This window comes from Paenibacillus sp. S29 (genome assembly GCF_049319765.1).
In the GTDB taxonomy this organism is placed as follows: Bacteria; Bacillota; Bacilli; order Paenibacillales; family Paenibacillaceae; genus Paenibacillus; species Paenibacillus polymyxa_B.
Genome location: NZ_JBMOUI010000006.1, coordinates 229,628 through 287,298, shown reverse-complemented (window position 1 = coordinate 287,298; position 57,671 = coordinate 229,628). Strand labels below are relative to the sequence as shown.

General features: G+C 46.4%; 47 protein-coding genes, 2 pseudogenes and 1 other annotated feature (2 of these 50 running past the window's edge). Of the genes and pseudogenes, 33 read left to right on the top strand and 16 right to left on the bottom strand.

Annotated elements, in window-relative coordinates; translation table 11 throughout:
* From ACL9RM_RS13235 to ACL9RM_RS13215, 5 genes and pseudogenes are all read left to right on the top strand, one after another.
* Positions 1-1,545, top strand: the 3' portion of a protein-coding gene (locus ACL9RM_RS13235; RefSeq protein ID WP_250267586.1) for an ABC transporter ATP-binding protein. 294 nt of this gene lie to the left of the window's left edge; the window shows 1,545 of its 1,839 coding nt (coding positions 295-1,839); its start codon lies beyond the left edge, outside the window; its stop codon occupies positions 1,543-1,545.
* 188 nt (positions 1,546-1,733) lie between these two features.
* Entirely contained in the window at positions 1,734-2,390 is a 657-nt protein-coding gene (locus tag ACL9RM_RS13230; RefSeq protein ID WP_250259225.1) for a DJ-1/PfpI family protein, read from the top strand.
* Between the two features lie 106 nt (positions 2,391-2,496).
* A pseudogene (locus ACL9RM_RS13225) lies at positions 2,497-3,679 on the top strand (MFS transporter).
* Complete coding sequence (locus ACL9RM_RS13220; protein WP_250267588.1) at positions 3,672-4,331, top strand: TetR/AcrR family transcriptional regulator; 660 nt, start codon at positions 3,672-3,674, stop codon at positions 4,329-4,331. Before ACL9RM_RS13225 ends, ACL9RM_RS13220 begins: the two are co-directional and overlap by 8 nt.
* A 148-nt stretch (positions 4,332-4,479) precedes the next feature.
* Positions 4,480-5,391 carry an AraC family transcriptional regulator gene (locus ACL9RM_RS13215; protein ID WP_250267589.1) on the top strand — a complete coding sequence of 304 codons (912 nt, stop codon included), beginning with the start codon at positions 4,480-4,482 and terminating at the stop codon, positions 5,389-5,391.
* A 69-nt stretch (positions 5,392-5,460) separates the two neighbouring features.
* On the opposite strand, the gene ACL9RM_RS13210 is transcribed toward ACL9RM_RS13215, so the two are convergent.
* From ACL9RM_RS13210 to ACL9RM_RS13195, 4 genes are all read right to left on the bottom strand, one after another.
* A complete protein-coding gene (locus tag ACL9RM_RS13210) occupies positions 5,461-6,861 on the bottom strand; it encodes a sugar porter family MFS transporter (RefSeq protein WP_069291246.1) in 1,401 nt (466 codons plus the stop codon).
* A 226-nt stretch (positions 6,862-7,087) separates the two neighbouring features.
* Complete coding sequence (locus ACL9RM_RS13205; protein WP_250267590.1) at positions 7,088-8,425, bottom strand: AraC family transcriptional regulator; 1,338 nt, start codon at positions 8,423-8,425, stop codon at positions 7,088-7,090.
* Positions 8,400-9,845, bottom strand: a complete 1,446-nt coding sequence (locus tag ACL9RM_RS13200; RefSeq protein WP_250267591.1) for a sensor histidine kinase — start codon at positions 9,843-9,845, stop codon at positions 8,400-8,402. The genes ACL9RM_RS13205 and ACL9RM_RS13200 overlap by 26 nt, the downstream gene beginning before the upstream one ends.
* The gene (locus tag ACL9RM_RS13195) at positions 9,842-10,840 is read right to left on the bottom strand and encodes a sugar-binding protein (RefSeq protein ID WP_250267592.1); all 999 of its coding nucleotides are present in this window, start codon (positions 10,838-10,840) and stop codon (positions 9,842-9,844) included. Before ACL9RM_RS13195 ends, ACL9RM_RS13200 begins: the two co-directional genes overlap by 4 nt.
* 218 nt (positions 10,841-11,058) lie before the next feature.
* Here ACL9RM_RS13195 and ACL9RM_RS13190 point away from each other — a divergent pair, with 218 nt between their 5' ends.
* The 12 genes and pseudogenes from ACL9RM_RS13190 to ACL9RM_RS13135 all read left to right on the top strand — a co-directional run bounded on the left by ACL9RM_RS13190 (position 11,059) and on the right by ACL9RM_RS13135 (position 27,469).
* Positions 11,059-12,558, top strand: coding sequence for an alpha-glucosidase/alpha-galactosidase (locus ACL9RM_RS13190; RefSeq protein WP_250267593.1), 1,500 nt, complete (start codon positions 11,059-11,061; stop codon positions 12,556-12,558).
* 545 nt (positions 12,559-13,103) lie between these two features.
* Positions 13,104-15,266 (top strand): glycoside hydrolase family 6 protein, encoded by a 2,163-nt coding sequence (locus ACL9RM_RS13185; protein ID WP_250267594.1) that lies wholly within the window; start codon positions 13,104-13,106, stop codon positions 15,264-15,266.
* A gap of 173 nt (positions 15,267-15,439) precedes the next feature.
* Positions 15,440-16,375, top strand: a complete 936-nt coding sequence (locus tag ACL9RM_RS13180) for a nucleoside hydrolase (RefSeq protein WP_028543206.1) — start codon at positions 15,440-15,442, stop codon at positions 16,373-16,375.
* A 165-nt stretch (positions 16,376-16,540) separates the two neighbouring features.
* Positions 16,541-19,216 (top strand): PAS domain S-box protein, encoded by a 2,676-nt coding sequence (locus ACL9RM_RS13175; protein WP_250267595.1) that lies wholly within the window; start codon positions 16,541-16,543, stop codon positions 19,214-19,216.
* A 161-nt stretch (positions 19,217-19,377) separates the two neighbouring features.
* Positions 19,378-19,767 carry a GntR family transcriptional regulator gene (locus ACL9RM_RS13170; protein ID WP_061831053.1) on the top strand — a complete coding sequence of 130 codons (390 nt, stop codon included), beginning with the start codon at positions 19,378-19,380 and terminating at the stop codon, positions 19,765-19,767.
* Positions 19,760-20,662, top strand: a complete 903-nt coding sequence (locus tag ACL9RM_RS13165) for an ABC transporter ATP-binding protein (RefSeq protein ID WP_069291253.1) — start codon at positions 19,760-19,762, stop codon at positions 20,660-20,662. The genes ACL9RM_RS13170 and ACL9RM_RS13165 overlap by 8 nt, the downstream gene beginning before the upstream one ends.
* A complete protein-coding gene (locus ACL9RM_RS13160) occupies positions 20,637-22,733 on the top strand; it encodes a DUF6449 domain-containing protein (RefSeq protein ID WP_250267596.1) in 2,097 nt (698 codons plus the stop codon). The genes ACL9RM_RS13165 and ACL9RM_RS13160 overlap by 26 nt, the downstream gene beginning before the upstream one ends.
* Positions 22,734-22,736: 3 nt before the next feature.
* A pseudogene (locus ACL9RM_RS13155) lies at positions 22,737-23,004 on the top strand (hypothetical protein); the annotation flags it as partial.
* A 197-nt stretch (positions 23,005-23,201) separates the two neighbouring features.
* A complete protein-coding gene (locus tag ACL9RM_RS13150) occupies positions 23,202-24,653 on the top strand; it encodes a PstS family phosphate ABC transporter substrate-binding protein (protein WP_250267597.1) in 1,452 nt (483 codons plus the stop codon).
* Between the two features lie 146 nt (positions 24,654-24,799).
* Complete coding sequence (locus tag ACL9RM_RS13145; protein WP_069291256.1) at positions 24,800-26,041, top strand: WD40/YVTN/BNR-like repeat-containing protein; 1,242 nt, start codon at positions 24,800-24,802, stop codon at positions 26,039-26,041.
* A gap of 13 nt (positions 26,042-26,054) precedes the next feature.
* Entirely contained in the window at positions 26,055-26,918 is an 864-nt protein-coding gene (locus ACL9RM_RS13140) for an aldo/keto reductase (protein WP_069291257.1), read from the top strand.
* 14 nt (positions 26,919-26,932) lie between these two features.
* Positions 26,933-27,469 carry a mismatch-specific DNA-glycosylase gene (locus ACL9RM_RS13135; RefSeq protein ID WP_220027161.1) on the top strand — a complete coding sequence of 179 codons (537 nt, stop codon included), beginning with the start codon at positions 26,933-26,935 and terminating at the stop codon, positions 27,467-27,469.
* A gap of 96 nt (positions 27,470-27,565) precedes the next feature.
* Here the strand turns inward: ACL9RM_RS13135 and ald are convergent, their stop codons facing one another.
* A complete protein-coding gene (ald, locus tag ACL9RM_RS13130) occupies positions 27,566-28,696 on the bottom strand; it encodes an alanine dehydrogenase (protein WP_250267598.1) in 1,131 nt (376 codons plus the stop codon).
* Between the two features lie 245 nt (positions 28,697-28,941).
* Between ald and ACL9RM_RS13125 the strand changes: the two genes are divergently transcribed.
* The 8 genes from ACL9RM_RS13125 (at position 28,942) to ACL9RM_RS13090 (ending at position 40,114) form a co-directional block, all read left to right on the top strand.
* Entirely contained in the window at positions 28,942-30,606 is a 1,665-nt protein-coding gene (locus tag ACL9RM_RS13125) for a PucR family transcriptional regulator (protein ID WP_414126355.1), read from the top strand.
* A 101-nt stretch (positions 30,607-30,707) separates the two neighbouring features.
* Positions 30,708-32,231, top strand: a complete 1,524-nt coding sequence (locus ACL9RM_RS13120; protein ID WP_250267600.1) for a copper amine oxidase N-terminal domain-containing protein — start codon at positions 30,708-30,710, stop codon at positions 32,229-32,231.
* A 189-nt stretch (positions 32,232-32,420) separates the two neighbouring features.
* The gene (locus ACL9RM_RS13115) at positions 32,421-33,731 is read left to right on the top strand and encodes a galactokinase (protein WP_250267601.1); all 1,311 of its coding nucleotides are present in this window, start codon (positions 32,421-32,423) and stop codon (positions 33,729-33,731) included.
* A gap of 116 nt (positions 33,732-33,847) precedes the next feature.
* Positions 33,848-34,765: a PD-(D/E)XK nuclease family protein gene (locus tag ACL9RM_RS13110; RefSeq protein ID WP_061831068.1), complete on the top strand. Its 918-nt coding sequence runs from the start codon at positions 33,848-33,850 to the stop codon at positions 34,763-34,765.
* 175 nt (positions 34,766-34,940) lie between these two features.
* Positions 34,941-36,206 (top strand): YVTN family beta-propeller repeat-containing protein, encoded by a 1,266-nt coding sequence (locus ACL9RM_RS13105; RefSeq protein ID WP_250267602.1) that lies wholly within the window; start codon positions 34,941-34,943, stop codon positions 36,204-36,206.
* Between the two features lie 187 nt (positions 36,207-36,393).
* The gene (locus ACL9RM_RS13100) at positions 36,394-37,098 is read left to right on the top strand and encodes an SGNH/GDSL hydrolase family protein (RefSeq protein ID WP_414126354.1); all 705 of its coding nucleotides are present in this window, start codon (positions 36,394-36,396) and stop codon (positions 37,096-37,098) included.
* 141 nt (positions 37,099-37,239) lie between these two features.
* Entirely contained in the window at positions 37,240-38,580 is a 1,341-nt protein-coding gene (locus ACL9RM_RS13095; protein WP_250267604.1) for a hemolysin family protein, read from the top strand.
* A gap of 262 nt (positions 38,581-38,842) precedes the next feature.
* On the top strand, positions 38,843-40,114 hold the full coding sequence (locus tag ACL9RM_RS13090) for a methyl-accepting chemotaxis protein (protein WP_061831071.1): 1,272 nt from the start codon (positions 38,843-38,845) through the stop codon (positions 40,112-40,114).
* 93 nt (positions 40,115-40,207) lie between these two features.
* Here ACL9RM_RS13090 and ACL9RM_RS13085 read toward each other — a convergent pair whose 3' ends face one another.
* The gene (locus ACL9RM_RS13085; protein ID WP_025723740.1) at positions 40,208-40,420 is read right to left on the bottom strand and encodes a hypothetical protein; all 213 of its coding nucleotides are present in this window, start codon (positions 40,418-40,420) and stop codon (positions 40,208-40,210) included.
* Between the two features lie 140 nt (positions 40,421-40,560).
* Here ACL9RM_RS13085 and ACL9RM_RS13080 point away from each other — a divergent pair, with 140 nt between their 5' ends.
* Entirely contained in the window at positions 40,561-41,343 is a 783-nt protein-coding gene (locus ACL9RM_RS13080) for a TIGR02206 family membrane protein (RefSeq protein ID WP_250267605.1), read from the top strand.
* Between the two features lie 137 nt (positions 41,344-41,480).
* Here the strand turns inward: ACL9RM_RS13080 and ACL9RM_RS13075 are convergent, their stop codons facing one another.
* Positions 41,481-42,272, bottom strand: coding sequence for an SDR family oxidoreductase (locus tag ACL9RM_RS13075; RefSeq protein WP_250267606.1), 792 nt, complete (start codon positions 42,270-42,272; stop codon positions 41,481-41,483).
* Between the two features lie 259 nt (positions 42,273-42,531).
* Here ACL9RM_RS13075 and ACL9RM_RS13070 point away from each other — a divergent pair, with 259 nt between their 5' ends.
* Together ACL9RM_RS13070 and ACL9RM_RS13065 are read left to right on the top strand one after the other, a co-directional pair.
* On the top strand, positions 42,532-43,905 hold the full coding sequence (locus ACL9RM_RS13070; RefSeq protein ID WP_250267607.1) for an N-acyl-D-glucosamine 2-epimerase: 1,374 nt from the start codon (positions 42,532-42,534) through the stop codon (positions 43,903-43,905).
* A gap of 118 nt (positions 43,906-44,023) precedes the next feature.
* On the top strand, positions 44,024-44,695 hold the full coding sequence (locus ACL9RM_RS13065; RefSeq protein ID WP_250267608.1) for an MgtC/SapB family protein: 672 nt from the start codon (positions 44,024-44,026) through the stop codon (positions 44,693-44,695).
* Positions 44,696-44,921: 226 nt separating this feature from the next.
* Here ACL9RM_RS13065 and ACL9RM_RS13060 read toward each other — a convergent pair whose 3' ends face one another.
* Together ACL9RM_RS13060 and ACL9RM_RS13055 are read right to left on the bottom strand one after the other, a co-directional pair.
* On the bottom strand, positions 44,922-45,599 hold the full coding sequence (locus ACL9RM_RS13060; RefSeq protein ID WP_250267609.1) for a peptidylprolyl isomerase: 678 nt from the start codon (positions 45,597-45,599) through the stop codon (positions 44,922-44,924).
* A 331-nt stretch (positions 45,600-45,930) separates the two neighbouring features.
* Positions 45,931-46,188, bottom strand: coding sequence for a YqkE family protein (locus tag ACL9RM_RS13055; protein ID WP_023987317.1), 258 nt, complete (start codon positions 46,186-46,188; stop codon positions 45,931-45,933).
* Positions 46,189-46,318: 130 nt separating this feature from the next.
* Here ACL9RM_RS13055 and ACL9RM_RS13050 point away from each other — a divergent pair, with 130 nt between their 5' ends.
* A complete protein-coding gene (locus ACL9RM_RS13050) occupies positions 46,319-47,551 on the top strand; it encodes an MFS transporter (protein WP_061831221.1) in 1,233 nt (410 codons plus the stop codon).
* Positions 47,552-47,701: 150 nt separating this feature from the next.
* Positions 47,702-47,881 carry an aspartyl-phosphate phosphatase Spo0E family protein gene (locus ACL9RM_RS13045; protein WP_069291266.1) on the top strand — a complete coding sequence of 60 codons (180 nt, stop codon included), beginning with the start codon at positions 47,702-47,704 and terminating at the stop codon, positions 47,879-47,881.
* 116 nt (positions 47,882-47,997) lie between these two features.
* On the opposite strand, the gene ACL9RM_RS13040 is transcribed toward ACL9RM_RS13045, so the two are convergent.
* A complete protein-coding gene (locus ACL9RM_RS13040) occupies positions 47,998-48,900 on the bottom strand; it encodes a DMT family transporter (RefSeq protein ID WP_250267610.1) in 903 nt (300 codons plus the stop codon).
* A gap of 154 nt (positions 48,901-49,054) precedes the next feature.
* On the opposite strand from ACL9RM_RS13040, the gene ACL9RM_RS13035 reads away from it, so the two are divergent.
* Positions 49,055-49,915, top strand: coding sequence for a TrmB family transcriptional regulator (locus ACL9RM_RS13035; protein ID WP_134903740.1), 861 nt, complete (start codon positions 49,055-49,057; stop codon positions 49,913-49,915).
* A gap of 85 nt (positions 49,916-50,000) precedes the next feature.
* Here ACL9RM_RS13035 and ACL9RM_RS13030 read toward each other — a convergent pair whose 3' ends face one another.
* The 4 genes from ACL9RM_RS13030 to ACL9RM_RS13015 form a co-directional block, all read right to left on the bottom strand.
* Positions 50,001-51,623, bottom strand: coding sequence for a DUF1593 domain-containing protein (locus tag ACL9RM_RS13030; RefSeq protein ID WP_414126353.1), 1,623 nt, complete (start codon positions 51,621-51,623; stop codon positions 50,001-50,003).
* A 236-nt stretch (positions 51,624-51,859) separates the two neighbouring features.
* Positions 51,860-52,942 (bottom strand): bifunctional 3-deoxy-7-phosphoheptulonate synthase/chorismate mutase, encoded by a 1,083-nt coding sequence (locus ACL9RM_RS13025; RefSeq protein ID WP_013309063.1) that lies wholly within the window; start codon positions 52,940-52,942, stop codon positions 51,860-51,862.
* A gap of 88 nt (positions 52,943-53,030) precedes the next feature.
* Positions 53,031-53,302, bottom strand: a binding site (T-box leader).
* A gap of 194 nt (positions 53,303-53,496) precedes the next feature.
* Positions 53,497-53,661, bottom strand: a complete 165-nt coding sequence (locus ACL9RM_RS13020) for a hypothetical protein (protein WP_422759370.1) — start codon at positions 53,659-53,661, stop codon at positions 53,497-53,499.
* A gap of 106 nt (positions 53,662-53,767) precedes the next feature.
* Positions 53,768-54,028 carry a hypothetical protein gene (locus ACL9RM_RS13015; protein ID WP_061831212.1) on the bottom strand — a complete coding sequence of 87 codons (261 nt, stop codon included), beginning with the start codon at positions 54,026-54,028 and terminating at the stop codon, positions 53,768-53,770.
* Positions 54,029-54,211: 183 nt separating this feature from the next.
* Between ACL9RM_RS13015 and ACL9RM_RS13010 the strand changes: the two genes are divergently transcribed.
* Both ACL9RM_RS13010 and ACL9RM_RS13005 read left to right on the top strand, forming a co-directional pair.
* Positions 54,212-54,499 carry a hypothetical protein gene (locus ACL9RM_RS13010; protein WP_023987328.1) on the top strand — a complete coding sequence of 96 codons (288 nt, stop codon included), beginning with the start codon at positions 54,212-54,214 and terminating at the stop codon, positions 54,497-54,499.
* Positions 54,500-54,631: 132 nt separating this feature from the next.
* Positions 54,632-56,521: a sensor histidine kinase gene (locus ACL9RM_RS13005; RefSeq protein ID WP_250267613.1), complete on the top strand. Its 1,890-nt coding sequence runs from the start codon at positions 54,632-54,634 to the stop codon at positions 56,519-56,521.
* 99 nt (positions 56,522-56,620) lie between these two features.
* Here the strand turns inward: ACL9RM_RS13005 and ACL9RM_RS13000 are convergent, their stop codons facing one another.
* Both ACL9RM_RS13000 and ACL9RM_RS12995 read right to left on the bottom strand, forming a co-directional pair.
* Positions 56,621-56,857 carry an NHLP leader peptide family RiPP precursor gene (locus ACL9RM_RS13000; RefSeq protein ID WP_013309068.1) on the bottom strand — a complete coding sequence of 79 codons (237 nt, stop codon included), beginning with the start codon at positions 56,855-56,857 and terminating at the stop codon, positions 56,621-56,623.
* A 75-nt stretch (positions 56,858-56,932) separates the two neighbouring features.
* Positions 56,933-57,671, bottom strand: partial view of a hypothetical protein gene (locus ACL9RM_RS12995; protein WP_323873175.1) — the 3' portion only. The gene runs 197 nt beyond the window's last position; only the last 739 of its 936 coding nucleotides appear in the window; the start codon falls outside the window, past its right edge; the stop codon is at positions 56,933-56,935.

Here is a 57,671-nt window from a genome sequence, read left to right as displayed (position 1 = left end):
GGAGCTGTATATCTGCTCAACTCGCTGACCTCCTGGCTGCAAAATATCTGGATGATCGAGATTGCCCAAGAGACGGTGTACCGCATGCGTTTCGATCTGTTTTCACATTTGCATCGACTACCGATTCCTTTCTACGGCAAACGTCAGCAGGGAGAGATCATGAGCCGTTTGACCAATGATATCGAAAATGTCAGTTCTACGCTGAACAGCTCCGCGATTCAGATTTTTTCGAGCATATTGACGCTAATCGGTACACTCACGGTGATGCTGTGGTTAAGCCCGCTGATGACCCTGCTGACCTTTATCGTGGTGCCGTTAATGGCTGCCGGGATGCGCTGGATTACACGTCGTACCGGGCCCTTATATAAGGAACGCCAGAAGAATGTGGGCGAACTGAACGGATACATCGAAGAAACGCTGTCCGGGCAGCAGATTATTAAAGCATTTTCGCAGGAAAAGAGAGTCATCCATGGTTTTGGCGAGCGTAATGACCGTATTCGGCTGTCGGGCTTCTGGGCCCAAACGATTTCAGGCTTCATACCGAAGCTGATGAACGGACTGAATAATCTCAGCTTTGCTATTGTAGCGGGGATCGGTGGGATTTTGGCCATTCGCGGCTCCATTACTATAGGTACAATTATTGTATTCGTAGAATATGCCCGCCAGTTCACCAGACCGCTGAACGATTTGGCTAACCAGTGGAACACCCTGCTGTCTGCCATTGCCGGAGCTGAGCGTGTATTTGAAATATTGGATGAAGATGAAGAGTCCAAGGATGAACGCGGCGCAGTGGAAGTAGGGCATGTAGAGGGGGCGGTGCGGTTTACGGATGTTTCCTTCGGTTATGATGAGGGAAGCGCTACGCTGGAAGGTATTTCCTTTGAAGCCAAACCTGGTGAAATGATCGCACTAGTCGGCCCGACCGGGGCAGGGAAAACGACACTGATCCAGCTCCTTTCCAGATTCTATAGCCCCGACAAGGGAACGATTACGCTGGACGGGCGCGACATTATTACCATCCGGCGTGAAAGCTTGCGTTCCCGTATGGCATTTGTGCTACAGGACTCCTTCCTGTTTCAGGGGACAATTCGTGAAAATATCCGCTTCGGCAGACTGGACGCCACCGATGAGGAGGTTGAACAAGCATCGAAACTGGCTAACGCCCATTCCTTTATCATTCGGATGAAGGACGGATACGACAAGGTACTGGAAGTGAATGGAAGCGGCATCAGTCAAGGGCAAAAACAGCTGCTGGCTATTGCCCGTGCTATTTTGGCCAACCCTTCTATCCTTGTACTCGACGAGGCAACCAGTAGCATTGACACCATTACAGAGATGAAGATACAAGAAGGACTGGAGCGGCTTATGCAGGGTCGAACAAGTTTCGTCATCGCGCATCGGCTGAATACCATTCGTCAGGCTGACCGGATTCTGGTCTTGAAGGATGGCCGTCTGGAGGAGCAGGGTTCTCATGATGAACTGCTGGCTCACAAAGGCTTTTACAGTGATTTATATTATGGTCAGTTGAGAAAGCAAAGCTCTTAAGTCGGCTCTCGATCAACAGCTTTGCAGGTATACTTAAAAAGGGCTACCCCGGGGTAGTCCTTTTTAAGTATACCTTTTTACAGGTACGTACTATTAAAGGTTTACATCATCAAATATACCCATACCCCGTATATGTATGTTAGTATAGGTGTGCAAGAATAAAATCCCACTTCAAAGGAGAGAGCATCATGAAAATCGCAATCATGCTTTTCGATGGAATTACAGCGTTAGATGCAATAGGTCCATACGATGTGTTTGCTGCTACACTGAAATGTGAAGTGAAGTTTGTCGCTAAGCAAAAAGGGTTAATCAAGCTGGACTCAAATATGGGTTATTTGCATGCCGATTACAGTTTTTCTGAAGTTAATTCAGCTGATATTCTTGTTGTTCCTGGATGCAGTCCGCCAAATTATAAAACCCCAATGAATGATGAAGAAACGTTGAATTGGATTCGCCAAATACATGAAACTACGAAATGGACCACGTCGGTTTGTAACGGCTCTTTGATTTTGAGCGCAGCAGGCTTGTTAAATGGAACCGTAGCCACCAGTCATTGGGGTTCCTTAGACCTGCTCCAATCTCTTGGAGCCATTCCAACAGATGAGAGAGTGGTTCGTCAGGGCAAAATGGTTACAGCAGCCGGTGTCTCCTCTGGTATTGATATGGCACTCCAGTTAATAGCTTGGGAATTGGGAGAAGACATGAGTAAAGGAGTCCAGCTGATTTTGGAATACGATCCTCAGCCTCCGTTTGACACGGGTTCACCCAAGAAAGCTCCTGCTAAATTGGTAGAACAAATAAGAGGCATGTTACAGGAGTTTGCAAAACAGGAGCCCAATAGCTAGGCTTAATAGGTTTGTATTTTTATTTACAATGGCCCCTATTTCAACTAATATGGTTTACACATAGTAAAGGGTTACATAGTGTAAATGGTTGGAGGGGGTTACAAACATGAGCAGCTTACCTAAGTCTGCTACATTTCCACTTTTCATTCTGATGCTTATTGGGTCAAGGTATGGTGATTCCCATTCTGCCTGAACATTTGAAACAATTTAATGCGGCAGGAGCTGCTGCGGGGTATCTTATTACCGCTTTTGGAGCAGCTCAGTTTATTTTTTCGCCCCTAGGTGGGCAGCTTTCGGATAGATGGGGACGAAAATCCATGATCATAACGGGGCTGTTTTTAACCGTCATCTCGGATCTCATGTTTGCTGTTTCTACGACATTGCCTCTTCTATATATTGCCCGATTTATCGGGGGGATAGGTATTGGACTAATGGTTCCTTCCAATATGGCCTACGTCGCTGATATTACCACTTCTGAAACCCGAGCTAAAGGAATGGGATACTTGGGCGCCTCCATGAATTTGGGTATGGTGCTTGGTCCGGGTTTAGGCGGTATGATCGCTGAGTTTGGCATCAGGGTGCCCTATTTTTTTGCTGGTGGACTTGGACTTGTAGCTACGCTGCTTAGCTTGTGTATGCCAGAGACATTACCCAAGGAAAAACGAAAACCCGCTAGCCAATGGGGCCGCCGGGAGCCAATTCGCAGCCAAATCCTAAATTCATTTCGGACATCCTATTTTCGTTATCTCCTCCTCATTCTGGTCATGACATTAGGTTTGATGAATTACGAAACAGTGTATGCTCTTTTTGTAGAACGAAAATACGGTTTTGATGCCACTAAAATCTCAATGATCATTACGGTTGGTGCAATTATAGGCATCGTTGTGCAGATTTGGCTGCTCGATTATCTCATCAAGAGACTTGGAGATATGAGGCTAATACGTCTCTCTTTGATCATGACAGCCATCGCTTTATTGTTAATGTTACTTAAGATCAATTTAGGTTATTTGCTGGCGGTATCGGCACTGTTTTTTGCTTTTAATGCCTTCCTAAGGCCAACCGTAAGTACAATGATCGCGAACTCAGCTGGTGATCGTCAAGGATATGCCGCCGGATTGAATACGACGTATACTAGCCTAGGCAATATATTGGGGCCTATTTTAGCGGGTTTGTTGTTTGACAAGCACATTCATATTCCTTATATTTTTGGTGCACTTATTCTTGCATCTGCCCTTTTCTTAACCTTACAAAAACCAAAAAATGAGAAACGGATGGTTGCTAATGACTGAGAACTGGCACCAGAATTTGAAAAACAAAAATCGGGAAGAGCTCATTGCTGCTGCGAAGGAACTTTTTATGAAGCAAAGCTTTCTCAAAGTTAATGTTAAGGATGTATGCAACGTGGCTGGTGTAAGCCGGGTCACATTCTATAAGCACTTTCAGTCCATGAACGAACTGATCTTTGAGGTTCAGATGGAAATCCTGGAGAGCATGACCGAATTTGTTAGAAGGGCGCCTTCAGCCGAAATGAGCGGTAAGAAGATGCTTACTTCGATGCTTGATGCATGGATTGATTACGCTTGGCAACATCCGGAATACATCAAGTTTATTCTTTTATTCGATCTGCATTACGAAGCTTATGATTCAAATCAAGAACTCAAAGTACAGTACAAAAATTTTGTTAGCAGGGGAAAGGAACGACATTTCCTGATGGATGCTCTGGAAGCTGGATTCCAAGATGGATCATTGAAGTCTGATACGGAACCCTTAAAGACCGCTCATTTTATCTTCACGTCTATGATGGGTATACTCCAGAAAATGAGTCTGACGTCCAAGGACGATTGGAATAACGAACTTGAGGATATACAAATTGCTAACCGATTTGTGGGAATGTTGATTCAGTATTTAAGTCCAGAAAGTGATAAATCCCCAACCTTGTAGGCAGAAGTCGCCTGTCATATTCCAGAGGATTTCAGATCGTCCGATGGAGTGAAATAGAAGTACATGGCTCAGTCTGTTAAACTGTGAAAATAGAGCGGTTGCAGATACATTGCTGTGTTAGCCTTATCTATTTTGTGGAGGTGCGGGGATGAACGGAAGTCTGTTTGAGCCACAGCTGCGTGACGGGGATTATATTCCCCGTTTTTTTGCTTACTATTACAAGCAATGGCATGACTATACCATGTCTTATCACGATCATCATTCCACTGAAATTATGTACATGATTTCCGGTTTTTGCAGGGTAGATGTACAAACGGGAGAAAATGTGGAAGAAAGCATCACGCTGCGTAAAGGCGAGTTTATTATGCTAGACGCAGGTGTACCGCATCGACTGGTGGTGGAGGGAGAACAACCGTGCCGGATGCTAAATGTAGAGTTTGGTTTTTCGGAGGGAGTGAGAGTAGGACCGTCTATCCGACAAATGGCAGCAGAGGAGCAGGAGGTCACGACGCTCATGTCACGTCCGTTCCCGTATTTGGTACTATCGGACCCGGAAGAGGTATATTATGCGCTGAAAAGTCTTGTGCTAGAGCTGGACCAACGAAAAGCACAGCCGGGTGCAATGGCTGAGATGCTTTTTATGCAATTGCTAGTACGAATTGCACGTCTACGGGAAGAGGCAGAGCGCAGCAACACGCAGCAAACGGATATGTACATCAAACGATGCATTGAATTTCTCCATCTAAACTATGACCGAGATATTGTGGTTAAGGACATGGCGGCAGCCGTGAATCTGCACCCAGGTTATTTGCACCGTATTTTCAAAAAACATACTGGGCAAACGCTTACCGCGTATTTAACGATGCTGCGAATGGACAAGGCCCGTATGCTTCTTCAGCAAACGGACATTCCCATTCAAGAAATTGCCGATTATGTAGGCGTGGCCAGCAGGCAGTATTTTCATATGTTGTTCAAAAAGCACACAGGCAAGACGCCTGTAGAATACCGCTCAGCTGTGGAGCGCAATGTGAGGAACTATGCGGAGGAGGATGGGAGCTGATAATAAGAAGCCTCTGAACCATTGCCGATTTAAGGTCGGTATGACTCAGAGGGCGTGGCTAAAGTTGGGTCATTTCCCAAGCCACATATTTTCCATCTGTTCAAGTGATCTCCCCTTGGTTTCGGGAACCTTGCGCCATATAAAGACTACGACGAACAACGAGATGGCTCCGAATAACCAGAAGGTATTGGACGGGCCGGCTGAACTCAGCAGAGGAGGGAATGCCTGCGATACTAGATAATCGCCGGCCCACAATGCCATCGAAGCGATGGCCACCGCTTTGCCGCGAATGCGGTTCGGAAAGATTTCCGAGATCATAACCCATACGATCGGCCCAAGCGATATAGCATAGGAGGCCACGTAGATCAATATCATGATGAGTACGAGCGGTCCGGTGGTCAAACCCATTTTGAATGCGGCGCCAATAATAACCAAACAGCAGGTCATCAACGAGGTGCCGATGATCAGCAGGACTTTTCGTCCCGCTTTGTCGATCAGCCATACGGATACGATGGTGAACAACACATTGATCAACCCGATCCAAATGGTTTGGGTCAAAGAAGCGTCCGTACCGAGTCCCATTCCTTTAAAGATAACCGGCGCGTAATACAAAATGGCATTGATGCCGGTAATATGCTGCATAATGGCGAGCATGACACCGATAAAGAGAGCGACCCGAATACCGGGAGCGAACAATTGCTTCAATGAGTCGTTCTCATTTTTGAATGATTCCTTGATATCAAGCACTTCCTGCTTAGCGGCTTCTTCACCGTGAATTTTCAGCAAAATCGGCAGCGCTTCATAAGGCCGATTTTGTTTAATAAGCCATCGCGGGCTTTCGGGTATGAAGAGCATCAAGAGCATAAAGATCAGTCCCGGAACGGCTCCCACTCCGAACATCCAGCGCCAGGCTGTTGAGACACCCCAGGCTTCATCCCCCAGGCTGACGATCCACGAATTCTGAAAATAAACCAAGAAAATCCCTGTTACGATCGCCAACTGATTTAAAGCAACCAAACGACCTCGGTATTTGGCGGGAGCAATTTCCGCGTTGTACACCGGACAAACGGTGGAAGTGATGCCTATGCCAATGCCGCCGATCATGCGAAAGATAACATACCCGGTGAACGTGTCTTGAAGCGCAGAGCAGATCGAGCCGACGACGAATAAAAATCCGGCGGCCAGTAATACCTTTTTTCTGCCGATCTTTTCACTCATGTAGCCGGAGAGAGCCGCTCCGGTGACACTCCCGACAATCAGACTTGACACCGCCCAACCAACCTGAAATTCGCTCAGCGAAAAACGTTGCTGTAGGAATTCGACTGCTCCCGAAACAACCGCGATATCAAAACCGAACAGGATACCTCCGAGCGCAGCTACGATGGATACCAACGTCACAAAAAGCATATTGGGTTTTTCTGATTGAAGCGCTTTCTGTTGAGCGCTTTCATTATTGATGATTACTGCCATATGATCATCTCCCCTCCAGATCTCTGGAACCTCATTCCGTTCTTCGAGGAGAAGTATAACATGCGCTTATAAAAGAAAGGCCAGTTATCGTCTTCAATAAACGGACCTTTTCATGCACGATTTTGGCTTCGGTTCCCGAATCGGAGATAGAGGGGCTGAACCTAGCATTACCTTGTCATTCGAGCTTAAAAAAATCCATGCCGATAGTCGGCATGGATGAATCTCACTATTTTTGGCCTTTAAACTCAGTGGGAGGAACGCCCGTTATCTTTTTAAAGACGCGGCTAAAATAGTTCGGGTCCTTATAACCCACTTCAAAGCTGATTTCCTTAAGAGTAAGGTTGCCAGCCTTAATCAGAGAGATGGCTTTATCAATCCGCAGCCGGGTTACAAAGTCGATAAATGTTTCTCCGTATTCCTGTTTGAAAATTTTGCTGAAGTAGTGAGGATTCAAATGGACAAAATCAGCCACTTCTTCCAGCGAAAGATCATCGTTGAACCGTTCCTCGATATACATTTTCGCCCTACCCAGCATAGTCAGTGTTTGAACCTCTCGCTGTTCGCGTATCCGTTGCAGTGCTGACATGACGTACGTCTGCTGAAGCATTCCATTCTCCGCTTTGATGGCAAGCAAAGAAGCGTTTCCAGCCTCTGATGACTTCAGTTCGTCAAAGTGGCAGAAACCTCCATCCCGCTTGCGTAGGGTGGAGGCAAAAACGGCTTCGAAATAGGACTTGCGAAGTCCTTCCTCGCCGCTATGCAGCGATCCGATTCCAATGGCCGTCTTTATACCAAGTTGCTGCTGGGCAAGCTCGGAGAGCTGCTGAACAAGGTGATTCACCAACTGCCGCCAGTCGTTTTCGCCGGTGACAGGTGGCTTTCGTAAAAAAGTGGCTACATGATGGTCGATCAAGGAGCTTACAATGGCATTCGGGCCATGCGTTTTTACATAGCTTCGGAAATGATCGTAAATTTTCTTTTTATCCTGCTCGTCCGTATATCCGTCAAAGGCGGCAATGATGGCGCTTCCCTGATCAAGAGGAAAGTCCAGCCATTCCGATAGCTGGGAAGCGCTTGAATCCACGGTCTGGTCGACCATAAGCATTAAAGCCAGCTCATTTTCTGCGAGCGGCATCAGCTGTGAGATTTTGTGCCTAAGCTCCAATTCTTCCGTACGTGCCCGCTTCTCGCACTCAATTTCTTCAATCAGTCGTTTCAGTGTACCGATGATCAGTTCTCGCTTCGCTGGCTTCAGAATATATTCTTTCACACCCAAAGAGAGCGCCTCCCGGGCATAGGCAAAATAATCATAGGCAGTAACGAGCACGAATCGGGTATCGGGAAGCCGCTCCTTTAATTCACGAAGCGCCGCAAGCCCGTCAATTCCAGGCATATTGATATCCAGAATGGCAATATGGGGACGGTGCTCTTCCGCACATTCAATCGCCATGCGGCCGTTGCCGGCATGAATAAACCGGAATATCCCCGGCATCGCCCGTTCCACTGTCAATTCCAGTCCTTCTCTCTCCAAAGCCTCGTCATCCGCGATCAACAACCGATACATCAGTCTGCTCACTCTCCTTCTTGACTGGAATTCGTATTGTTATGGTAGTACCTCGTCCGATATTGCTATTGATTTCAACCATTCCTTCCTTTCCGTAGAACAACTGCAGCCGCCTAAACACATTTTGCATTCCAAGTCCTGTTGAACTGCCGCTTTCGACTTCGCCTTTAAGATGGAGTACCGACAGTCGGGTTTCCTCCGTCATGCCCTTTCCGTTGTCCGAAATTTCAATTTGTACATCTTCGTTTGCTCTCGATAGCGTTAACATGATAATGGCTCCGTCTTCCATATCTGCCACACCATGAAGAAAAGCGTTTTCAATAAATGGCTGGATCGTCAGGGCCGGAATTTGCTGCTGAAGTACGGAAGCGTCAAAGTGAAGATCAAAGCGAATTCTGTCCCTGAAGCGCGCCTGCTGGATGGTTACGTATTCGCGGATATGATCCAGTTCCTCCTGGAGAGTTACGGGTTTGTCCAGCTTCTGCAGGCTGTACCGTAGCAGATTGGACAGCGAAACGATCAGGTCGCTGGTTTTCTCCGCCCCTTCCAGGATCGCCAGCTTGGAGAGCACATTTAAGGTATTGAATAAAAAGTGCGGGTTAATTTGATTTTGCAGAGCCAGAAGCTCCAGTTCCTTCACAAGCCGCCGCATTTCCAGACTCTGTTTATCCTTCTCGATAAGGATACTCAAATCGGTGGACATTTGCGAAATGGCGTCCGACAGTACGCCTAGCTCGTCATCCCGTCGCGGTTGGGGCCTAATATTCAGATCACCTGTGGCGATTCGCTTCGCCAGTCCGACAAGTCTGCCGACAGGGCCAGTAATGCTGCGCGAGACCCAGATTGCAAGCAAAACCCCCATCAGCGCGTTCATGCCGAACAACGCCACTCCCCATCCGTTCATTCGCTCATTCTTGTTCCGGATGTTCTCAATGATTGGCCGGTAATAAGCCAGTTCAGCATCGATCAGTTGCTGACCCTCCTCATGAATATAGCTGACGGTTTTTTCCGCTTCAATATAATGTTCAAAAGCCGATTGAGGATCTTGTACCTTTGCATCCAGAACTGCGGCTTGTTTCTGTTCAAGAAATGTGGCCAACAGATTCATGTAGTCCTCTTCGGCGAAAGAAGGGTCGGTCGAGTCGGAGACTTCCTGAATTCTGGCTTTCAACTGCATTAATTGGTATTCTGTCGGACCCTGCACAGCCTTATCGCCTCTTGGATTAAGCAGATAGGCATATAGGAGCTTTAAGTTGCTCTCCGCCGATTCGGAGGTTTGCTCAATGAGGAGAATTCGGCCAAGCATTTCATCGTAGCTCTGTTGTACGACCTTTCCGCTTTGGAATACAAAATAAGCGATGATATTGGCGAACACAACTAGAAGAGGGATGAACAGAAGCAGCTTCGTTCTGATCGTCATCGTCTGTCATCTCCGGTCATGTTGTCGGGAGTGTCCGCATGCATCTCATATACCCTGGTGTAGGTTAATTCCTGGGGGGCATTCCCCTTTAGATAATCATTCAGCAATTTTATGGCCTTAGCCCCCATTTCCTCTGGCTGTTGAACAATGGTCAGTTCGATTTTGCAATCTCTGATGGCTTCTAACGTCTCGGTCATATCGTCAAAAGCGAAAATCTGCAAACTCCGCGCGCCGCGCCGCTCCGAGGCTTCCAGAATGCCAAGGCCGTCCAGCGCACTGAATCCGACCATGTAGCGGATCTGCGGATACCGGGTGAGCATGTTCTGAGCTTGCTGTGCTGCCTGAAGCCGTGAAATATTTGAGGAGCGAATCTCCACAATGCGGAGCTTGGGATAGCGACCGATCACAGAACGAAATCCAGCAAGCCTGAGTCGCTGATTCTCAACACGCTCGCTACTGATCATAACTCCGATGTCGCCACGCTCTCCAGAGGCTTTCGCTAACAGCGCGCCCATCCGTTTTCCTGCTCCTTCGTTATCCGTTCCCACGTAAGCTAGTCTACGGGAGCCTGGTTCATCCGTATCGATCGTGATGACGGGGATGCCAAGTCCGGCTGCTTTGTCGATTAATCGGCGATACTCTGGATCATTTATCCCTTGAACCAGAATTGCATCCGCCTTACTGGCGATCGCTTTATCCAGCAGTTTGACCTGCTCGGACGGATTAATGCGGTCCGGCCCGATATAATCGAGCCGCATACCGTACTGTTCCGCTTCCTTTCGGGCTCCTTGTTCGATTGACCGCCAGTAATAATTATCCAACTCCTGTGATATCAGTACGACTTTTGTATCGGAAACCCCGTCTTTTGGAGAAACCGTCTTCAATAACTCTGCAAATTGGTGAATTTGAAAAGAAGACAGAGTGAACTGAAAGAGCAGCCAGGCAAATAGCAGGAAGACGGGGATAAGGATAAATGTCCATTTACGGTTTGACATGTATTGCTCCTTTGTCAATATTTAGAGACTTAACTCATTATACAGCAACAAAAGAAGCGTAGGCAGCTATCGTCAACGGCAAGCAGCATTTATTGATGCGAAAGTTAGGATTTTTGACACCTAAATACGAAACTGGTCATGATTTTGATAACGCTTTCTACGGGCCTATTGCTACAATGACGGTATATACCCATTCTAATTACCGGAGGTTGAATGCCGTGTCATTTAAAGTAGCGTTTATTGGAGCAGGAAGCATCGGTTTTACCCGTGGAATTTTGCGAGATCTGTTAACGGTGCCGGAATTTAATGATATTGAAGTGGCTTTTACAGACATCAGTCAGCACAATCTGGATATGGTTACTGAGCTGTGCCAGCGGGATATTCGGGAGAACGGTTTATCGATACAAATACAGTCCTCTGCGGACCGAAAGATAGCTTTGAAGGATGCCAAATACGTCATTTGTACGATCCGGGTTGGCGGTCTTGAAGCCTTTGCGACCGATGTGGATATTCCGCTGAAATATGGCGTGGATCAATGCGTGGGCGATACCCTGTGTGCAGGAGGCATCATGTATGGTCAGCGCGGCATCGCTGAAATGCTGGAGATTTGCAAGGATATCCGCGAGCTAAGTGCACCGGATGTATTGCTGCTGAACTACTCGAATCCCATGGCGATGATGACGTGGGCCTGCAATAAATACAGCGGTGTGCGTACAATCGGTCTATGTCACGGCGTCCAGCATGGGCATCACCAAATTGCCGAGGTGTATGGTCTGGAGAAGCAGGAGGTGGACATTGTATGCGCCGGAATCAATCACCAGACGTGGTACATTCAGGCGTCTCATGAAGGCAAGGATCTGACAGCTGGACTGCTGGAGGCTTTCGAAAAACATCCTGAATATAGCCGCACCGAAAAGGTACGCATCGACATGCTTCGTCGTTTTGGCTATTACAGCACAGAGTCGAATGGTCATCTCAGTGAATATGTACCTTGGTACCGAAAGCGTCCGAATGAAATTATGGACTGGATTGATCTAGGCAGCTGGATCAACGGAGAAACAGGCGGCTATCTGCGTGTATGTACAGAAGGACGTAATTGGTTTGAAACAGATTTCCCTAACTGGATGAAAGAAGACCCATTGGAGTACAAGGTGGAAAATCGCGGTGAAGAGCATGGTTCATACATTATCGAAGGTCTGGAAACCGGACGTGTATACCGGGGGCATTTTAATGTCGTTAATAACGGTGTGATTTCCAATTTGCCGGACGATGCGATTATTGAAGCGCCTGGATACGTGGATCGGAATGGTATCTCCATGCCACATGTAGGAGATCTTCCGCTCGGTCTTGCTGCCGTCTGCAATGTAAGTATTTCCGTCCAGCGTTTGGCTGTCGAAGCGGCTGTACACGGAGATGATAAGCTGCTGCGGCAAGCGTTTATGATGGATCCGCTAGTGGGCGCGGTGTGTAATCCGAAAGAAATTTGGCAGATGGTCGATGAGATGCTGGTGGCGCAGGAAGCATGGCTGCCGCAATATGGAGCAGCGATTGCCGAGGCGCGTCAACGTCTGGCTGCAGGCGATCTGATTCCAACCCGACCCTATGAGGGAGCAGCACGACTTAAGGTGAAGACGGTTGAAGAAATGCAACTGGATCGGGATGCCGCCAATAAAAATGCAGGGCAATCCGACAAAGGCAAGGATCGCGAAAAAGTGTAGAACAATAAGAGCGGAGATTGTCTTCACAACAATTAAAGGGTGTTTTCATGGTCATGAGGGCCTGAAAGCACCTTTTTGCTGTCGATAGATATGACGATTTGGCATAGTTGGCGTGCTGAAGTTTATCATTGTCGATTTAGGCTGACGGAAATTAAAGAATACGGTCTTACTTTTTATGAATTTGCTCTTTTGCCGTCGATCCTAAATCTCCCGAAAGCTTGTTATAGCAGGGATGTTCAACAAATGAAGAAACCGACTTCAGAAAAAGAGGGGCCGCGATGAACCACTAGGGTGGCAATTCATATGCCTAATTAATAATGTAGTCCTTAATTTATTCAATTTACAGCAGATTTCCAGCTCACTATAATCTAACATAGGAGGTGACAAAAAGGGGAAAATGTGAGCGCATGAACAAATAGAAAGCGCTTACCTTTCACAGCTATGAACGCCGCTTTTTTTTGGAGAGAGTAGGCGTAACTCACATTTAATCATGTAACAATCAGGTGCCGACATAGGAAGATTCAACAAAATCCACGGAAAGATAGGTGAAGCAATTGAAAACAAAGCAAGTGCTTCGTAAAAGCATGAAGTATGCTTTTGCGCTATCACTCGTCGCAAGCAGCTTTCTACCAGGTGCAGGATTTACGGATAAAATACATGCAGAATCCCATGTGGACAATCCTTACCAAGGGGCGACAAAATATATTAGCCCTGATTATGCGGCTAGTGTCGACACATCGATTGCCAAAATTACGGATGCCAATCTGAAAGCAAAAATGCAAACGGTCAAAACATTCCCGACAGCCGTATGGCTTGATCGTATCGCTGCTATTAACGGCGGTGGAGGCAAGCTTGGCCTGGAAGCGCATTTGGACCAAGTATTGGCGCAAAAGAAAGGCAGCACACCGATTACGGCGGAATTTATTGTGTATGATCTGCCCGGACGGGATTGTCACGCCTTGGCTTCCAATGGTGAATTGCCGCTGACCCAGGCAGGTCTGGAAACCTATAAAAAGGATTATATTGACAAAATAGCTGCTATTTTTGCAAATCCCAAATATAAGGATATTCGTATCGTAGCGATCATTGAACCAGACAGTTTGCCAAATCTGGTAACTAATCTGGATGATCCGAAATGTGCACAAGCCAAGTCTACAGGAATCTATGAAGCTGGCGTGAAGTACACAATGAATAAGCTGAACGAGATTCCTAACGTGTACAAATACGTAGATATCGGTCACTCTGGTTGGTTAGGTTGGGATAACAACCGTTCAGCAACGGTATCCCTGTTTACAACCATTTTCAAAGATACTAGCAAAGGTCTGGCCAGTGTAGATGGCTTTATCACGAATACAGCCAACACTTCACCGCTGACAGAACCTAATTTGCCTGATCCAAATCTGAATATCGGTGGACAGCCGATCAAATCGTCCAAGTACTACGAATGGAATCCTAATTTCGATGAATCGGATTTCGCAGAGGCATTGCATAGAGATTTTGTCAGCGCAGGCTGGCCGAGCTCACTCGGTATGTTAATTGATACAGGCCGTAATGGATGGGGAGGACCTAACCGTCCGACTTCCGCAGTCGGCAGTGATATTAACTCCTATGTAAACTCAGGCCGTGTTGACAAACGCTCGCACCGTGGTAACTGGTGTAATAACAGCGGAGCAGGTATGGGAACGCCGCCACAAACGGCTCCAGCTGGCCATATTGATGCCTATGTATGGGCGAAACCTCCGGGTGATTCCGATGGTTCCAGCTCACTCATTCCGAACGATGAGGGTAAAGGCTTTGACCGTATGTGTGATCCTACCTATACAACCAAGGATGGCACATTAACGGATGCTTTACCGAATGCACCTATTTCAGGAGCATGGTTCCATGATCAGTTTGTGATGCTGGTACAAAATGCGTACCCTGCTATCGTGCCTTCCACTGGTGGTGTGGACCCAGCGCCTACAGCTCCGGCTGTACCGTCAGGCTTAAAGGCTGTTGTGGGCAATGCTCAAGTAACGCTGACTTGGAATGCGTCTACGGGTGCCGATAGCTACACGGTCAAACGTGCTACTAGCGAAGCAGGTCCTTTTACAGCCGTTGCGCCTCTTGTAACGGAAAGAGAGTACACGGATAAGGGACTGACGAACGGAACAACTTACTTCTATGTTGTAAGTGCTACGAATGCGAAAGGAACAAGTAAGGATTCCGCAGCGGTAAGCGCTGAACCTAAAGGTACACCGACTGATCCAACAGACCCTACAGATCCTACAGAACCAGCGGGTGATCTGGTTGTAATGTATCGGGCCGGGGACACTGATCCAGCGAATAACGCAGTCAAGCCTTTCTTTAACTTGAAAAATAAAGGAACAACACCTGTGAAGCTGAGTGAGCTGAAAATTCGTTACTATTTCACGAAAGATGGCAGCCAGGAGCTGCAATCTGCAGTAGACTATGCGCAAGTAGGTAATGATAACGTGCTGCGTACCTTTACTGACAACTATATTGAAATTGGTTTCAGTCCTGCTGCCGGTACGCTTGCTGCCGGAGCGCAAACAGGTGATATTCAGATCCGCATCAACAAAAGCGACTGGTCTAATCTGGACGAATCCAATGACTACTCCTTCGATCCAACCAAAACCTCTTATGCAGAATGGAACAAAGCAACGTTGTTCCACAATGATAAGCTGGTGTGGGGAATCGAGCCTTAGGATTTGGTCAGAACATGTGCCCTTGAATGATTGAAAAGTATTAAAAGAAGGTTACGGCATCACTGTCGTAGCCTTTTTTACGTCTTCGAATAAAGAATTTGATGACCAAGGGAATAAGCATTGAAATTGTGTATAATGAAAAAAAGAATGCTGTTCTACTGTGGAGGGTCATCATGAGCAAAAAGTTAATCTTAGATGTAGATACTGGCATTGACGACGCGCTTGCTATTGCGTACGCGGTCCATTCGCCGGAATTGGAGCTACTCGGTATTACAACCACCTTTGGTAATATCTCGGTGGAGGAGGCAACACGTAACTCACTGATTCTGCTGGAAAAACTGGGGGTAGAGGCTCCCGTCGTGTCTGGCGCTCACAAGCCGTATGCTCGGGAGCTGTTCAAACCTTATTCCCGGCATATTCACGGCGAAGACGGTATTGGCAATCAGTTGAAAGGAGCACCCTCCCGTCAGGCTGCGTCTGGGGATGCCGCTGATTTTATAATCGGACAGGCTCGTCGCTATGAAGGCAAACTTACCCTGGTAGCTGTGGGACCGCTGACCAATCTTGCGATTGCATTGGATCGCTGTCCCGAATTGCCCCAATTGCTTGACCGCCTGATCATCATGGGCGGCGCGGTCACAGTGAAAGGGAATGTAACTCCGACGGCTGAAGCGAATATTTACGCCGATCCAGAAGCCGCAGCCTATGTGCTGGGAGCGGGCTTTCCGCTTACGCTCGTTGGGCTGGACGTCACGATGCAAACACTGCTTCCACAGCAGGATGTGGACAAATGGCGTGAACAAGGGACCGAGCTGGGTGCGTTTATGGCAGATATGACAGACTTTTATATGGAAGCTTATCGCAACTTCAGACCTGGTATTGCAGGCTGTGCTTTGCATGATCCACTGGCTGTAGGATTAGCGATAGATTCCAGCTTTGTGGAGACGCGTCCAATGCACATTGCCGTTGAGGTGGGCGATTCCGCCGAGGTTGGCCGCACCCGTGAGGTGCAAAATGAGAACGAAGCTCAAGCACTGACTACGGTTGACGTGGCACTTAAAGTCGATGCGGAGCGATTTTTGCGTCATTTTCTTAGCCGGGTGGTATAAAAAAATAATTCGAAGATTGCCGATGAACCTGCATCGGCAATCTTTTGTGCATACATGTTTTAAGGGCATTCATCTAGAGGCGGACTCACCGTTATAAAAATTCCATATCATGTTAGAATAGGTATAGTTAGAAAAACTGCCGGACCACAAAGGAGGAGATTCATTGTGTTTTCTGCTGCTCGACGACTGCCTTTGCTGGAACATATGTATAATCATGCCCCGACAGGAATCGTGATTTTGTCGAGGGAGGGGAAGTGCCTGTACGTCAATCCCGCCTTTTGCAAAATGGTCGGATATGAGCAGGAGGAATTACTGGATATCCGATATTACCATCTCTTGTATAATGAGGCTCAGGATCAGCAAGGGCTGAGGGAGGCTTACGCAGGTTGGCTTAAGGCTACAGATCAAGTCTATAAGACAGAGCTGCGTTTGAAACATAAACGGGGAACATCCGTCTGGCTATCGCTGGAATTAACCATATTTGATGATGAGGCTACCGAACAATCTTACTTGATTGCGTATGCAATGGATGTCACGGAGAAAAAGGACATGGAGCAGGTGCTTTCGGACAATGAGGATTTGTACATGTTGATTACCGAAAATACGCCGGATGTCATCTCTTACAGCACGGCAGACGGCATACTTCAATATATTTCTCCTTCGGTGGAAAAACTCCTTGGTTATACGAAGCAGGAAATGCTCGGCAAAAAACGGCTTCAATTTTACCATATCGAAGATGCCGATTACATGCGTGTACATGGAATGTTCAAGGAAACAGGCATCATGAAGCGGCGTGTACGTCATAAGGACGGGCATTATTTGTGGCTGGAAGTATCGTACCGTATTATTCGGGATGAACAGGGCAAGATCAAGCGAGTTCTATCCATCGGACGAAATATCACAGAGCGCCAGAAGAGCGAGGAGAACCTGGCAAAAGCTCAACAGTTGGCGATGTTCGGCTCATGGGACTGGGATCTGGTCAACGATGTTATGCATTTTTCCAAGGAATTTCGCAGCATATTTGGCTATCGTGTCAAGCCGGTTGAAACAAGTATTGACGCGTTCATGGCGGCTGTTCATCCAGAAGATACAGAGCGCATGAAACAGATTATCACCAACGTTATATTAAAGGGAATTCACGAAGAAACCTTTTACCGGATTGTATTGCCCAATGGGGAACAAAAGGTACTGCGTTCAATCTGGGAAGCTGAAATGGACGAGCATGCAGGCAAGCCCGTTCAAGTGGTTGGTATGATCCAGGATGTTACAGAGCACCGGGAAATGGAGCAGCGTCTGCGCGAAAGTGAAAACCGTTATAGGTCACTGTTTCAGCATAATCCACTTGGGATATGCGCCGTGAATATGGAAGGTCATATCTTGAGTGTGAATCCGAGCTTGGTGGAGCTTACGGGCTATACGAAAGATGAGCTGCTTGGGGCTGACATACTTATCGTGGCTTCCTCTGAGGAACAGGACAAAATCAAGCGTCATATGGAACTGGCCAAGCAGGGTGAGACGCAAACCTATGAATCGGAATTCATACATAAGGAGGGGGAGCGTCTATTCATTAAGATGACGAATATCCCGATTTTCGTGCAAGAGGAAATTGTAGGCTGCTACGGGATTATAGAAAACGTTACCCCTCTCAAAAGCTACATTGCTCAAATTGAAAAACTTAGTAATGAGCATTCGCTTATTTTGAATGCCGTATCCGAAGGGATTGTGGGTTTAAGTAACGAAGGACATGTCCGCTTTATGAACCCGGCAGCTGTCGAGATGTTCGGCATTGGATCGGCTAATCCGCTGAACGGCGCATGCATAGATATCATTCGCCATGCAGACGAGATTGGCAGCCATTTTCCGAACGAACAGTCCTCTATTCTTCAAGCGATTCGAAGCGGAGCTTCTTATCAGGCAGAGGAAGCAGTATTTTGGAAAAAAGGCGGGTCCAGCTTTCTGGCCTCCTATCGAATCAGTCCTTTGATGGATAATGGTGAGCGAAAAGGGGCTGTGATGGTTTTTGTAGACAGGACGAATGAAAAGGAGATCATTCGGGCCAAGGAGTCTGCCGAACGCGCCGATCGAGCCAAGTCAGAGTTTCTCTCTGTGATGAGTCATGAACTCCGTACACCGATGAACGGCATTATAGGCATGGCAGGGTTACTGGCAGATACTGAATTGGATGAGGAGCAGCGTAGCTATATAGACATTATTACCAGCAGCAGCGGTGCTTTAATGCAGATATTGAATGAGATACTGGATTTGAGCAAAATCGAAGCTGGCAAAATGTCTTTGCTGCACGAGCCCTTTGTGCTAGATGATGTGGTCGGCAGTGTGGCTGACCTATTCATGACGCAGGCTATGGAAAAAGGCATTGAGCTGGAATGGCATGTGGATCAGGAAATGCCGGGGATGCTGGTCGGTGATCATGTGCGTATTCGACAGGTGCTGGTGAATTTGGTGAGCAATGCGATCAAATTTACGGAGCGAGGGTGTGTAAATATCTTTGTGGAAAGAAAGGCTTACAGCCGTCGTAAAAATAGATGCCTGATTGAGTTCAGTGTAACGGATACTGGAATCGGTATTCCAGCAGACCGCCAGCATCTATTGTTTCAGCCTTTTTCCCAGCTTCATCCGGCACTGAACCGAAAATATGGAGGGACAGGACTGGGATTGTCCATCTGTAAAAACTTGGTTAAGCTGATGGGGGGTTCCATTGGTGTGGATAGCGATGAGGCTAGAGGAGCGACGTTCCAGTTCCAGCTGGATCTTAAGCTACCGGAAGGTTCAACGCTTGCGAACATAAGCCGTGATGAGCCTTATGAGTCAAAGGAACGCTAAAAAGAGATAACCGTGATGCATGATGCATCACGGTTATTTTTGTAAGGAATACCCAAAGAAAAGATTGACAAACTGTTCTAACTGTACTATTAATGATAGTACAGTTAGAACAGTTCAGTATATACAAGTGAATCAGAATAAGTCTTGAAAGGAGGAAGTCCATGTTCGAGCTGGATATCCGCAGCCGCAAGCCGATCTACGAACAGCTTATGGACAGGGTAAAGGAAATGATCGTGTACGGATCACTTCAGCCGGATGAGCAATTGCCTTCCGTACGGACATTGTCCGCTCAGCTCACGGTGAATCCGAATACGATTCAGAAGGCATATCGAGAGTTGGAACGAGAAGGATACATTTATTCCGTTCAAGGCAAAGGCAGCTTTGTCACACCTGCCCAGCATCAGCCACAACAAATCAAGCGGGATGAGATTCGGGTGGCATTGTTAAACCAGATGATTGAAGCCGTCCATTTCGGTTTTACACAGCAGGAAGTGGACGACATATACGTGGAAGCTATACAAACAAAGGAAAGGGGGATGTCCCTTGATTGAATTAAGGGAAGTCACAAAGACATTTACAGAAGAAAAAGCTGTTGATCAGCTAGCCCTTACGGTAAAGAAGGGCTCCATTTTTGGACTGCTGGGCTCGAACGGAGCTGGGAAAACGACCTTGCTCAAAATTATTGCCGGGATTTACCGACCCGATGTTGGCAAGGTGTTAATCAGTGGACAGCCGGTATATGAGCAGCCTGAAGTCAAGCAGCACATTCTGTTTTTGCCGGATGCTCCCTATTTCTTCCCACAAGCGACAATTCGTCAGATGGCCCGGTTTTACCGCTCTATTTATCCAAGTTGGAGTGAAGAACGCTACACACAGCTAACAGGTATTTTTAAGCTGGACCCGAAGCGCAAACTTCACCGATTTTCCAAAGGGATGAAGCGTCAAGCCGCTTTTTTGCTTGCCTTGAGCTGTATGCCTGAGCTGCTGGTTTTGGATGAACCCATTGATGGTCTGGACCCCGTGATGCGCAGAATGATCAAAAATCTCTTGTTCCAAGAAACCGCTGCACGTGAGATGACCGTCGTAATTTCATCTCATAATTTGCGTGAGATTGAAGACATGTGTGATCATGTGGGCATTATGCACCAAGGACGGATGCTGTTGGAAAAAGAGGTCGACGACCTCAAATCTGATACGCATAAGGTGCAGGTTGCTTTTCGGGACAGCATGCATGAGGAAGCTGTCTGTGGCCAACTTTCGGTCGTACATAAGGAGCGGAGGGGCAGTGTTCTGCTGCTTATTATCCGGGGTGAGCGAGAGCGGATTGCAGAGACAATTGAAGCGTATGAGCCGCATGTATTCGATTTGTTGCCGCTGACGCTTGAGGAAATTTTCATTTATGAAATGGAGGACGCAGGTTATGACATCCAACCGATTCTTCTGTAGCGGCGGCGTAATTCGCCAATGCTTGAGACAGCATGGCTGGATCGGTCTATTGTACTTGGCGGGATTGCTGTTTACAGTACCGCTGCCATTGTTTATGAGCATTGGTGATGAACAACCGCGAGTGGTTTTAAAAAGCTTGTTCGATAGCACAAACTCGGGTAATGAATTGCAAAAATTAATTTTAATGACCGTACCGGTGCTGGCAGGCGTGATGCTGCTTCGTTTTGTTCAGCGACAGGGGCCATCCGATTTGTATCATAGCCTACCTTTGCGTAGAGAGCATCTATTAACGGCACATTTCATTAGCGGTCTTATTCTTTTACTTGTACCTGTGTGGCTGACGGCGGGAGTAACTGCTTGGGTTAACACGTCAGTCAAACTGCCTTATATTTTCCATATCCATGATATTGGATCGTGGGCTCTGGTCGTATCAGTCCTTACGATTTTCCTGTTTACCTTTACCGTGTTTGTAGGGACTTGTGTGGGACAATCGTTGCTACAGACCGTAGTGGTGTATGTTTTGCTGCTATTGCCTCAGTTTCTATTCATGATGATGGGGCGTTTTCTGGAACGTAATTTATACGGTTATGTGCGGGTGCGAGAAACCGTTGTCCAATATATTAACGGTTCGGAGTTTCGTAGCAATAATAATGTTTGGGAAAACTTATCGCCGTTTGTACGCATTATGGAGAACTTGCCGCAGCGCGCCTTTTCCTACATAGAGCTACTTGCCTATTTAGGTATCTCTCTGCTGTTTGTCGCCTTGAGTTATGGTTTGTATCGTATACGCTTGGTCGAAAAGGCGACTCAGGCCATAGCATTTCCTTTCTTACAGCCTTTGTTCAAGGCAGGGGTTATACTATGCGCCATGCTAGTACTAGGTGATTATTTTTATAATGCAGGTACAAGAGGAGTAAATTGGTCGATTTTTGGGTATACACTTGGAGCTATTTTAGGCTACATCGTTGTAGAGATGGTCATCCGCAAGACGTGGCAAATTGTGCGTGTTCGTGCTTTGGTGGAAATGGTTGTTTACGGTGTGATCATGGGGCTGGTACTATATATCCCGATTTCAGGTTGGTTGGGTTATGAGGGACGGATTCCAACAGCTCACTCCGTAGAAAAGGTTTATGTGGGGCAAGAGGAGCCTCTAGGGGGAGATGCACAAACAGAAGCTTATTACTCCCAAGACAGGGCTTATATCGCCTCTGTGCTAAATTTACATCGTGAACTTGTACGTGCACATGCAGCTGGCGAGAAAACGTTGTCCAAAAACCTGGCCGTCGAATCGGCAGTCATAGTCTACCGTTTGGATGATGGTTCCACCATGACTCGCCGCTATACATTCCCGGAGAAGCCCTTCCGGACAGAACTGACTAAAGTGATGGAAGCAGAGCCTTACAAAATGGTGAGGTACAAGTTGGATAAGCTGCAAGGAAAAGCAGAGACGATTAATATCCAATCCGTAGATGATAATGAAAGACGAGTGGTTTTAACCAATCCCAAAGAAGCACGTGAATTTGAAGATATACTCAGAGAAGAAGTATTAAATATGAGTTATAGCGAAATGCAATCACATCGATATCCCCTAGGGAGTGTTTCTATTACAAACAAAGAGTCATCCTTTACCAATAACGAACCGAGCTGGACTCGTGAATTTTCATTTGATTGGCCGGCTTCATATCACAAGCTTACAGGTTGGCTAGAGCAAAAGGGGTATGCGGATAAGGTGATCATTGATGCCAAGGATATTTTTTCGATACGGGCTGTTCCTATTATTACTGAAGAGCTTGAACCTTATCAACCCAATCAGTATATTGAAGACTATAAGCTATTTAAAAGCATCCAACAGAAGCATAAAGCAATAACGATTGAAGACCCGAAGCTGTGGAGCACTGTACTGGAAAAGCGTAGATCTAATAGCTATACTCCAAATATGACGAAAGGCACTTACCTGGTTCAGGTCAAGATCAAACCTTTATTTAGTTCAGATCCCCATACACGCTATTACTATTTTACTCCGAACGATATGACACCGGAGCTTGCAAAGGCTTTACCAGCAATTCCTTAAGCCCACGATATGGCTATACAGGATGACAAATCCCCTCCGTTTGGCGATGCCGGGTTCGATCTTGTGCTGAATAAGCATGAGTCATTTTCGCCAACGGAGGTACGACGTATTTTGCACTTGTTTACTATTTAAAAGCCATTGAATGGCAGATTGCAGACTTTCAGCCAGAGAAATATATAGAACAGCTGTATGGCTGTATTTGGATATCCAACGTGATGGGTACTGGGACGTGAAGCAGCACCGTTTTTTGATCCATGCCAGAGCGATATAAAGAAGATTCGATACCAAAAAGGTCTTTCCCGTGGGGGAGGCCTTTTTTGCCATACGCAGCTTGAGTGCCTCCTCATTCGGATGATCGGATAAGGACATTTTTATCCTCCTCTCGTATACTAATCTTTACCATAATTGTACAATGAAGAAGCAATGGCTTACAGTCTCATTTCATTCATTAGATATAGGGGGATGTACATGTCTGATCCAAAGAGAGTTATAACCAAGCCGGAAAAGGATGAGTCTGTGCGGATAGCATGGTTTTGGCCATGGCTGGGCGGTACGTTTATGTTTGGATTGTTTTCAGTCATGTTTAATGTAGTTTGGAGTATGGTTGTGGCACCCCAAGTGCAGCTTCTGCTGAGGCATGAAGGTGTCACAGATACAACTGTGTTTGTAATATTACTTCTATATGCATGGATTATCGGTCTCATTTTTGCAGCTTATGGTGCCTTGAGTGCGCGTATGTCTAGCATGGGCAAGCTTTCGCTGATGCTGACTGGGCTATTATCATTATTATGTGGGCTGTGGTTGTGGATTGTAGGCATACAAGGGTCTGGTGGCCAACCTGCTGAAGTGGGAGGGGCGTGGGAGCTGTTTTCACTTTATCACGCTTGGGCAGAACCTGTACTAGAGGTATTGGGGTTATATACACAGCGTAGCGGAATCTGGTTTTTGCTGATCGCACTGCTACCCATAGCTGGCATGGTAGTCGGGGTTGGGGTAGATCGTTATCCTGCGGTGACCGACAAGCACGGAAAGGTGGACCATAGATGGCAATGGGTTGTAGCTGCAATATCTGCTGCGCTCATTATTGTGCTGGTGATTACGATCATGCTTCCTCAACGTCCGTACATTGCGGAAAGGGATTTCCCGGTAGTAGATGGAGCTACAGCGGCCATTCCATTCGCGCAGGATATGCTGCATGAATTGACCGGAATGAACAAGGTTCGTGCGGCTCACGAACTGAGATTCAACACAACACATCAGGCTTATGTCAATCTGATTGAAAAGAAGGCGGATTTGATACTGGTGGCGGGTCCATCTGATGAGGAATTACGCCTGGCAAAAAGTCGGGGAATTCAAATGAAGCTTACACCCATTGGGTTGGATGCTTTTATTTTTCTCGTTCATAAAGGCAATCCAGTTAACGGACTTTCTTCGGAGCAGGTACGCAGCATATATGAAGGATCTATTCGTAACTGGAGTGAAGTAGGGGGAAAGCATCAGCCGATCGTTGCTTATCAGCGGGAGGAGAATTCAGGAAGTCAAACATATATGCAAAAGAAAGTGATGAAAGGTCATGACATGGCTGAACCTCCTCGGGAACTCCGAATTGGTATAATGGGTGAAATGATTAATGCAGTCGCAGATTTTAACAAGGATCACAATGCGCTCGGTTATTCATTTTATTATTTCGCAAATGTGATGCATAATCGTCAAGAGGTCAAATTTTTATCTATTGATGGAGTGGAGCCGAACAAAGAGCACATTCGCTCGAAACAATATCCATTCACAGCTCAACTGTTCGTGGTCACACGGGAAGGCGAGAAACCAAGCCCTTCGATGCAACGATTACTCGAATGGCTGCAAAGCGAAGCAGGAACCCGGGCCATCGAAAAGGGTGGCTTTGTTCCTGTAAACTCGTAATCCTGTAACGATGATTCGCATACAGTCACCGTATATTCACCTTAAGAGTGAAACGAAGACAGCAGGGTAATACATAGAATATACATGGCTGTGAATACAATACCCGCACAGCCATGTATATCACCAACATAAGGGGATGAACGAAAATGAAGAAAAAAACATCGGTCTGGGTGCTTTTACTCGCCGTAGCCATAGTGACAGCGGGGTGTGAAACAGGCTCACAACCAAGTTCGCAAACAGGACAAACGGCTCAAAATGAGCAAAAGGGTGCCGCCTCGGCACAAGCGAATGGTTCGGGAGCGACTGTAGATACACCGAAAACAGGAGGACAAGCAACCACAGATGCTACTCAAGCGAAGGTCCGCATGGACAATATTACCGCGTTGCGTTTGATTGACGGCCAATCCGGCTGGATCGGCGGAAATGGCTGGATTGCCCGAACGGACGCGGCTGCATCCGGTTCAGTCGGATCGACGTGGAATGTGCAATATCAGGGCCAAGGTACGGTTCAGCAGATTTTTGCCTTGAACGGGCAGCAGGCTTGGGCTGTTATGGCAGATAGCGGAACGCTGCTGGCCACTCGCGATGGCGGCAAACGCTGGGAGGTTGTCGGGACTGTACCTGAGCAAGGGCAAGCGGGCTTTTTACACTTTGTATCATCCAAGGAAGGGTTCAGTGGCAACCAATATACGAAGGATGGCGGGCAAAGCTGGTCCTCGCTCCCCGTGCCTGGCCACTTGGTAGGACAGCCATATTACCATGATCAGCAAAACGGCTGGGCAGTTACGCAGGACACAGACCGTTCGTTTCAGATTTTACACACGGTTAACGGGGGCCAAAAGTGGACTACTGTCATGTCACGGACAACGGAGGCGCCACTAAATGGAGCCATTATTCGTTCGGTAGAACGTGGCAACGCATGGATCGAGCTGGTTGGCGATACGGGGATGAATCAGACGTCGTATTCGCTTTGGCATACTGCCGATAGTGGACAAAGCTGGCGTGCTGTGCTGGCGAATACCACTGCTGGCGGCGGTCCGGCACCAGGTATTAGCCAGCAAGACAACCAGGTTCCCAAAAATGAAGGGGCTGCACCAGGTATGCTCTATGCGGTTAATAGCAATACCGCATGGATGGGCGGCTACTGCGCACCGTGCGACAAGCCCAATACCATCGGCTGGACGACTGACGGCGGCAAGACGTGGAACAATGGCAAGCAAGGCTTTGACGGTTATGGTGGTCAGCAAATCGGGATGGCAAATGCCAAGGAAGGCTGGGCTATTTTCTCGGATTCAGAGCAGGCCCCAGTCATGTATACCACCTCGGATGGTGGACAGCATTGGGCGCAGAGCCATGTATTTGACAAGCCTGTGGCATCAGGCTCCTAAGGAGGGAATGCATATGAGCCAACATAAGAAAAGTGTGATTACCTGGACTGACGGTCGTGATGTGCCGCTAATCGGGCAGGGCACGTGGCATATGGGTGAAAAAGCGTCACTCCGGCAGGAAGAAGTGCGCGCGCTTCAACTTGGCTTGGAGCTGGGCATGACGCTGGTGGACACGGCTGAAATGTATGCGGAGGGCGGCGCAGAAGAGATCGTCGGAGAGGCCATTCGGGGTCGCCGGGATGATGTCTATCTTGTTAGCAAGGCGTATCCTCATCATGCGGACCGCCAAGGACTGGCTCAAGCGTGCGAAGCGAGCCTAACCCGAATGGGAACGGAGTACGTGGACATGTATTTGTTGCATTGGCGTGGGAATATTCCGCTGGAAGAGACGATACAAGGTATGGAAAAACTGCGTGAGCAGGGCAAAATCCGCAGCTGGGGAGTGTCCAATCTGGACAAGTCCGACATGGAGGAGCTATGGAGCCTGAGTGGAGGCGAAGCCTGCGCTGTCAACCAAGTGCTGTATCACGCAGCTTCGCGGGGCATCGAATATGATCTGCTACCTTGGAGCCGTACGCATGGGGTGCCTGTGATGGCCTATTGCCCGATTGCCCAAGGTGGCCGCCTGCGACGGGGGCTGTTGGAACATCCTGTTATGGTAGACATTGCTGCCAGCCACGGGGTAAATCCATCCCAAATTGCGCTCGCTTGGGTCATACGGGACGGTGATGTCTGGGCAATTCCGAAGGCGGTGCAGGAATCGCATGTACGAGAAAATGCAGCGGCAGCAAGTATTCGGCTCACTCCTGAACAACTTCAACAAATAGACGAAGTTTTTCCTCCGCCAACGCGGAAGCAGCCGCTGGATATTGTTTGAGGAAGGAGGAGCCCATGACAGAGCGAGAGACAGAACTGCATGAGGTAGATGATCATCTGGATTATGGATTATCCGTTGTATTCATCGGCTTTAATCCCAGCTTGAAATCAGGCGAGGTAGGACATCATTATGCGAATCCGCGCAACCGATTTTGGCGCATACTGGAGGGAGCAGGCTTGACACCTCGCTTGTACGATCCATCGGAAGATCGGGAGCTGCTAAAGCTGGGCTTCGGCTTTACGAACATTGTTTCCCGTCCCACGAGGGGAGTAGAGGATATTGCACGCGAGGAATACGCCGAAGGACGTCTGAAGCTATACGAGAAGCTAAAGGAATACCGCCCGAAGGTTGCTTGCTTTGTCGGCAAAGGCGTGTACACCGAATACAGTAAAAAATCCAAAGTAAATTGGGGATTTCAGCCTGAACCGCTCATTCCCGAGATGCATGAATTTGTGGCGCCTTCGTCTAGCGGACTGGTGCGCATGTCGCTAGACGAAATCACAGATATTTATCGCCATCTCCAAACGTTCCTTTCGTCAGAGATCGTCTGAAATGCAGTAAGTACGGTGGATACAGCTAGCACAAAAAGAACCACACGCTTCAGTCCCTGCTGGGAAGAGCGTGTGGTTCTTTGAGTTGTTTCTATTCTATTGTAAGGCTTTCGCCTGCCATGCCTGTTCCACGGGAACATAAGGATATCCCAGATCACGTGCAACCGCTTCGTAGGTAATATGTCCGTTCAGGACATTGGTGCCGCTAAGCAGTGGCTTGCTTCTGCGAAGCGCCTCCTGCACACCCAAATCTGCGAGCTGGAGAGCAAAGGGGAGCGTCGCGTTCGTCAGGGCGAGCGTCGAGGTTTGCGGTACCGCGCCCGGCATGTTTGCTACCGCATAGTGAATGACGCCATGCTTCACATAGGTAGGCTGATCGTGTGTGGTGATATGGTCAATCGTCTCGACTATGCCGCCCTGGTCGATGGCCACATCCACAATCACAGAGCCGGGCTGCATCGTCTGTACCATGGCTTCCGTTACGAGCCGCGGAGCTTTGGCACCAGTGATCAGGACAGCACCGATCAGCAAATCACTTTGCGCCACGGCTTCAGCAATGTTGGACGGGGTGGACACCAGCGTATGGAGCTGATTGCCAAAAATATCGTCCAGTTGGCGCAGTCTTTGCAGGCTCAGGTCGATCAATGTCACATCTGCCCCGAGACCGATGGCGACCTTGGCAGCATTGGTACCGACCACCCCTCCGCCAATAATGGTCACTTTACCGCGTTTCACCCCCGGTACACCTGCCAGCAGAATGCCTTTGCCACCCTTTGGTTTTTCCAGCAGTTGTGCTCCAATTTGTACAGCCATTCGACCGGCAACCTCACTCATCGGAGTAAGCAGCGGGAGGCTGCCTTCAACATCTAGCGTCTCATAGGAAATGGCGGTTACGCCGTTGTCTGTTAAAGCGCGGGCCAGTGCTGGCTCGGCAGCCAAATGTAGATAGGTGAATAAAATCAATCCTGGTCGAAAATATCCGTATTCAGAGGAGAGCGGCTCTTTTACCTTGATAATCAGATCCGCCTGGGACCACACGTCCGCAGCTTGCTGCACAAGAGTCGCACCCGCAGTGGCATATTCTCCATCCGTAAAGCCGCTTTCAACACCTGCATGGCTTTCCACAAATACGTGATGTCCGTGTTGAATCAATTGAGCTGCACCTGCTGGCGTTAGAGCGACACGATTTTCATTGTTTTTAATCTCTTTCGGAACCCCAATTTTCATTTCATTCACCTCTCCTAAAAATAATTGTTAAGAAAATTACACTATCATTTTTGCGCAGCCCTGCCGATTAGTTACATGGACTCAAGCCGATAAATGCAATTCATGTTAGATTAGGTACAGTTTACAAGGGGTGAAGCTCCTTGACATCATACATTTTGTCGGATTATCTGACTTAAAGGCTCGACTTTTTGATGAATATATGTCATATAAAATGACATAAAGACATATACATAAGGAGAATGCCGATGAACGGTAAAAAAACATTTACCATTGTGGATGTGCTGGAACGTCCCGTTTTCCGGCGGGCGAAACTGGCGGCGGGGGAACAGGGTGTACATCGCCTTGTGGGTTGGGTCCATGTGCTAGAAATCACAAATGTTTCTCCGTTTGTGAGCCGTCATGACTTGATTTTGACGACCGGCCTGTGGCTCACCCGGAAGGGGGAAGAGCGTGCCGAGTATATGGAGCAACTGATCCGCTCGGAAGCCGCTGGATTGTGTGTGGAGCTGGGCACGAGCATTCATGAAATCCCCTCTGAAATTCTGGAGTTGGCGGAACGACATCACTTCCCGGTCATCGTATTTGAGCAGCCAGTGCGTTTTGTTGAAATTACACAAGATATTCATTCCCTACTTATTAACCGACATCATGAACTTCTAAAAGATCTGGAGCGATTTTCACGTCAGCTTCAGCAGGAAACCCTGCGCAGCACTGATATGAACGCCCTCTTGCATGTGCTTCATGACTATGCAGCCCGGCAGGTCATCTACATGTCTTCCATTGAAACCAATCGATTCGTACCTTCCGTCCAGCCGGATCTAGCGGACCGTATTGCAGATTTTTATGCCAATGAAGTGGAATCTAGTATGACCGCCGATCGGGAGGGGCATCTGCTGTTTCACCTGAATGAATCCACTGCCGTCTTGTTCCAGCCCGTTGTATGCTTCGGTCAGGTGTTTTCCACAGTAGGTTTGGTACTGCATAGTGAAATGCCGACGGAAGAAATGTCGCTGCTACTCGATTACACTGCCAAGGCAGCCGCTACATTGGTGCTGAGAACACAGTTTCTTGAAGACCGATTGCTGCGTAATCATAATGAATTGATTCAGGATGTACTGAGCGGGCAGCTTCCCAGTGAAGAACAGGCTCAGACCCGGATGGGCCTGCGATTGTTATCGAAGGGGCAGTATTTATTTTGGGCAGGGGTCATTGAGGTAGAACATCAGGACAAGGATGCCAGTCAGGTACGCAAGGAATCCATCAATCAGGATGTGCTAGTGCTGCTTCGATCATTGTTGAAAAAAGAAACGTTGCACAACCTGCTGATGATGAAGGGAAGTCAATGCTACATCCTTTGTGCCAAGGAGGAATTAACACTGCGTTCCGCAGCGCAAATGAAAAAAGTGCTTGCCCATACTGTTCAATATATTCAGAACTATGCCGCAGGACAGCTTGATAAGGTGCGCATTCATGCAGGCTTTGGTAAGGTAAGGCATCGCATGACGGGGACGGATCGCAGTTTTGAAGAGGCATATGAGGTCATTGAAGTGGCACGAAGCGTCCCAGTCATGAAGGATCGGTTATTTTATGACAGCATCGGAATCTATCAATTGTTGAAGGCGGTGCCCCGCATTCCTTTTCTACAAGAGTTCGTAGAGGACCATTTGGGCGAGCTGATTGCGCATGATCGTGAGCACCATATGCAGCTTTTGGATACACTGGATGCCTATTTTCAATCCCATGGCTCCAAGCGTGATACCGCCGGAATTTTGTACATTCACAGACAGACCCTTTATAATCGGCTGGATAAAATTAATGAAATCATAGAGGGAAATCTGGCAGACCCTGACAAACGTCGTTGCCTGGAAATGGCACTACTGGCTTACCGGATGCTTCAGGCTGAAAATTGATTCTAAATAACTAGTTCTATTTTCCATTCTACTCATTTACAATGCGTGTTAACACTGAGATAATAGAAGAGATTACGGAAATATCTTGAAAGGGGATTAATATGAATATAAAAAAATGGATCGCCGTCCCTCTTATTCTGTTAATGGTAGCTTTGACAGGTTGCCAGGCAGTAGGTGGATTTGATGTAAGTAAAAGTTTATTGGGAACACTTGATGTGAAATCCCAGCAGACAACGGAGAAAATCTCTCTTAAATTGACTCCAAAAGAAGGAATCACGCAAGGAGATAAAGAAATCGTAGATTTGATTAATTCGATTTCTGTCACTGTGGATGAAGCCAAGGTACAATCAGAGGAACTTGCTTCTGCCAAAGGTACATTGCACATCGATAAGTATAATTTGCCGTTTGAACTTGCATTAGACCGCCAAGGTTTGGCTATTCAACTGGAAGGTGCCAAAAAACCTTATTACATATCTTTGAACTCGCAAGAGAGTTTGAGCGGTCTGCCTGCTGGATTTGATCCATATGTATATTCCAAAGACGTGAGAGAACTGACGAAAACAGCCGCTGCACTTATGCTCAAGCATGCGCCTAACCCTTCTACCATTTCTGCAACGTCTGTAACCGAGGAAGTATACGGTGAGAAAGACAAAGTGAAACTGACCCATCTGCATGCTGAACTTCGTGGTGATGAGCTGGTAACATTGGTAAAACCGTTCCTGGCGAATCTGGCTAAGGACGAAGCAGGCTTGAAAGAGCTGATCGGGCAAGCCATTGATATGACTAAAACAATTGCTTCCGGCATGAATATTGAAGGTAGTGATAAAGTAACAGCGGAACTGAGTGCTAACAAAGAAAAAATGGTCAATGAGGCTTATACCGAAGTTAAAAAGTATTTGGATCTGGCCGTTGATCAGTATGATGTAGGCGTTAGCACCATGTATGCACAGTCCCCTGAAATCAAAACGGTCCTGAGTGCTAACACGGTTCTGAAAAGCGACATGTATTTTGATGAAAAAGGAAATGTTCGCAAAGCGGCGACAGACCTGACGGTTGCTTTGCCAGATGTGGACGGTCTTCCGGTGAAGTCCTTCACAATTCTGACCGAAACTCAATCCTGGAACGTCAATGGTAGTGTGACGGCTGATAAAGTGGATATTTCTAACGGTGTTATTGATTTGAATAAACAAGCTGAATTAACTCCGGGAGCAACGCTGCGCAATTTTGAAGCGAATTCTCCGATCTACAACATTTTAAAAAATGATTTGGAAATTACAAAAGTAGAAACCATTTTCGATCCTAAAGACGATTACTACGTCTTGGAGAATCGTGGTGGTACTGCCTTTATTCCATTGCGTGAACTGACGAGCGAACTGAACTCCGAGTTAAAATGGGATGCAGCTGCCAAACAGACTACTGTAATTGATGATATTACAGGTAAGACGATTAAGCTGAAAAGTGGCTCCAAACAGGCTGTATTGGAAGGAAGCACATTGACGCTGCCACAAGCTCCATATACGGATGAATATGGTACATTGTATGTTCCTTTCAAATCAGTTGCCGAGGCGCTTGGCGCCACAGTAACTCGTAATAATGATGGGGAATATGTACTGAAACGCGACTAAAAAGAAATTCAAGGAACCGGCCCAATTAGGGGCTGGTTCTTTTTTTGTTATATTGGTAAAATGCTCAGTAAAGCGATTAAAATAAGCGCTTACAAATTTTAAAAGTGCCATACTTTCATACAGGGAAAATTGAGATAATGATAGTATCATTCCAGCATAGGAAAACACATACAATTAGGGGGATATACGATGAAAGATATGGAACTATTGAATTCCAGAGAGGGACAAATGGTGCTTGCCCGAATGTACGGTCAACAGCAAATCTCTGAGCAAACGACTCGATATGAATCCCTTATACAGGCGTATCGGGAGCATTTTGGTGTAGGGGATATTGAACTGTTTAGTGCTCCGGGGCGCTGCGAAATTGGTGGGAATCATACAGACCACAATCACGGGAAGGTGCTGGCAGGCAGTATTACACTCGATACCATCGCTGCAGCTTCTAAAGTGGAGGAGTCTGTAATTACATTCTTTTCTGAAGGCTACAAGACGAAGTACGTCATCGATTTAACCGACTTGTCGCCAAAACCGGAGGATGACAGTACGATGCTGCTGATCCGTGGCATTGCCGCTGGTCTACTTGAATTCGGATACCGTATCGGGGGATTCCAAGCTTATATATCAAGCAATGTGTTCTCTGCTTCAGGTTTAAGCTCTTCCGCTTCTTTTGAAATGTTGATATGTACGATATTAAATCATTTTTATAACGAGGGAGCGTTAGATGCTGTTGCTAAATCCAAAATTGGCCAGTATGCGGAAAATGGCTATTGGAACAAGCCGTCGGGGCTGCTCGATCAGATGGCTTGCGCGTATGGTGGCTTGATTTCCATTGACTTTGAAAATCCCAAGGAACCGATCATAAATCCTGTTCATTGGAATTTTGAACAAAACGGATATTCCCTCGTTATTGTAAATACAGGTGGAAATCATGCTGATTTAACGGACGATTATGCGGCGGTGCCCAACGAAATGTTTGCAGTGGCTCAGTCTTTAGACGCTTCGGTTTGCCGTGACTTATTGCCGGAGGATCTATATGCCAACCTTAAAATGGTCAGGGAAAAAGCAGGAGACCGTGCAGTACTGCGGGCGTTGCATTTTTTTGAAGAAAATAGACGCGTGGATGAACAGGTGAAATCACTGGAGGAGGGACGCTTTACTGATTTCCTGAGGCTCGTTACCGAATCTGGTAATTCCTCATGGAAATGGCTCCAAAACGTATATAGAAGTGGGATTGCGCGGGAACAAGACGTATCGGTTGCACTGGCTTTAACCGAAATGTATTTAAAGTCAATAGATAACAGCGCATGCAGAGTACATGGTGGTGGCTTTGCTGGTGTCATCTTGACGATTCTTCCGAATGATCATGTGGATGATTATAAGGAGTGGATCAGCGGAATGCTGGGAACTCCGGTACTTGTTGTCAACGTCCGTGAGGACGGTGCCGTTAATGTTAGTGATTTGATACATGTTGAACGGACTCATTGCGAGTCTACAAACTAGTCAGTCAGTAGAAGACTTTAACCCATGGGTTAAAGTCTTCGTCCTTTTTATCGCCGATACAGCTTAGGTTTGCGTTATAATAAAGAGATGATAGTTTTAATGAAGGAGGGCCTGTCATGGCTATATACCCGTCCTGGTCCTATTCGCAATCGAGGGCTCAAACGTTCGATGAATGCTTACGCAAATACTATTATCATTATTACGGCTCGCATAATGGCTGGAATTCGGCACAGGGCACTGAAGAGCAAGTTACGTTGTATCGGCTCAAGCAACTGAGCAACTTATATATTTTATTCGGGAATATCACGCATCAAATGTGTGAATCAGTCATACGTGGATGGATGGAAAAAGGGGCTATCCCGCGCACAGCATACCTCGAGACAGCTATGAAGAACATGTTGAATAACAGCTACAAGGAATCGCTACACCGTGAGCTATGGCTACAAGATCCGAAAAATCGCGTCATGCTGGCGGAGGTTTATTACGACGACGAGGTGCTTCCGGAACGGATCGCCCTTATTAAGGAGCGACAGCACGCGGTGATACACAATTTGTACCGTACTGCGGTTTGGCGTGAACTGCAACAGGGAAAGGCCCGAATTGTAGAAGTGGAGAAGTGGGATACGATGCTCCTTCATGAGACGAAAGTGTATGTCAAAATGGATTTGCTCTACCGTAGAGACAATGGAGACATGGTCATCGTGGATTGGAAAACAGGCAAGGAAGGCGATTTTTCCGACCAACTTTTTTTGTATGCTTCCTATGTGCAGGAGCACTATCAGCTTCCTTTAGAAAAGATTGAGGTACGTGTGGAGTATTTGATGACAGGAGAGCATGAGGTATATCGTCCCGCGCAAGAGGATATCGACAAGGTAGTTGGCAATGTCGGACGATACATCGAGGAAATGAAGTCCTGTCTCGATGACGATTACTATAATCGCCCCAAGCCCGAGTCTTTCTTCACTCCGATGCCTTCACGCAGAGCGTGCGGAGGCTGTAATTTTCGTGAGGTGTGTAAGTACCGAGCGGTGTGAGGGGAATAGAGTAAAAGAAAGACACTCCTTTTAATTAAAATGGGTGTCTTTCTTTTACTCTATTGAGTTAATGTCCAATTTATATTAAAAATCCTGCATATATTACAAATAGAATTAGTAGTCTTTTAAGACTGGAATTTAACTGTAATATCTGAATATAGGAGGTTTCATTTAAATGGCCATTCTGTCAACTGGACCTATTAATAATAGTGCTGTCAGTGGTATAAGACCCACTCAAGAGGTGACGATCAAAATCGAAAACCAGGATTCTGTCAATTTTTCGACTCTAATGATAGAAGGCTATATATTAAACGGATCGAGAACGTCATATGTACTTGAGTCTTTCTCAGTCGCTCCGAATCAAGTCATTACTAAAAATTATTTTGCAAATTTTGATGCATATTCATTCGTTTTTACAACGGGAAGTGTTGCCGCAAGTCAGACTGAAATTTCCGTTTGGGGAAAAAATGCAGCTGGAGAGTTGGTTACGGCTCATCGGCTTGTATCATCTGAGCTGTTAGGGGCTGGGGCAGAGTCCGGCCCCCTATCAATCAATCGCATTTTTGTAGCCAATTTTGATAGTAATGATGTTTCTGTGATTGATGGATCGACCAATGAGGTGATCGTGTCCATTCCTGTTGGCATTAATCCCGCGGGAGTAGGGGTTAATCCATTAACCAACCGAATCTATGTAGGAAATTTGAACAGTGATGACGTTTCCGTAATTGATGGATTAACCGATACGGTGATTGCTACCGTTCCTACTGGAGATGGAGCAAGCTCAATTGGGGTCAATACTGCAACCAATGCTATATATGTAGCAAATTTTAATGATAGCACAGTTTCCGTAATTAACGGTTTGACCAATACAGTAATTGCTACCATTATTCCTGTCGGAGGTCTGTCTCTTCCAACGGGGATAGGTGTCAATTCATTAACCAATCGCATTTATGTAGCAAATTTTAATTTTGATGTCGTTACGGTCATTGATGGAGCAACAAATACTGTGATTACCCAGATTCCAGTTGGGGTGAATCCATTTAGAATAGGTGTCAATTCACAAACTAATCGTATTTATGTGTCAAATTTCACGGGTAACAGCGTTTCTGTAATTGATGGAGTAACGAATACGGTGATTGCTACCGTACCAGTTGGGACGACTCCAGGTGAAGTGGGGATTAATCTCTCTACAAATGCTATATATGTAGCAAATCGCGATACGGATAATGTTTCCATAATTAGTGGGTTGACGAATACAGTGCTTGCTACGATCCCGGTCGGGAATAATCCGAATGGAGTAGGTGTCAATCCAATAACTAATCGTATCTATGTAACAAATCAGGATGATAACAACGTTTCCGTAATTGATGGAGTCACCCAAACTACGATTACTACCATCCCGGTGGGAGCTCGTCCATTCGCAGTAGGAGTAAATCCTTGAATTAGAAAGGGGTCTTGGGAAGAACTCAACCTAGGAGCCGAAGAAGGAGTATTAGTGATAGCCCGTGTGACGACGGGCTTTTTACTTGCGACTACAGATAGCAAGGTGAACAGAAATGTATATCATAATGCAAATCTGTAATTCTTCTATATTTTGAAACCGCTTTCTAATTTAGAAGATACGAGGTATGATAAGGGTATTATTGGAAAATGCGAAGGAGGAAGTTAGGAAGATGATGAGTACAGAACATGCACGTATTCTTTTTCAGGGAGATTCTATAACAGACGGAGGAAGGGGACGAAATGAGGATGCGAACCATTGGCTGGGTCAGAGCTTTGTGTATCTGATCGCAGGTGCATTGGGGAGCCGTTTGACTACTACGCAGCCAGAATTTGTGAACCGGGGAATTTCGGGAGATCGAGTTTCGGATTTGTATGCACGCTGGAATGAGGACATGTTTAGTCTGAAGCCAGACCTGCTCAGTATTCTAATCGGAGTGAACGATGCCTGGCGGATCGTCGAGCAGGAGCCGTCCGGGGTGACGGACCGATTTGAACGAGCCTATCGCCACCTTCTGGAAGAAACGCGTGAAGTGATGCCCGATATCGGGCTGGTGTTGTGTGAACCGTTTATTTTGAAAACGGGAGCTACCGAGGCGCGATGGGACATTTGGCAAGAAAAAATAACGGGGTATCAGCGTATTGTACGTAAGCTTGCGGACGAATTTGGGGCCGTATTTGTGCCGCTCCAGAGCATGTTGAACGAAGCCGCTACCCAGGCGGACGCCTCCTATTGGCTGCATGATGGGGTTCATCCGACAGCGGTTGGGCATCAGTTGATAGCTGATCAATGGATAGATATCGTGCAAAAGAGTCCGCTGGCGATTCGCTAACAGGGTCATACATAGTCTACTCCTTGTCATTTTTGGGTAATACACGATTATGGACATCATTACTTATGTTATGGTTCCATCCAAAAATGAATGTCAAAGGGGGTGCTTCTTGCTTCGTTATGAACGGAGCAAGAGAGGGCTATGGAAACGATAAATATCATTCTGGTTATATTACTTATCGCATTAACTGCGTTTTTTGTGGCCTCGGAGTATTCCATTATTCGTGTGCGGGTATCTCGCATCAATCAATTGGCCTCTGAAGGCAACAAAAATGCGAAAGCCGTTAAAAACATTTTGTCTCGGCTGGACGAGTATTTATCTGCTTGTCAGCTCGGAACCACATTAACCTCAATGGCGCTAGGCTGGCTAGGGGAATCTACTGTTGAACATCTGCTACACCCCCTGTTTGTATTGGCTCATATTCCGGCAGGCCTGACGGGAGTGCTCTCCTTTTTGCTGGCTTTTTTGATCTTGACCTATTTTGAGGTGGTCATTGGGGAGCTGGTACCGAAAACATTCGCCATACAGATTGCTGAACCCATGGCCTTGTTTTTTGCCCGTCCGATCACGATATTTTATAAAATGACCTATCCCCTGAATTGGGTGCTCAGTCGTTCATCGCGTGTCATTACGGGTCTCTTCGGGCTCAAAAAGGTATCTGAAGAAGATGCAGCACTCAGTGAAGCCGAGCTTCGTTTGGCGTTATCTGAAGGCTTTCGTAGTGGTGAAATTACACCGACAGAATATCGATATCTGAACAATGTATTTGATTTTGACGACCGTGCGGCGCAGGAAATTATGGTACCGCGCATCCATATCCGTTCCATCTCCCACCAGGCAACAGTGGCCGAGTTTATGGAGCTGATCGAGGATAAAGTTTATAATTTTCTACCTGTAGCTGAACATGGAGACCGGGATCGTATTATCGGAATGATTCGCGTCAAGGAAGCCCTGCATGATTTGGCACGTGGGCACAGCACAGGGAATACGACGATGGCTTCTTATATTCACCCGGTGCTTCAGGTTATCGAGACGGTTCAGGCTCGGGATCTGCTGATTCAGATGCAAAAACGACGCATTCCAGTAGCGGTGCTGGTGGACGAATATGGTGGAACATCTGGACTTGTCACACTGGAGGATATTATGGAGGAAATTGTCGGAGATATTCCTTCCTATACCGACACCGAACCCCCCGCAGCGTTAACTCCACTCATTACAAAAACAGATGATCATCGTTACATACTCAAATCACAGGCGCTCATTCATGAGGTCAATCGGCGCTTGGAGACGGATATTGAGGCCGGGGACGTATATACGATTGGCGGATGGATGCTTTCAGAGCGTTTTGATATCCAGCAAGGAGAAAAGCTGACCATTGGTGTATGGGAGTTTACCGTACTGGAAAAAAACAGTCACCAAATAGACACAATTGAAGCGATTAAGAAAGCAGTCGTTGAACAGAAAAATGACAATGATTTTTAATAATGGAAATTGACTTTGTCGGTAACAGCTCGCTTAAGATGTGACGAATGGCCTGTAAAACTTGTGACAGCGCGATTCGTCCGTTTTAAGATGCAAGCTGCTACCTGGTAACATATTGTTTTTTGTAATTAGGATATGGGACTTAAGACTCTGTATCTTTATGCTCATAAATATATCTGTCTGTGAAAAATTCTACTAGAAATGTAGCAATTTTATGGTAAAATGGAATCAAATTTGAGTTTTTTGGGGTGGGCTACAGTACATGAAGATGTCACTAGGTACGAAAATGGTTACTGCATTTGTCTCAATTTCTGCAATAACCTATGGAACAAGCGCTTTTTTTATTTTTGTACTCAAGGACTGGCTTGCTCAAGGTACACAAGAATGGGTGTACACTTCGATCATTCTGTTATTGGGTGTCCTGTGGAGTGGCATTTTGGGCTGGTTGATCTCAAAATTACTCACACGGCCAATTGTTAGGTTGGCAAAGGCGGCAGAGGAAGCTTCGGCGGGGAATCTGTCTGTTGTAATTCCTGAACGTCGTTCGGAGGATGAAATCAAAGTTCTGTATGATGCATTTCGGCATATGATGCTGAACATTAAAGATATGTTCAATGAGATCTCGTACAGCACCAGAACAACTTCGCAAAGTGCGGAAAATCTGAGCTTGGCTATTGTGCAGGCTACCACACAAATTGAGTCCATGTCTTCGGTGGTAGAAGATATTTTGAATGGCGTGGAGCAGCAAAAGCAAGCATCTGCCCAATCTATTAAAACAGCAGACCGAATGCTGGGCGATTTTAAAATGATGCGTAGCAAATCGGGGCATATGCTGGAACTGTCAGGCCATATGGAGCATTCAGTAGATTCGACGCAGACTGTATTTTCATCCCTGATGGATGGAATGGGAGAGCTGACAGCATCACATGGTCGTTCGCAGCAGGTAATTGCACGACTGGAAAAAGAAGCTTCCCAAATTGAAGCGATTACAAGCACCGTGAAGGATATTGCCGAACAGACCCATCTGCTGGCGTTGAATGCTTCCATAGAAGCGGCGCGTGCGGGAGAAGAAGGGAACGGGTTTGCGGTAGTGGCTCACCAAATTCGCGCACTTGCCGCCCAAAGTACGGAGTCTGTGCAGCAAATAAATGCCATCGTTAGCCGTGTCCAGTCACAAATCGTAGAGACAGTGCAGTTGATGCATCAGCAAACGTCATTGGTCAGTGCTGAGGCGGAACGGACAAGCTCTGTGGATCAGACGCTGAACCGTTTGAACGCTATTGTACGTGAATTTGTCGAGAGCATCCGATTAATGGAAGAAGCCGTGACGGAGCAGACGAATCGGGTAGATCAAACCTTTGAGCAGATCCATCGTATTCAGCAAATGTCAGGGGCCTTCTCTGAAGGAGCTCATAAAATTTATAAGGCTGCTCATGAGGAGACAGCAATTATGCAGGAAATTTCGTCTTCTTCCGAGGATTTGAAAGTGCTTACGAATAAACTCATGATGAAAACACGTGGAATGCAACTATAACAGAAACCATCATGTGAGGCATGATATATACAAACAAAATATAGCCGCTATACACCGGAAAACGCAGCAAAATGGTTCCCCGGTGTGTAGTGGCTATTTTTTAATTTCAAAAAACTCACATTGTTTTCTGGGGTGGTAAGCCAGATCACTGACGCTGGATTGCACGACAATGGTTTGATCGTCAAAACGGATTATGATTCCGCCAGAGCCAATCAATTGGTCATCCTGAAATACCCGGACACGCAGATGACGTTCCAGTGCCTCGCTGAAATCCTGATCTGTAATTAATCGGCGATTAATGGCCATGAGGGTTCTCCTTTGAATATAATATCTTTTATCATAAAGGTAAGGTATGGAACAAGCAAGAAACACGGCTAGAACATAATCGGCTATTGGGTATAAAATAGAATGCAACGAAGAGAGAAAGAGATCAAAGGGGGCTAGCTATGGATAGGTCGTGGTCAGGGCCTTGGTTTGATGCCAACGCGCCAGAAGGGTTCGAGGCTTTTACTCCATCACATGGGTTGGCTATATTGGGACTCATTGTATGCGCTTTGATGCTGTGGCTGACTCGGGGATGGATTCGGTCGAACAAGCCTATAAGCGAGGGAATTCGCTGGTTGTTAATTACAGTCCTCATTCTGTCAGAGGTGACTCTGAATATTTGGTATGTGATGCAGCATATTTGGGATATCCAGACCTCATTGCCATTAGAACTGTGCAGTGTGACACTGCTGCTATCTATCCTGATGCTCATTTTTCGAAGCCGCTGGTTATATCCGATCATCCTTTTTGCCGGAATTGGAGGGGCGCTTCAAGCCGTACTCACGCCTAATTTGGCATACGCATTTCCGCATTATCGTTTTATCCATTTTTTCATAGCTCATAGTGCTATTATTCTGGCAGCCTTGTATATGACCTGGATAGAAGGACTCCGACCGACGTGGAAGAGTGTGGGAGGAGTGATGCTTTTTCTGAATGGTCTGGCGCTGAAGGTGTGGATCGTAGACGATGCTCTCGGAGCTAACTACATGTTTCTGGCCGGAAAGCCGTCAACACCGTCGATATTAGATTTTTTAGGGCCATATCCTCTGTATATTGTGGCAGAAGAGGCCATTGCGCTCCTGTTCTTTTCTCTTCTGATGCTGTTGTTCGAGGTGCTTCCGGGAGGCAGGCTGTATGTCCGCTCGCGTAAAGGAACTGTGCATAGTGCTGACAGGTCGTCATAGAGACGACATAGAGAGGTTGTAGAGGCGTTGTAAAGCCATATAAAAGCAGCCTTTTCCACAAGTATATGACTAGGGATAAGGCTGCTAAGAAGCCTAAACAGTTGTACGAATGGGTATAACGTTCCCCATTCTAATACTTAACGCAGTAGTGATTCTGCTCCGTCTACATAAATTTCCGTACCCGATACATGAGATGACTCGTCTGAGGCGAGAAACAGGACCAGATTGGCAACCTGCTCTGGCTCACCAGGGGCATCCTCTAACGGATGCTCTCCGCCCTTTGGAAATTCGACTGGAATTTGTACCTTCTTCAAGTCTTCGGAAGGGTACGTGTTATCGTCAATTTGCGTGTCGATAGCTCCCGGGCATATCGCGTTGACCCGGATTTTGTAACGTGCCAGCTCCAGCGCTGCCATTTTCATAAAAGCAACCTGAGCTGCCTTGGTGGAGGCGTAGGCTGAGAATCCAATACCCGAAAAGGTTCGATTACCGTTGATGGAGCTGGTAATGATAATGCTGCCACCGCGTTCTTTCAGGTAAGGGACGGCATATTTAACGGTAGCAAAGGTGCCGCGAAGATTAATGTTGATCGTGCGGTCCCATTCCTCCAGTTCCAGTGTCTCGATAGGGGCCATGGTGCCGTTAATGCCTGCATTGGCGAACACGATATCCAGCTTTCCGTACGTTTCCACGACTTTAGCGAACCCCTGCTGAATCATATCCGGCTTGGATATATCACATTCCAGTACAAGCGCCTCGCCGCCAGCCTGCTCGATGATTGTTTTGGTCTCCTCTGCATGCTTGGGTGTCCGATCCAGCATGACCACCTTGGCGCCTTGTTCTGCAAAACGGATCGCGGTCGCCTTGCCAATTCCTGAACCTCCACCACTGACCACTGCTATCTTTCCTTGCAATCTCTGCTCTGCCATTGACTATTCCTCCCATTCCGTTCATAAACTAAACCTGACTCGTTATTCCATACCTCTGGACGTTGATGGTGAAACAGTCACAGCTGGATTTTATCCCATTTGCGAAATATGGTAACATAGGCGAACCAGCAGGAACTTGTAGCAAAAATATATAGCAGAAACAAGTATGGAGAAGACCGAGTGACGGAGGTGGATCGAATTGAGCTATAACGCAAATGACCGACCCGAATCGACAGACGCTATAGCACTGACCCGAAAAATGAAACCGTGGGCACTAAGCGGCCCCAGTATTCAAATCGATCCGTTGTTTCCCTATTACGCCAACCGTTCGCGGGACAGTATAGCAGATGAGATCGCCCTTGCGGGCTACCAGACCGTTCATTATTTTGTCGTGCGTGAAAATGAAGTGGATGGAGCGCTTGTTGCTGCTTTTCAACGCAGAGGCATAGCGGTGTGGGCAATGGTGCTAGGCAACGGCTCTTTTGGCGTGTCCCAGCTGCCGCCGGAGTGGAAAGAATGGCGCATGGAGCTGCTGCGCGAACCAAACGACGGATTTCAGCGGCTTTCGCATTTTGCCCAGGAGTATGTGGAATGGAAAAAGAAAGCCGCTGCCCGGCTCGTCACCGACATTCCGTTCGACGGGTTCGAGGTGGCGGAGCCTTATTTCCCCGAATGGAACGGGCTGCGCAGTGGAGTGTACGGGGATATTGGGCCGCATGCACAGCGTGTCTTTCGCGAGCGCAGCGGTGAGAACATTCCGGATTTCCGCGACAAGCATGCGCGTAATTACTACCGGAAGGTTCCGAACCTGTACGCGCAGTGGGTTGATCTGCGTGTGGACGCCGTGAACGGCCTGATCAGCGAGCTGGTGAACGGCGCAGGCGGTGTGCGCGATGTCCGGCCGGACATCTGCGTGGCGACATGGTCGCTTGCTGTGAGCGGGCGCGGCGATGTTCCCGGCCAGCTGCGGGAATGGCAGGGTCTGGACACGGTAGCCATGATCGGGTGCGTCGCCCCGGATATGCACGTACTCCAGACCCATTGGCCGGACTGGATGCGCCGCCGTCTGCCGCCACAGTATATTCGCGGCTACGCCCGCATCGCGCAGTCGATTCGCGCCGCTTATCCGGGCCTGCCCCTCGGGGTGCAGGCGGATATCGGTTCGCTCGCGCGGATGGTTCGAGACCGCGAGTGGACGCGGCGGTTCGGGGCTACCGCCCTGGAGGGCGACTACGACGCCTGGACCGCCTATGAATACCATTTGGGTGGTTACATGTACGATGAGCCGCCCAAACCGCTAAGGGCGGAACGTTCAGCCGAAGATGAGGTGGTTATTTCTTTCAGCAAGCGAATTGCCACGCCGTCTGTAGATGAGCTGCGTATTTGGAGCCGGGAGGACAGAGCAGGTACAACATGCGACCTGAGCCGCCACCTAAGGAACGATTCACTAACGCTGCTGGAGCTTGTGGATGCCGTAGCAGACGGAAACCGTCTATTGCTGCGTGTACGCAATTTACCAGCGGGGGCGTTCAGCTTGCGCCTTGATGGTGTGCAGGATACACCGCAGCTATGGCTGCTCAAGGGAAGGAAGGCACATCGCAATCTGCCAGAGGATGAAGTGAGGGTTCCTTAAAATTTGGGTAATAACAAAATAACAGCTGTATAAATGGCTCATTTGCCGTAGCATTTTTGAATTGTATACTTTGAGGCAACATCTTTCAAAACATAAACTATAGTGGAGTGAAAAAAGTATGTGGGATTGGGATTATCTGATTCGGGTTATGTTTGCAGGATTATGCGGCGCGTTAATCGGCTATGAGCGCAAAAGTCGGATGAAGGAAGCGGGCATTCGCACGCATTTCATTGTCGGTATTGGCGCAGCGCTCATGATGGTGGTATCCAAATATGGTTTTCAGGATCAAGCCGTCTGGTCTAACCTGTCGCTGGACCCTTCCAGAATAGCAGCACAGGTTATAAGTGGAGTAGGCTTTATCGGCGCAGGGATGATTTTTACACAAAAAAATAGAATTAAAGGACTGACCACTGCCGCAGGCATCTGGACTACCGCCGGAATCGGTATTGCCGTAGGTGCAGGGATGTATGGGCTTGGTGCAGGTGTAACGTTGTTTATTTTAGCGGCTCAGTCCTTGCTCCATAGTCGTTTTTATCAGATGGCTACCCCGTCCACGCAACAAGTAGTTGTTCAGGTCGACAATGAGCCGGGCGTACTGAATCGGATCAAAGAACTGCTGAAGCACAAGAAGCTGACGATTCACAGCTTTCACGTCGAGCGCATCAATAACAGTGAGCAGTTGGTTATTCATATGCTCTTAAAGCTGTCCCGGTCAGAGGGAGTGGAGGAACTGCTGTCACTGCTTCAAGAGATGGAAGGTATTCGTTCAGTCGAGACCAAGTCCAATTAGACGAATTTACTGCTCATACAGTAGCTTTTTTGTCGAACGCTGACGGCTTTTATAACGGAAAAAAACTTTAAAAATAATGATTGAAAACGCTTCCTTTTGTGTATATACTCTTACTACATCATAGAGGCAGCAGCTTAGAGAGCATCAAGGGATAAGCAAAAACGACCTCATGCGTATGCACAAGGTCGTTGCTGTTATCCCGATTTGAAAGACTGATTTGAATGTCTTACTTTACTTTGACTGGGGCTGGATATTTTTTACCCAGCGTATCCACAGTGACTTTTTTCATCGTAGCCGGTTGGATCGGTTTGTCATTGCTATCCCGTTTGGAATTGACGATAGCATCGACCACATCCAACCCGGACGTTACTTTACCGAAAGCGGCATATTGACCGTCGAGGTAGTCCGCATCGGCAACCATGATGAAAAATTGCGATCCGGCCGAATCCAGATCCGCTGAGCGGGCCATGGATAATACGCCACGTGTATGTTTGAGTGTATTGTTAACACCATTGCTCTTGAATTCGCCTTTGATACTGTAGCCGGGGCCACCTGTACCGTTACCTTGCGGATCACCACCCTGAATCATAAAGCCTGGGATAACACGGTGGAAAATGGTACCGTTATAGGCTCCCTTTTGCACCAAAGAAATGAAATTGTTAACCGTGTTCGGTGCTACTTCCGGATACAGCTCAAGCTTAATTTTCTTGCCATCATTCATGACAATCGTGACAATCGGATGGGAAACAGCCTTGTTCTTGTCTTTAGTCGCAGCAGGAGTTGTAGTGCTTGTCCGGCTGGCAGCTTCCACATCGGCCGCTTTTGTACCGCATCCAGCAACCAGCACGAGCATGATGGTCAGTAGGCACAGCGTGTACCATGGGCGTATCGTTTTTCGGTTCATTGATATTCCTCCTGAAAGGTTGGATGATGTAACATCCTAATTTTAAAGTTTGGGGGCAGCGCAGAACACTTTTCCATTTTCTATCATACCTTTTTTGCTGGGGATAAGGAAATACGGGTTTGAAAGCCGTATTCTTGACCCATACTGCTGCTATTCCCAAGGAAAGGGGCAGGATCATGATGGAGGTAGACAAAAAGCTGGCGAAAGGTCTCATATGGGGTATGGCGTTCAGTCTGCCGGTTTGGGTAGGGGTGCTGTACTCAGTACAACATATTCGTGACTGGCTATAACATACAGTGTAAAGATAGGCCAAAACCGTTATGGTTTTGGCTTATTTGTATTTGTGCCAGTCCAAATTGCTGTTATTCAGCAGATGCTCAAAGTTGTTATCCAGCTTCTTCTGTTCAGCTTTTTTTGCTTCGACGGCACGCTGCCGTTCGTCTTCTTTACGCTTGTCCTGTTCTGCTTGGGCTTCATTGGCTTGAGCCTTAAGTTTATTCAGCACATCCTGACTCAACAGATCCTTTAACGTAGCAGGTTTGTCCTGAGCCGCAGGAGCAGGGGAAGACGAATTTCTCTTCTTAGCCATGTCATCAACTCCATTCCATTCGATTATATCAGCTTCTTCACGGTTGTTCCACGATTGAAGGATGAGGGGGCGGTAGACTTTTCTAATTTAGAGGGTAATAATGGAATGAGCAGAAGGGACGTGTGGCATCATGCATCTATATTGGAAGCGAAATCTGGTCATTTTGTGGATTGGAGTATTGTTTTGCAGCATGGCCTATTCCGTGTCTATTCCGTTTTTACCTATATTTCTGAATACGGAAATGGGTGTAAATGATCATCTGGAACTGTGGTCGGGGATTGCCTTTGGAGTCACTTTTTTAGCCAGCGCGCTGATTGCCCCATTTTGGGGTTCGCTTGCGGATAAGTATGGACGTAAGCCGATGCTGATTCGTTCAGGCTTTAGCCTGGCGGTGTTGTACCTGATATGTGCTTTGGTGACAGATCCATATGTGTTCGTAGGAGTACGGTTGTTTCAAGGCCTACTATCCGGGTTTATTCCTGCTGCGATTGCGCTGGTCGGAACAGGTTCGCCTGAGGAGAAAACCGGCTATGCACTCGGTATTATGGCGACCGCTGGGGCAACAGGCAGCATTATAGGTCCGTTAATTGGCGGTGTGGTGAGCCATTATTATGGCAATCGGAATGCCTTTTTTTTCTCTGCGGCTCTTGTACTGGTATCTGCGTTAATCGCGACCTTTGGCGCTAGAGAGGACAGCTTCAAGGGAACCAGTACCCGCTCGCATGTTCGTGATGATATCAAGGAGGCTATTGCTAATCGGCCTTTGTGCTTTTTGCTTATTCTGGCAGGATTAAGTACCTTTTCCGTCATGATCTTGGAACCGTTAATTACGGTGTATGTGCTTGAAATGGGAGTTGACCGTAGCCAGGCGTCTTTAAGTTCCGGGATTGTATTCTCAGCCGTAGGCATCGCGGCGGTGCTGATGGCTCCCCGATGGGGACGGATTGGAGGACGGACCGGATTTGCACACGTGCTGCTGATTGGGCTGATCGGTTCGGGAATCGGGAATATCTTACAATTTTTTATAACCAACTTTGTTGGTTTTGGTGCGCTTCGGTTTGGATATGGATTGTTTTATGCGTCCGTCATGCCTGCTATCAACGCGATGACTGTGGAGGTCACCAAGCCGGAGTTTCGCGGACGAGCCTTTAGCTTGAGCCAATCAGCCACTCAACTCGCGACAATGGCAGGGCCGTTGATTGGCGGTATGCTTGGCAGCTGGATGCCGATCCGCTGGATCTTTGTGTTAAACGGTGGCATACTGCTGCTTGCAGCGTTGCTGCTAGGGGTGAAGGGGAAAAACGTGTTCCCGGTTTCAGCCAAGAAGAACGTCACGGATCAGGATATTCATTCTGCCGGATAAGCGAATCACACAGGATTGTCGAAGAGGACAACCTTAGAGTTCATAGAGCAGGTCTTTTTTTGTGTTATTAGATAATTATCCCAAACCTTTACTTTTAGTATACTTATTCATAACCCTCTACACTGATAATATGACAAGGAGGGATATATTATGATAAGAGACGACATTTTGTGTCAACAGCTTGAGAAAGCTCGTCAAAAGCTGTATATTTTGCAAGCAAAATATGGTTTTAATCATGCCAGTGTGCTCAGACAGTCTGTAATTATGGATAACCTCATCAATCAATATAACCACCTTTTTTATATAAAAGAAAAAAAGCCAACTGCATAAATGGAACCGATGGGCGAGAAACTTTTGGTGAGGTCACTCGCCCTTATATTGTAGCGCTGATACTTATCACAACGATGCTTGTCTTAACTTTTATAACTAGTGTGCAATCTTTCATTTTAGGTACGGTTTGTTTGATGTGCACTCAGTAAAACACCGATAATAACGACCAAACCGCCAATGATTTGGCGCCATGTGATCGTTTCTTGCAAAAGCAACACAGAAAATAAGACTCCAAATATCGGAACCAAATTCATCAGAGAAACGGAACTACTCGGTGACAGCTTGATTAATCCATAATTGTAGAGCAAAAATGCGATAACGGAGCAGAATACTCCCAGATATACTAACAACATAAACGATCCGGTTGTCGGAACTTGCCAACGATCCTTTTCTAATAGAGCCAACGGTATGAAAAAGATACTCCCTGCAACGGTTTGATAAAAAGATAACGTCACAGGCGGATATTTGTCCACAACCTTGCGCGTCATGAAAGTGTAAAACGCCCACGCAAAACCCGTCCCGATTAATATTAAATTTCCGATTAGTTGATTCTTACTATCCGAACTTTCGCCCACTGAAGTCAAGAAATATACCCCGATTATGGCCAGTGCTATGCCGCAAATTTTATATTTGGATATTTTCACTTTATACAAAATAAGTTCAAGCAGCGACGTAATTGCGGGATATGATGCAACAATTAATGCTGCGTTGGAAGCGGTAGTCAGGCTAACCCCTATATTCTCCATTGAAAAGTAGAGAGTGATCCCCAAAACACCACTAAACGAAATCGTAGCCAAATCTTTTGGCTTTACTTTGACATGTTCCTTTTTAATCAGCAAAACGATACCTAGCACAACGGAAGCTATAATAAATCTGGATAGACCCAAGGTAAGAGGGGGAAACGTCGTGTAGGCTGCTTTGGTGGCAATAAACGATGTACTCCAGATCAATAGGGCTAGAATCGTAGAACCGTAGTAAATGCGGTTGCTTTCGCTGTGATGAGCTATGACTTTGTTCAAGTTAAATCCTCCCTGAGGTAATTCCCTGTGAAATATAATAGTTGCTACTATAGTGACTACTATAAAAACGTTACTAAAAAGATAGTGTGTATATCAGTTTTTGTCAAGGGGAAGTGATATAGTAAGGATGAACACGAATTGAGGAGAAGACGTCATGAAACCAAAACCAAATATATTAGAAATTCTACGAGATTTGAATTTTAGTGAATATGAAGCCAAGGCTTATGTGACCTTATTGGAAAGCTCTCCACTTTCGGGATACGCCGTTTCATTGAATTCCGGGGTACCGAGATCCAAAATTTACGAGGTTTTGTCTGGAATGGTTAACCGTGGGGATATCATGGTCAGTCAAGAAAATACGCCTCTGTATGTGCCGCTTCCTCCACATGAATTGATTGCCCAGAGAAAACGCAAAGCAGAGCAGATTTTCAATGTGGCGCAAGAGAGTTTGGAGCAGTACACAGCATCATTTCAAAATAGAGAGAATATTTGGAATATTTCGGGGTATGAAGCCATTATCAATCGCATAAATGAAGGGGTAAAGGGAGCAAAACACCGAATTTTATTAGAAATTTGGAAAGAGGATGCCGAGGTGTTCCGAGATGCCTTAGAGCAAGTCGCTCAGCAAGGAATTGAAGTGATCATTGTAGCGTATGGGGAGCTTAACTTTGATTTCGCTACTGTTTACCGCCATGATATGAGTGAGGAGATTACGTCTGAAATTGGTGGTCGGTGGATTGTACTTAGCGTAGACGACCGGGAGGTCGTAGCTGGCATACTTTCACTTGGTGATGACAGCCGCGCTGCATGGACGTTGCATCCGGGGCTGGTGATGCCGATTACTGAAGTGATTATTCATGATATTTATATCATGGAAATCCTATATGAGTTCCGTGAACAATTAGAGGAGAAATTCGGCCCTAATCTAATTCATCTTCGCAATAAATTTGCTATGGGCCCGAATGGCAAAGGATATTATGTTCCTTTGACTGAAAAAAGCATTAAACGTGTATAGAGATTGTCCGAGGTTCGATGTGCAAAAATAAACAGGCCCATGGAGTGTTATTCCATGAGCCTAATTTTATTGATGTTGTGTTCTATTATTTTACGGTTACAATCACACGTTGATAATGCTTTAAAGGATGTTTACCATTGTCCTGTACCTCTGCGATGATATGAATTGTATTTCCAGACTTGGCATCTGCAGGAACTATGAAACTTGCTGTATTTGTGTCACTTCCTTGCAAGTCAATTGTGTTTACTTTCTCGCCTTTAGCTACTTCTCGGTGAAGCCCGAGCTGCATATCACCCAGCAATTCAGGTTTAACTTGTGCGGGTTTTACTTTAGAATCTTCATACGTGTCGGCTTCAAAATATCTCCACCATTTGTAAGTCAATTGATCACCGTCTGGATCTGCACCTTCTGCATGCAGGGTTATTTTCTCCCCTGGGCTAGCCGTTAGGTCTAATCCTTCTTTAATGGTCAATGTTGGATTATGGTTGGCATCTTTGTAGTCGGACGCAATAGCCCAATCTGCACGAGCAGCAAAGTCATTTTGAATATCATCAAACCAACGCATCAAAGAATATTCTGCTTCGAATTTTTTCGTATGCACATCATAATCTAACACAGTATTTCTAAACAATTTATCGTTAACGACACCGAAACGACCTCCCCAGCCACCATAGGTTGGGTTTTCCATACTCCGCAATCCGTTATCAATTAAATAGAAGAAGGATGGAGAATCACCTTCAGAAATAAAGTCATACTTGTCGTATTGTGGATTTTTCTTTAAGTAGGCTTCACTGCCTCTTTGTTCTTCATCCAACTCGCCTTTGATGATATTGCCATCGCCCATCAAGGCATACATATTGAGCAACTTGCCATGACCCTCTTTAATATTTTTGAAATTCCATTCCCCGTGCAACTTGCTGTTTACTTCTTCTGTGTGCATTTTCCAAGCATAAGCGAAATGCCAGAAGTTAGATTGATCATTAATAATTCTGATGTCAGGCCAATTTTTAGCGATGTAATTATTGTAGCTATCGTCCTGGTCCAGAATGATGTACAGTACGAGTTTATCACTTATTTTTTTACGAATCGTTTCCCATTGATCTGTATTTTTATATTCGTCTTCAATGGACTTTAAAGCTCTGGCCGTGGTATTGGTTCCACCCCAAGTTTGTACGTATAAATCTCTTTTGTCATCGTCCAGGAAAAGCGTTTTAAGGAAATTGGAGCCTTCCGTTTCTTTGTCCATTTCACCTTTATTTGAAATGTTACCTATTTTGGTAACGCTCTTGATATATTCAGGCTTTGGATATCCTTCGGCATGTTTAATTAAGTTGGGATAAATCTCTCCGTAGGCATCAATCATGTCCGTTACCCATTGGGTTCCGGTCCATCTAAATGGTTTGATGCCAGCTTTTTCATCACCTGCATAATGATATACAGAGCTAGTCAGTACAATCCCGGACAAATCCATTTCATTGGAGTAAAGAAGGAAGCGAATGACAGAGTTCATATCATCTACTTCTCCATCGGTAGTGATCACCGTTCTGGCCTTGGTAATTTTATTTTCTACTTTATTTTCCGTTTGTTTTTCTGTTGGAGCAGCCCTTTCATCTTTCACAACGGCGGGCGCCTTACCACTGCAACCACTGATGATCAGAATACATATCATGGCTAATAGAAAAATGCTTAACCCTTTTCTTTCTCTCATTTCTGTTCCCCTCTCTGAACGTTCCTATGATGTTTTTTGTGGATTATAACCATGTAGGTATTCTTTTTATTCAAGAATTAGGCATAAAAAAAACCTAAACATATATATGTCTCAACAAAAGTCGAGCATATATACATTTAGGTTTTGCCTGCATGATCAGTCACAATCCTGATCCAATTTTACATCATTATCTGAGGAAATGAAAGCGGTTTATGAATGCCGGCATAAAATTAGTTTTACGCTTTGAATAAACCGGATTCTTTGACTTCAGACAGGAAGTTGTGGAACTCAGGAATGTTCAGCTGTTGCTGAGCATCGGACAAAGCGACTGCCGGGTTCGGGTGAACTTCCACCATGATACCGTCAGCTCCAGCAGCTAGGGCAGCTTTGGCGCAAGGGGCCAGGATGTCCTTACGTCCTGTAGAGTGAGTCACGTCCACCAATACAGGCAGATGGCTTTCCTTTTTCAAAATCGGAACAGCGGAAATATCCAGCGTGTTACGCGTCCATTTTTCGTACGTACGAATACCGCGTTCAATCAGCATGACTTGCGTGTTACCACGGGAAACGATGTATTCAGCAGCATGAAGGAACTCTTCCATTGTGGCAGCCAGTCCCCGCTTGAGCAGAACCGGAGTTCTGGTTTCACCCGCAGCTTTGAGCAATTCAAAGTTGTGCATGTTGCGCGCACCAATTTGGATAATATCGATGTATTGGATCGCTTCCTCCAAATGTCTTGGATCGACGATTTCACTGATTGTAGCCAGCCCGAACTCGTCGCCTACACGTTTAAGAATTTGCAATCCTTCTACGCCCAGTCCTTGGAAATCATACGGGGACGTACGTGGTTTGAACGCACCACCACGTAGAATCGGCACACCGGCTTCCTTGAGAGCCGCACCTACTTCGCGAGTTTGCTGGTAGCTTTCCACCGAGCAGGGACCTGCGACCATAATGGAGGCTTTGCCGCCCACCAACGTATCTTTAACCTTGATAACTGTGCTATCCGGTTGATTTTTGCGGCTGACGATCAGATGTTTTTTGTGTTCTTCTTTTTGATAGTTCAAAGAAGCCTTGAAAATATTTTTGAACAGCTGGCGAATCGTAGCATCGTCAAATGGTCCACGGTTAGCCGCGATCAGCTTGTCCAGCATTTGTTGCTCGCGTACCGGATCAAAGTCAGGTACCCCTTGAGCTTCCTTCAATTTTCCAAGTTGTCCCGCCAGTTCAGCGCGTTGGGACAGCAACTCCAGCAATTGCAAATTTGTAGCATCGAGCTGTTCACGCAGCAGCTCCAAAGAATTTTCATTTGTAGACATACAGTACACCCTTCCCGAATTTAAATTTGTTTTTTCTGTTAGCCCATGGACTTTTTTTTGCAGAAAATAACACAAAAAGGCATTCGCCGCAAGGGACGAATGCCGTGGTACCACCCTAATTACAGAAGTATACATACGAATCGTCAACGTCGTTCAGTCGACGGCAGTAACTTCTGATCTTGATGCCCGTAACGGGGGCTTCCGGAAACCTCTACTGCGGACAAAGGAATGAATCCTTCTGTCGGTTCAAGGCTCGACTCGGGAGTGAATTTCAACGCGGGATTGCGGTACGCTCTCAGCAATTCGTACCTTTCTGTGGGAATCCGTTAAACGTCTACTTGTCTCCGTCGATGTCTTTGTTCATGGTATTCAAAAGATTTGACCTTATTTTAAACAAAGTAGGTGCAGAAGGCAAGCCCTGATTATCAGGTTCAAGTTTTTGACCTTGAAATGCTGCCATTGTAAACATGTGAAGTTCAAAAGGGTGCACTCAAGCCATGTGTATCATTTGTGTGGCTTGGGTAGCACCCTTTTTGCATTCTTTATCTGTCCTTTCATTTATCTTGATCCCTGGGTTCGGGCTTCGCAGATGCGACTCCTCGTGGGTTATCTTCGGCCGAGATATCATCTGTAGTTGTCTTGTCCGCAGACCTGCGGTCATCCTCTTCCACGGGATTCAAGGCTTTGTAGCGCTTATACTCCATATCGGCTTGAGACATCGGATCTTTATACATAGGAGATCAGTCAACTCCTTTCGGTTATACACTTCATTACCCGCATAGCAGAATAGGTAACCGTTTTCTTTCACCTGATAAAATGAAGTGTTTAATCCAGCATATCGTCGCTGTCCAGTTGCTCTTCTTCGTCCCCATCGGTACCATTCAGCAAATCGGTACCATGTAGGAATTCGGCAGGAGCAGAAGGGTCAACAGGACTGTTCGGTGTCAGTTCATCGGCATCTGGGACGTCTTCGAGAGGAGTATCTGGGCCCTCGGTTAGATTCTCCCAGTTGGTTTCTGCATTTTGCAGAGAAGGCTCAAAATCATTGTCATGTAGCTCATTAACTCGATCATCACGATTGGCCATGTTGCTCAGCTCCTTTGCTTTTTGTTGCTTATTCCGACCTTACCCAAACAGTAGAACGGCTAAACCTTGAGTTAGTGTGTCTGTAGGAAGTTAAAATCATGCGAATAGGGATATGCCCATTCTCAATTAGCGTTTTTTTGGTAACTGCTGTGATATGATAAAGAGGATAGGGAGGGATATGAATTGGAATGGTACATGTTTGGTCCGATGATTAGTCGTATCCGAGTAGGTCAAAAGGCATCTACCCCGGGATTTTCCCGTACCCTCATTCGGCGCCCGGAAGGCTTATACTGGACAGATGGCGGACAGGCCGGAAAAATAGTAGAAATACGCGATTATTTATTTTCCGATATTTGGACGATCTATGAGGATGAAGATTGTGAACCATGGTTGGGGCTTAGAGAGCAGAAGGAGCGGCGCGAACAGGAAATGATCATTAATCAATATGAAGATTTTACAAAAAATGAGTAAAAAGAACATGATACCCTACTAATGAAGAAGGTATGCACATCATCGTATAGAATAATATAATTTCAGGACGTAAAAAATGTTAAAACGTATACAAACTTGTAAATCCTACTATGTAACTTTGAGGTGCTTAATATGAGGCATGTGCCCAAAGCTGTCGCCACCCTGCTAGCGGTCATTGTGTTGTTGTTGTCGCTGGGCTACTCCGCCTATGCGGCCAAAATGACCCCGGAAAGGGATTATAAAATACCCTCCTGGGATATGAGATGGGGAGCGGTAAACGAGGATGGCTCTTTAGATGAGGTAAAGGATTCCAGCAAGGCCTGGATGCATATTGAAGATGATACACAACTGCTTAGGCAGCCCGGTAATATAGGCTCTGCTTGGATTCGTATGAAGTTACCTTCGCTAAATGATGAAACGCCAGCGGTGCTTTTTGAAAATATTTATGGCAGGCATATTACGCTGTATAAAGATGGGACCAATTTTTACGAATCCTACCGTGGGTACAATTATGAGAATAATCGTATTCTGATTCCGCTGAAGCCGGAAGACAGCGGTAAAACATTATACATATGGACGGAAAGCAGTAAGAATAGACTGGGCATTATCGGCAATGTGATGACCGGTGATTATCGTGATTTGTTGGGGACCTTGGTCAGAATGGATGTTTTAGATATTGTACTGGGCAGTACGTTTATCTTTATCGCCCTGGTACTACTGATCTGCTCATTTTTCCTGTTCCGTCCGAGTATGGCCATGTGGCTGTCCCTAAGTGCAATAGTATTGTCTATTGGTCTGATGATCGTAACGTATTCACCATTCTTGTATACATTCTATCGCGGCTATGGCAAGCTGTACTTACAACTTTTTGATGTGGCACTATTTATTCTGCTGCCTTCATTAGCCTTCTTTTTTGAACAAAATATCAATTCGATTATACTGATTCGCAAATTCAGAAAGTTGTTAACCGCATACTCTTTGTTCTGCTTTACCATGATGATTGTGAATTTAGGAGCACAGGAGCGGTTGAACGATATATATTATTTTTTTAGTGTAGTCATCTTGGGTATATTACTCGTCGCCTTATTGATACTGCTGGTATTTGCTTCGGTTCGTATGGCACTTAAGGGTGATCACGAAGCGATCATTTTATCGACAGGCTTTGCATTTTTTGCAGTCATCTCTATCGGGGAACTGAGCTGGTTCTTCATTCTGGACGGACACTACAATATGTTTTTGTGGAAATGGGGCGTGTTCGGTTTTGTACTGGCGTTGATCGCGATATTGGGCAGAAGGCTGGCAGAAAAGCACAAGCAGGTGGTTCGGTACTCCAGAGAACTGGAAATGTTCAATAATGAGCTTCAACGTTCGGAGAAAATGGAGATTATTAGCGATCTGGCTGCATCTGTAGCTCATGAGGTACGTAATCCCCTTCAGGTTACACGTGGATTTCTTCAGTTGATGAGCAAGCAGGAGGATGGTAAAAATAAAGACTATCTACATATCGCTCTGGAGGAGCTGGATCGAGCTTCCGCGATTATTACTGATTTTCTGACTTTTGCCAAGCCAGAATTTGACCAAACCAAAACGTTGACCATATTGAACGAATTCAAACATATTGAAGGAATCATCAGTCCAATGGCTAATTTGCAAGGTGGAAAAATTTCACTGGATATTCCCCAGGAAATCAAAGTACGCGGGAATTCCTCCAAGTTCAAGCAGGCGTTCATCAATATCATCAAAAACAGCATTGAAGCGCTGCGAGATCAGGGTCATATTCATATATGGGCTTATGTGGACAACGGAGAAGCTGTCATTCATATTCGGGATAATGGTGAAGGGATGGATGCTCAGACTTTATCCAGACTAGGTGAGCCTTATTTCTCGAATAAGACAAAAGGCACGGGTTTGGGGATGATGGTGACTTTTCGGATTATTGAAACGATGAATGGCAAAATAACTTTTACAAGTGCAAAAGGGGTGGGAACGGAAGCGACCATCCGCTTCCCCGTAGCCGGATAATATCCGGCTTTTTTGCATTCGGAGAAAACGGAGGGAAGCTTGCTGAGCCCACCCACATGAGATTAAGGAATATAGATTAAATAAGCATGAACAACTAATTTACCACATCGAGCGAGGTTTCTGGGATGCAGCGAGCACGCCGGAGGGGTCTGGAGGAATTACCAGAAAAAACTGATCAGGCGTTTCCTCTAACGTTTTGATTTGGATATGATCGGGGATCACGACTCCTAACACATCACGAATTGCAGATTTGGGATCTGTCATCAGTTTCTCTCTGAAACTGGCATCCTCCCAAGCTTTTTGAATGACTTGTGTTTGAAGAACTTCAGTAGCCATCAAAAATCACCCTCTCATTCAATTGGTTATATTTACCTAGTCAGTATACCACGAAAGGCTCAGAAAAATCTAGCATTATTTCATATTTTTGGAGAGCCAGTAGTCAAGTCCGCCTCTTCTCAAATGCGAGCGTCCGCCTTCAATTTCCGCCGCCACTTCGCCCAGTTCTGCTGCGATAGAATGTGTAAAGCTACTTAGGCCGTGGATAGAAGGCTCCAGGGTCTCTAACTGTTGGACTGCTTGATCGGCAATGTTCACATAGCTGGCCAGCGCACCGCGTACATAAATTGCTTCCTGAATCTGTTTGGGTCCCAATCCTTCACAGTAAGCTGTCTTCTGCTCGGCACTGATATGGGACAAAAGACAGTTATAGCTATGTTCGACCAAATCTTCTGCCCAATCCGCCCAATCATCCGACATTTGAAGCACGAGTAGCGCCAAGTCTGTCATATTTGTAATAGTCTGGATCAGATCGGCACGGCCTGCGAGCAGTAAAGCACCCGTTCCGGCCATTTTTAATGGACTTGCTTTCAGTGCGACCTTATTTCTTTCTCCTTGAAAATAGTCCTCTGTTCCTTCGGATATCACACTAACGGCCCATTCATCAACATACGTTCGGGCATATGACCAAAAAGGAGAGGTTGCCGGAAAAAGGTCCCGATATACGCTTATACACTCGGTATAGAAGAGCTGGCTTAAGGCGAGTTGCGTTTTACGGTTGTCTGCTGCTGTGTCCATCACATCATCTTGAATTAAATAGTGAGCCATGACGAACACGTTGCCAAGTGACAGCTTGCGGCATGTTTCGGGGGGG

Excerpts from the sequence above, each read along its gene's own strand:
- ACL9RM_RS13170 (WP_061831053.1), top strand. The coding sequence starts at position 19,378 with ATGTTCGAGCTGGATATCCGCAGCCGCAAGCCGATCTACGAACAGCTT.
- ACL9RM_RS13075 (WP_250267606.1), bottom strand. The coding sequence starts at position 42,272 with ATGGCAGAGCAGAGATTGCAAGGAAAGATAGCAGTGGTCAGTGGTGGA.
- ACL9RM_RS13030 (WP_414126353.1), bottom strand. The coding sequence starts at position 51,623 with ATGAGAGAAAGAAAAGGGTTAAGCATTTTTCTATTAGCCATGATATGT.
- ACL9RM_RS13020 (WP_422759370.1), bottom strand. The coding sequence starts at position 53,661 with ATGTCTCAAGCCGATATGGAGTATAAGCGCTACAAAGCCTTGAATCCC.
- ACL9RM_RS13135 (WP_220027161.1), top strand. The coding sequence starts at position 26,933 with ATGACAGAGCGAGAGACAGAACTGCATGAGGTAGATGATCATCTGGAT.
- ACL9RM_RS13110 (WP_061831068.1), top strand. The coding sequence starts at position 33,848 with ATGGCTATATACCCGTCCTGGTCCTATTCGCAATCGAGGGCTCAAACG.
- ACL9RM_RS13145 (WP_069291256.1), top strand. The coding sequence starts at position 24,800 with ATGAAGAAAAAAACATCGGTCTGGGTGCTTTTACTCGCCGTAGCCATA.
- ACL9RM_RS13000 (WP_013309068.1), bottom strand. The coding sequence starts at position 56,857 with ATGGCTACTGAAGTTCTTCAAACACAAGTCATTCAAAAAGCTTGGGAG.
- ACL9RM_RS13200 (WP_250267591.1), bottom strand. The coding sequence starts at position 9,845 with ATGACGATCAGAACGAAGCTGCTTCTGTTCATCCCTCTTCTAGTTGTG.
- ACL9RM_RS13120 (WP_250267600.1), top strand. The coding sequence starts at position 30,708 with ATGAATATAAAAAAATGGATCGCCGTCCCTCTTATTCTGTTAATGGTA.
- ACL9RM_RS13045 (WP_069291266.1), top strand. The coding sequence starts at position 47,702 with ATGATAAGAGACGACATTTTGTGTCAACAGCTTGAGAAAGCTCGTCAA.
- ACL9RM_RS13085 (WP_025723740.1), bottom strand. The coding sequence starts at position 40,420 with ATGGCCATTAATCGCCGATTAATTACAGATCAGGATTTCAGCGAGGCA.
- ACL9RM_RS13205 (WP_250267590.1), bottom strand. The coding sequence starts at position 8,425 with ATGTATCGGTTGTTGATCGCGGATGACGAGGCTTTGGAGAGAGAAGGA.
- ACL9RM_RS13160 (WP_250267596.1), top strand. The coding sequence starts at position 20,637 with ATGACATCCAACCGATTCTTCTGTAGCGGCGGCGTAATTCGCCAATGC.
- ald (WP_250267598.1), bottom strand. The coding sequence starts at position 28,696 with ATGAAAATTGGGGTTCCGAAAGAGATTAAAAACAATGAAAATCGTGTC.
- ACL9RM_RS13005 (WP_250267613.1), top strand. The coding sequence starts at position 54,632 with ATGAGGCATGTGCCCAAAGCTGTCGCCACCCTGCTAGCGGTCATTGTG.
- ACL9RM_RS13105 (WP_250267602.1), top strand. The coding sequence starts at position 34,941 with ATGGCCATTCTGTCAACTGGACCTATTAATAATAGTGCTGTCAGTGGT.
- ACL9RM_RS13015 (WP_061831212.1), bottom strand. The coding sequence starts at position 54,028 with ATGGCCAATCGTGATGATCGAGTTAATGAGCTACATGACAATGATTTT.
- ACL9RM_RS13090 (WP_061831071.1), top strand. The coding sequence starts at position 38,843 with ATGAAGATGTCACTAGGTACGAAAATGGTTACTGCATTTGTCTCAATT.
- ACL9RM_RS13100 (WP_414126354.1), top strand. The coding sequence starts at position 36,394 with ATGATAAGGGTATTATTGGAAAATGCGAAGGAGGAAGTTAGGAAGATG.
- ACL9RM_RS13140 (WP_069291257.1), top strand. The coding sequence starts at position 26,055 with ATGAGCCAACATAAGAAAAGTGTGATTACCTGGACTGACGGTCGTGAT.
- ACL9RM_RS13115 (WP_250267601.1), top strand. The coding sequence starts at position 32,421 with ATGAAAGATATGGAACTATTGAATTCCAGAGAGGGACAAATGGTGCTT.
- ACL9RM_RS13080 (WP_250267605.1), top strand. The coding sequence starts at position 40,561 with ATGGATAGGTCGTGGTCAGGGCCTTGGTTTGATGCCAACGCGCCAGAA.
- ACL9RM_RS13070 (WP_250267607.1), top strand. The coding sequence starts at position 42,532 with ATGAAACCGTGGGCACTAAGCGGCCCCAGTATTCAAATCGATCCGTTG.
- ACL9RM_RS13050 (WP_061831221.1), top strand. The coding sequence starts at position 46,319 with ATGCATCTATATTGGAAGCGAAATCTGGTCATTTTGTGGATTGGAGTA.
- ACL9RM_RS13210 (WP_069291246.1), bottom strand. The coding sequence starts at position 6,861 with ATGGCAGTAATCATCAATAATGAAAGCGCTCAACAGAAAGCGCTTCAA.
- ACL9RM_RS13035 (WP_134903740.1), top strand. The coding sequence starts at position 49,055 with ATGAAACCAAAACCAAATATATTAGAAATTCTACGAGATTTGAATTTT.
- ACL9RM_RS13060 (WP_250267609.1), bottom strand. The coding sequence starts at position 45,599 with ATGAACCGAAAAACGATACGCCCATGGTACACGCTGTGCCTACTGACC.
- ACL9RM_RS13195 (WP_250267592.1), bottom strand. The coding sequence starts at position 10,840 with ATGTCAAACCGTAAATGGACATTTATCCTTATCCCCGTCTTCCTGCTA.
- ACL9RM_RS13150 (WP_250267597.1), top strand. The coding sequence starts at position 23,202 with ATGTCTGATCCAAAGAGAGTTATAACCAAGCCGGAAAAGGATGAGTCT.
- ACL9RM_RS13065 (WP_250267608.1), top strand. The coding sequence starts at position 44,024 with ATGTGGGATTGGGATTATCTGATTCGGGTTATGTTTGCAGGATTATGC.
- ACL9RM_RS13125 (WP_414126355.1), top strand. The coding sequence starts at position 28,942 with ATGAACGGTAAAAAAACATTTACCATTGTGGATGTGCTGGAACGTCCC.
- ACL9RM_RS13215 (WP_250267589.1), top strand. The coding sequence starts at position 4,480 with ATGAACGGAAGTCTGTTTGAGCCACAGCTGCGTGACGGGGATTATATT.
- ACL9RM_RS13230 (WP_250259225.1), top strand. The coding sequence starts at position 1,734 with ATGAAAATCGCAATCATGCTTTTCGATGGAATTACAGCGTTAGATGCA.
- ACL9RM_RS13025 (WP_013309063.1), bottom strand. The coding sequence starts at position 52,942 with ATGTCTACAAATGAAAATTCTTTGGAGCTGCTGCGTGAACAGCTCGAT.
- ACL9RM_RS13180 (WP_028543206.1), top strand. The coding sequence starts at position 15,440 with ATGAGCAAAAAGTTAATCTTAGATGTAGATACTGGCATTGACGACGCG.
- ACL9RM_RS13220 (WP_250267588.1), top strand. The coding sequence starts at position 3,672 with ATGACTGAGAACTGGCACCAGAATTTGAAAAACAAAAATCGGGAAGAG.
- ACL9RM_RS13055 (WP_023987317.1), bottom strand. The coding sequence starts at position 46,188 with ATGGCTAAGAAGAGAAATTCGTCTTCCCCTGCTCCTGCGGCTCAGGAC.
- ACL9RM_RS13095 (WP_250267604.1), top strand. The coding sequence starts at position 37,240 with ATGGAAACGATAAATATCATTCTGGTTATATTACTTATCGCATTAACT.